40 protein-coding genes are annotated in these 44,487 nt (G+C 73.7%); 17 read left to right on the forward strand and 23 right to left on the reverse strand.

From position 1 onward, the window contains the following. Window positions 1-188 precede the first annotated feature (188 nt). Both M8330_RS19025 and M8330_RS19030 read left to right on the forward strand, forming a co-directional pair. Entirely contained in the window at window positions 189-1,448 is a 1,260-nt protein-coding gene (locus tag M8330_RS19025; protein ID WP_250828606.1) for an SGNH/GDSL hydrolase family protein, read from the forward strand. Between the two features lie 7 nt (window positions 1,449-1,455). Continuing rightward, on the forward strand, window positions 1,456-2,064 hold the full coding sequence (locus M8330_RS19030) for a dihydrofolate reductase family protein (protein ID WP_250828607.1): 609 nt from the start codon (window positions 1,456-1,458) through the stop codon (window positions 2,062-2,064). A 92-nt stretch (window positions 2,065-2,156) separates the two neighbouring features. Here the strand turns inward: M8330_RS19030 and M8330_RS19035 are convergent, their stop codons facing one another. Further along, on the reverse strand, window positions 2,157-2,540 hold the full coding sequence (locus M8330_RS19035; protein WP_250828608.1) for a hypothetical protein: 384 nt from the start codon (window positions 2,538-2,540) through the stop codon (window positions 2,157-2,159). A gap of 112 nt (window positions 2,541-2,652) precedes the next feature. Between M8330_RS19035 and M8330_RS19040 the strand changes: the two genes are divergently transcribed. The 3 genes from M8330_RS19040 to M8330_RS19050 all read left to right on the forward strand — a co-directional run bounded on the left by M8330_RS19040 (window position 2,653) and on the right by M8330_RS19050 (window position 8,161). Further along, entirely contained in the window at window positions 2,653-3,726 is a 1,074-nt protein-coding gene (locus tag M8330_RS19040; protein WP_250828609.1) for a LacI family DNA-binding transcriptional regulator, read from the forward strand. Window positions 3,727-4,122: 396 nt separating this feature from the next. Next, entirely contained in the window at window positions 4,123-6,648 is a 2,526-nt protein-coding gene (locus M8330_RS19045) for a hybrid sensor histidine kinase/response regulator (protein WP_250828610.1), read from the forward strand. Between the two features lie 61 nt (window positions 6,649-6,709). Continuing rightward, the gene (locus M8330_RS19050; RefSeq protein WP_250828611.1) at window positions 6,710-8,161 is read left to right on the forward strand and encodes a hypothetical protein; all 1,452 of its coding nucleotides are present in this window, start codon (window positions 6,710-6,712) and stop codon (window positions 8,159-8,161) included. Window positions 8,162-8,194: 33 nt separating this feature from the next. Here M8330_RS19050 and M8330_RS19055 read toward each other — a convergent pair whose 3' ends face one another. The 3 genes from M8330_RS19055 to purF all read right to left on the reverse strand — a co-directional run bounded on the left by M8330_RS19055 (window position 8,195) and on the right by purF (window position 11,281). After that, a complete protein-coding gene (locus tag M8330_RS19055) occupies window positions 8,195-8,374 on the reverse strand; it encodes a DUF3073 domain-containing protein (RefSeq protein WP_250051080.1) in 180 nt (59 codons plus the stop codon). A 244-nt stretch (window positions 8,375-8,618) separates the two neighbouring features. Further along, window positions 8,619-9,698 carry a phosphoribosylformylglycinamidine cyclo-ligase gene (gene purM, locus M8330_RS19060; RefSeq protein WP_250828612.1) on the reverse strand — a complete coding sequence of 360 codons (1,080 nt, stop codon included), beginning with the start codon at window positions 9,696-9,698 and terminating at the stop codon, window positions 8,619-8,621. Window positions 9,699-9,742: 44 nt separating this feature from the next. Then, the gene (gene purF / locus M8330_RS19065) at window positions 9,743-11,281 is read right to left on the reverse strand and encodes an amidophosphoribosyltransferase (RefSeq protein WP_250828643.1); all 1,539 of its coding nucleotides are present in this window, start codon (window positions 11,279-11,281) and stop codon (window positions 9,743-9,745) included. Window positions 11,282-11,514: 233 nt separating this feature from the next. Here purF and M8330_RS19070 point away from each other — a divergent pair, with 233 nt between their 5' ends. Together M8330_RS19070 and M8330_RS19075 are read left to right on the forward strand one after the other, a co-directional pair. After that, window positions 11,515-13,362, forward strand: coding sequence for a sensor histidine kinase (locus tag M8330_RS19070; RefSeq protein WP_250828613.1), 1,848 nt, complete (start codon window positions 11,515-11,517; stop codon window positions 13,360-13,362). Between the two features lie 165 nt (window positions 13,363-13,527). After that, complete coding sequence (locus M8330_RS19075) at window positions 13,528-15,471, forward strand: GAF domain-containing sensor histidine kinase (RefSeq protein ID WP_250828614.1); 1,944 nt, start codon at window positions 13,528-13,530, stop codon at window positions 15,469-15,471. Between the two features lie 21 nt (window positions 15,472-15,492). Here the strand turns inward: M8330_RS19075 and M8330_RS19080 are convergent, their stop codons facing one another. Then, window positions 15,493-16,875, reverse strand: coding sequence for a dipeptidase (locus M8330_RS19080; protein ID WP_250828615.1), 1,383 nt, complete (start codon window positions 16,873-16,875; stop codon window positions 15,493-15,495). Between the two features lie 10 nt (window positions 16,876-16,885). Beyond that, window positions 16,886-17,506 carry an ArsR/SmtB family transcription factor gene (locus M8330_RS19085; protein ID WP_250828616.1) on the reverse strand — a complete coding sequence of 207 codons (621 nt, stop codon included), beginning with the start codon at window positions 17,504-17,506 and terminating at the stop codon, window positions 16,886-16,888. Window positions 17,507-17,581: 75 nt separating this feature from the next. On the opposite strand from M8330_RS19085, the gene M8330_RS19090 reads away from it, so the two are divergent. Then, on the forward strand, window positions 17,582-18,847 hold the full coding sequence (locus tag M8330_RS19090; RefSeq protein ID WP_250828617.1) for an MFS transporter: 1,266 nt from the start codon (window positions 17,582-17,584) through the stop codon (window positions 18,845-18,847). Between the two features lie 20 nt (window positions 18,848-18,867). Next, window positions 18,868-19,227, forward strand: a complete 360-nt coding sequence (locus M8330_RS19095; RefSeq protein ID WP_250828618.1) for a sterol carrier family protein — start codon at window positions 18,868-18,870, stop codon at window positions 19,225-19,227. On the opposite strand, the gene M8330_RS19100 is transcribed toward M8330_RS19095, so the two are convergent. Together M8330_RS19100 and M8330_RS19105 are read right to left on the reverse strand one after the other, a co-directional pair. Continuing rightward, entirely contained in the window at window positions 19,209-19,643 is a 435-nt protein-coding gene (locus M8330_RS19100; protein WP_250051096.1) for an SDR family NAD(P)-dependent oxidoreductase, read from the reverse strand. The genes M8330_RS19095 and M8330_RS19100 overlap by 19 nt on opposite strands. Before the next feature lie 98 nt (window positions 19,644-19,741). After that, the gene (locus tag M8330_RS19105) at window positions 19,742-20,365 is read right to left on the reverse strand and encodes a TetR family transcriptional regulator (RefSeq protein ID WP_250828619.1); all 624 of its coding nucleotides are present in this window, start codon (window positions 20,363-20,365) and stop codon (window positions 19,742-19,744) included. A gap of 116 nt (window positions 20,366-20,481) precedes the next feature. On the opposite strand from M8330_RS19105, the gene M8330_RS19110 reads away from it, so the two are divergent. From M8330_RS19110 to M8330_RS19120, 3 genes are all read left to right on the forward strand, one after another. Continuing rightward, entirely contained in the window at window positions 20,482-21,966 is a 1,485-nt protein-coding gene (locus tag M8330_RS19110; RefSeq protein WP_250828620.1) for an MDR family MFS transporter, read from the forward strand. Between the two features lie 95 nt (window positions 21,967-22,061). Continuing rightward, a complete protein-coding gene (locus tag M8330_RS19115) occupies window positions 22,062-22,898 on the forward strand; it encodes a DNA-formamidopyrimidine glycosylase family protein (RefSeq protein WP_250828621.1) in 837 nt (278 codons plus the stop codon). Between the two features lie 78 nt (window positions 22,899-22,976). Next, entirely contained in the window at window positions 22,977-24,425 is a 1,449-nt protein-coding gene (locus M8330_RS19120; protein WP_250828622.1) for a methyl-accepting chemotaxis protein, read from the forward strand. A 120-nt stretch (window positions 24,426-24,545) separates the two neighbouring features. On the opposite strand, the gene M8330_RS19125 is transcribed toward M8330_RS19120, so the two are convergent. The 5 genes from M8330_RS19125 to M8330_RS19145 form a co-directional block, all read right to left on the reverse strand. Then, entirely contained in the window at window positions 24,546-25,403 is an 858-nt protein-coding gene (locus tag M8330_RS19125) for an alpha/beta hydrolase family protein (protein ID WP_250828623.1), read from the reverse strand. A gap of 39 nt (window positions 25,404-25,442) precedes the next feature. After that, the gene (locus M8330_RS19130) at window positions 25,443-26,825 is read right to left on the reverse strand and encodes an outer membrane protein assembly factor BamB family protein (protein WP_250828624.1); all 1,383 of its coding nucleotides are present in this window, start codon (window positions 26,823-26,825) and stop codon (window positions 25,443-25,445) included. 66 nt (window positions 26,826-26,891) lie between these two features. Then, the gene (gene arfB / locus M8330_RS19135) at window positions 26,892-27,329 is read right to left on the reverse strand and encodes an alternative ribosome rescue aminoacyl-tRNA hydrolase ArfB (protein ID WP_250828625.1); all 438 of its coding nucleotides are present in this window, start codon (window positions 27,327-27,329) and stop codon (window positions 26,892-26,894) included. Between the two features lie 133 nt (window positions 27,330-27,462). After that, a complete protein-coding gene (purL, locus tag M8330_RS19140) occupies window positions 27,463-29,736 on the reverse strand; it encodes a phosphoribosylformylglycinamidine synthase subunit PurL (RefSeq protein WP_250828626.1) in 2,274 nt (757 codons plus the stop codon). 165 nt (window positions 29,737-29,901) lie between these two features. Further along, window positions 29,902-30,477: a TetR/AcrR family transcriptional regulator gene (locus M8330_RS19145; protein ID WP_250828627.1), complete on the reverse strand. Its 576-nt coding sequence runs from the start codon at window positions 30,475-30,477 to the stop codon at window positions 29,902-29,904. A gap of 158 nt (window positions 30,478-30,635) precedes the next feature. On the opposite strand from M8330_RS19145, the gene M8330_RS19150 reads away from it, so the two are divergent. Next, window positions 30,636-32,477, forward strand: a complete 1,842-nt coding sequence (locus M8330_RS19150) for an MFS transporter (RefSeq protein ID WP_250828628.1) — start codon at window positions 30,636-30,638, stop codon at window positions 32,475-32,477. A gap of 195 nt (window positions 32,478-32,672) precedes the next feature. Then, window positions 32,673-34,127 (forward strand): glycoside hydrolase domain-containing protein, encoded by a 1,455-nt coding sequence (locus M8330_RS19155; protein WP_250828629.1) that lies wholly within the window; start codon window positions 32,673-32,675, stop codon window positions 34,125-34,127. Between the two features lie 9 nt (window positions 34,128-34,136). Here M8330_RS19155 and M8330_RS19160 read toward each other — a convergent pair whose 3' ends face one another. The 3 genes from M8330_RS19160 to purS form a co-directional block, all read right to left on the reverse strand. Further along, window positions 34,137-34,586 carry a DUF3817 domain-containing protein gene (locus tag M8330_RS19160; protein ID WP_250828630.1) on the reverse strand — a complete coding sequence of 150 codons (450 nt, stop codon included), beginning with the start codon at window positions 34,584-34,586 and terminating at the stop codon, window positions 34,137-34,139. Window positions 34,587-34,795: 209 nt separating this feature from the next. Next, window positions 34,796-35,467 carry a phosphoribosylformylglycinamidine synthase subunit PurQ gene (gene purQ / locus M8330_RS19165; protein ID WP_250828631.1) on the reverse strand — a complete coding sequence of 224 codons (672 nt, stop codon included), beginning with the start codon at window positions 35,465-35,467 and terminating at the stop codon, window positions 34,796-34,798. Then, a complete protein-coding gene (gene purS / locus M8330_RS19170) occupies window positions 35,464-35,736 on the reverse strand; it encodes a phosphoribosylformylglycinamidine synthase subunit PurS (protein WP_250828632.1) in 273 nt (90 codons plus the stop codon). The genes purQ and purS overlap by 4 nt, the downstream gene beginning before the upstream one ends. 148 nt (window positions 35,737-35,884) lie before the next feature. Between purS and M8330_RS19175 the strand changes: the two genes are divergently transcribed. Then, window positions 35,885-36,739, forward strand: coding sequence for an N-acetylmuramoyl-L-alanine amidase family protein (locus M8330_RS19175; RefSeq protein ID WP_250828633.1), 855 nt, complete (start codon window positions 35,885-35,887; stop codon window positions 36,737-36,739). 49 nt (window positions 36,740-36,788) lie between these two features. Beyond that, window positions 36,789-37,301, forward strand: coding sequence for a YflT domain-containing protein (locus M8330_RS19180; protein WP_250828634.1), 513 nt, complete (start codon window positions 36,789-36,791; stop codon window positions 37,299-37,301). 71 nt (window positions 37,302-37,372) lie between these two features. On the opposite strand, the gene M8330_RS19185 is transcribed toward M8330_RS19180, so the two are convergent. After that, window positions 37,373-37,567, reverse strand: a complete 195-nt coding sequence (locus tag M8330_RS19185) for a hypothetical protein (RefSeq protein ID WP_250828635.1) — start codon at window positions 37,565-37,567, stop codon at window positions 37,373-37,375. 79 nt (window positions 37,568-37,646) lie between these two features. Then, window positions 37,647-39,233, reverse strand: coding sequence for a long-chain-fatty-acid--CoA ligase (locus tag M8330_RS19190; protein ID WP_250828636.1), 1,587 nt, complete (start codon window positions 39,231-39,233; stop codon window positions 37,647-37,649). 174 nt (window positions 39,234-39,407) lie between these two features. Here M8330_RS19190 and M8330_RS19195 point away from each other — a divergent pair, with 174 nt between their 5' ends. Beyond that, a complete protein-coding gene (locus M8330_RS19195) occupies window positions 39,408-39,776 on the forward strand; it encodes a hypothetical protein (RefSeq protein WP_250828637.1) in 369 nt (122 codons plus the stop codon). Window positions 39,777-39,854: 78 nt separating this feature from the next. Here M8330_RS19195 and M8330_RS19200 read toward each other — a convergent pair whose 3' ends face one another. The 5 genes from M8330_RS19200 to M8330_RS19220 form a co-directional block, all read right to left on the reverse strand. Further along, entirely contained in the window at window positions 39,855-40,283 is a 429-nt protein-coding gene (locus M8330_RS19200) for an SRPBCC family protein (protein WP_250828638.1), read from the reverse strand. 2 nt (window positions 40,284-40,285) lie between these two features. Then, window positions 40,286-41,185 (reverse strand): phosphoribosylaminoimidazolesuccinocarboxamide synthase, encoded by a 900-nt coding sequence (locus tag M8330_RS19205; protein ID WP_250828639.1) that lies wholly within the window; start codon window positions 41,183-41,185, stop codon window positions 40,286-40,288. Window positions 41,186-41,334: 149 nt separating this feature from the next. Next, window positions 41,335-41,847, reverse strand: coding sequence for a hypothetical protein (locus M8330_RS19210; protein ID WP_250828640.1), 513 nt, complete (start codon window positions 41,845-41,847; stop codon window positions 41,335-41,337). A gap of 183 nt (window positions 41,848-42,030) precedes the next feature. After that, a complete protein-coding gene (locus M8330_RS19215) occupies window positions 42,031-42,660 on the reverse strand; it encodes an antibiotic biosynthesis monooxygenase (protein WP_250828641.1) in 630 nt (209 codons plus the stop codon). Between the two features lie 105 nt (window positions 42,661-42,765). Beyond that, complete coding sequence (locus tag M8330_RS19220; protein ID WP_250828642.1) at window positions 42,766-44,202, reverse strand: MFS transporter; 1,437 nt, start codon at window positions 44,200-44,202, stop codon at window positions 42,766-42,768. Between the last annotated feature and the right edge of the window lie 285 nt (window positions 44,203-44,487).

Below are 44,487 nucleotides of genomic sequence, written 5' to 3' on the forward strand. Positions count from 1 at the left end.
ACACGAAGGCCTCCTTGGTGGCGGAGCGGTTCCTAGACAGCTCCACTCCACACCCGGGAGGCCTTCGTCCACCTACACCTCAGACCGTGTCGTCACACGATCTCGACCAACGTGCCTGGGCATCACAGCTAGCGTGCCGGGCGACGGGTCATCTCGGGTCCGTCGCTCTCTCGGGAAGAAGGCTCCCCATGCCCTCAGCACGCTTCGTCCTGCCCGCACACCGGACCTCACACCGGGCCACACGCCGGGCCACACACCGGGCCACCCTCGCGTTCCTCGGCTCGGCCGCGGCCGCCCTCGGCGTCCTCGCCCCCGTCTCCCCGGTGGCCGTCGCCCCGGCAGCCGCGGACGAGACGCCCTACGTCGTCAGCGTCGGCGACTCCTACATCTCCGGCGAGGCGGGCCGCTGGGCCGGGTCCTCCAACGCCGACTCCGACCGGGCCGACGCCCTGGGCGCCGGCGCCTACCTCGACGCCGGGTCGAGCGAGTCGATCGAGCGCTGCCACCGCTCGTCCTCGGCCGAGATCCACATCGGCACCGCGCCCAGCCTCAACCTCGCCTGCTCGGGCGCGGAGACCTCCACCAGCACCGGCGACCGGTTCAAGCCCGGCCTGGACTTCTACGACGGCGCCGAGGGCCAGGGCCAGGCGCTGGCCCTGCAGGAGTTCGCGAGCAGCCACGACGTCGGCATGGTCGTCGTCTCCATCGGCGGCAACGACGTCGGCTTCGCGGACGTGGTGCAGACCTGCGTCCTGGACTTCCTCTACTCCCCGGGCTGGGCGAAGGACTACTGCCACGACGACAACAGCGTCGAGGACGCCTTCTCCGCCTCCCACCTGGCCCAGGTGCGGGCGGACGTGGCCGCCGGCCTGACCAACGTCGCCACCGCGATGCGCACCGCCGGCTACTCCGACGACGAGTGGACGCTGCTCCTGCAGACCTACCCCTCGCCCATCCCGCGGGCCGGCGGGTTCCGCTACTCCCAGTCCGGCTACACGCGCCAGGACACGGGCGGCTGCGGCTTCTGGAACGCCGACGCCGACTGGGCCAACGACACCGCCCTCCCGGCGATCAACAGCACCGTGCTGGGCGGCCTGGCCGACTCCGGCCTCACCAACACCGCCGTCCTCGACCTCGCCCACACCTTCGACGGCCGCCGGCTGTGCGAGTCCGGCGTGGGCCTCTACGAGGAGGTCGGCCTCGCGTCGTGGACGTCGCCCGGTGCCGTGGACCGCACCGAGTGGGTCAACCAGATCCGCACGGTGAGCACCATCGGCAGCGGCTCGCCCTACTACGTCCAGGAGTCGCTGCACCCGAACTACTGGGGCCAGCTCGCCGTCCGCTCCTGCGTGCGGCAGGCGTGGAACGGTGGCGCGCCGCTCGGCGGCACCTGCACCCGTACCGGCACGGGGCTCACGGCGGGCGAGCCCGTCATGGCGCTGCGCTGAGTCGGGCATGATCCCCGGCAGCAGCCCCGAGCAGAAGGAGCACCCCGTGCGTCCGATCGTCGTCACCACCATGCTCACCCTCGACGGAGTCATGGAGGCCCCCGGCGGCGGGGACCACCCGCACGCCGGGTGGACCTTCACCGACATCGCGTTCGACCCCGCCGCCTACGAGCTCAAGGGCAGGGAGCAGGAGGAGGCCACGGCGATGCTGCTGGGCCGGGTCTCCTACCAGGAGTTCGCCCCGGTCTGGCCGTCCATGACCGAGGAGTTCCCCCGCTACAACGCGATGCCGAAGCACGTCGTCTCCTCCACGCTGGCCGAGGACGACCTCGTCGACGGCTGGGGCGAGACCACGATCCTGCGCGGCCTGGAGGACGTCGCGGCGCTGAGGGAGACCGAGGGTGGGCCGATCCTCGTCCACGGCTCCGGCACGCTCGCCCGGGGCCTGGCCGCGGCCGGCCTCGTGGACCGCTACCACCTGCTCACGTTCCCCGTGGTGCTCGGCTCCGGCAAGAAGCTGTTCGCCGACGACGGACCCCGCACCCTGCTGCGCCCCGTCGAGACCGCCTCCTACCCCAACGGCATCACCATGGGCGTCTGGGACGTCGTCCGCTGACCCTCCCCGAACGCCGATAGTGCGCGACGACAAGCACCGGTTCTGGCAGCTGGAGCAGCCAGAACGTCGCGCACTATCGGCCGAGCGGAGGGTCAGGACGCCCGGTCACGGGGCAGCGGGAGCGGCGCGACCCCGCCGAGGCCACGGCGGTAGCGCAGGTGCTCGGCGAACGCGTCGAGCACCGTGTAGAGCGCCTTGCGCGCCTGCCAGGTGACGATCCCGTCGCGCTGGCCCCAGGACTCGCCGAAGGAGACCCAGACCGGCACCCAGGTCGCGGCGCAGTCCCAGCGACCCTGCTGGGCCTCCACGAGCCGGCGCCGCACCTGGAACGCCTGGCGGGGGCCGTCCACGCAGATCGGGGCCGTCGCGACCGGCCAGACCCACAGGTCGTGCGCCACGAGGGCGAGCTCCAGCTCGGCCAGACGGCCCGGCTCGACCAGGACCGTGGCGACGTTCTCGTGCGGCGCCCGCCTCATGCCCATGCACGGTAGTCCTCGGCGCCGAGCGGCGTCACCGGTCGAGACCACCGACGGCGCGCCGGGCCGTGCACGGTGGCACGAGGGTGTCCCAGGTCATACGCTCCGAGAGATGAACGGCTCCCCCCAGCCGGGCTCGCACCTCTCCACCCCGGCGAACATGGCCGACGTCGCGCGCGAGGCAGGCGTCTCCATCGCCACGGTGTCCCGCGCCCTGCGCGGCCGTCCGGGCGTCGGAGAGGCCACCCGCACCCGCGTCCAGGCCGTCGCCGAGCGGCTCTCCTACGTCATCTCCCCCGAGGCCTCGCACCTCTCCCGCGGCGAGACCGGTCGCGTCGCGGTCGTGGTGCCGCTCCTCCAGCCGTGGTTCTACGCCACGCTCGTCAGCGCCCTGGTCGGCCACCTGCGCGAGGCCGGCCTCGACACCCTGATCTACCAGGTGGACGGGGCGCAGGAGCGTGGCCGCTTCCTCGCCGAGCTCCCGGCCCGCCGCAAGGTGGACGCCGTCGTCCTCGCCGCCCTGCCGCTCACCCCCGACCAGCGCGACCGGCTCGACCTGCTCGGCGTGCGCGTCGTGGTGGCCGGCGGCCGGCTGCGGGACCTGCCGCACGTCCGGGTCGACGACCTCGCCGTGGCCCACACGGCGGTCGACCACCTCGTCGGGCTCGGCCACCGCCGCATCGCCATGGTCCGCACCTCCGACACCGACGAGACCCCGTGGGAGGCCGACCTCCAGCGCGCCCGCGGCTGGCGGGAGCGGATGGACCACCACGGGCTGGGGCCGGTCGAGGAGCTCCTGGTCACCGAGGAGCTGGGCCCGCGGGCCGGCGCCCGGGCCCTCGACCGCCTGCTGGCCCTCCCGGACCCGCCCACGGCCGTCTTCGCCTACTCCGACGAGCTGGCGGCGGCCGTCGCGGTCCGCGCCCACGAGCGCGGCCTGCGGGTGCCGGAGGACCTCTCGGTGATGGGCGTGGACGGTCACCCCGTCGCGGACCTGCTGAACCTGACCACCGTCGACCAGCACGTGGCCGAGCAGGCCGCCGAGACCGCCGCCACCGTGATCGCGCTGGTGCGCAGCCGGGCCGCCGACCTCCCGGGCGGCGTGGACCCGGTGGCCCACCGGCACGACGTGGTGCTCGACCACACGCTCGTGGTGCGGGCCAGCACCGCACCGCCGTCCGCGTAGGCAAAATCCTCCGGCCGGCGCTCAGGTGCCCGTCGCGGACGCCGAACGGACCGGTGCACCCCGGAGACGTACCCGAGAGCGTCTCCGGGGAGCACCGACCCCGGCAGCGACCCCGCCCTCCCCGGCTGCTCGCTGCCAGGTCCCGTCGACTGTCCCCCCTGCCTGGCCAGGCACCACCGGCGCTCCGGTGCCCGGCCAGGAGCGGTTCGACGGGACGGACCGCGGGTCGCGCCCCCACACCCGGGCTCACGGGCGGGGTGCGACCCGCGGCCTCCGGGCTCGCGTCCACGGTGCACGCGCGTGCCGCTCGCGCGGCCGGCGTCGTGAGCGGCACAATGCACGTCATCCCCGACCGGACGCCTGTCGCTCGGGGCCGAGAGACGAGGAGTCCCGGACGTGGCGGAGCAGCGCCCCGAGGAGGCAACCGACCTCCCCGTGCGGCTCCTGCGCGCGCTCGCCCCCTGCGACTCCCTGACCGAGGCGCTGGCCGCGCTGCGTGCCGTGCTCGTGCCGGGCAGCGGCTGGCAGGTCGTGGGCGCCTACCGCGACCCCGGCCCGGCGCTGCCCCTGGCCCGGGTGCCCGACCCCACCGCCACGCTGGTGCCGGACCCGGTGCTGGCCGAGCGGGCCCGCACCGACGGCGCGCCCGTGCTGACCGTGCTGCCCGGCCCCACCGCCGGCCTCGCGGTCGTCGGCGTGCCCGTCCCGCACCTCGGCGGCCCCGGTGTCGCGGCCGTCGTGGAGCTGCTGGTGGACCACTACCCGGTGCCGCTCTCCGACCCCGTGCTCGCCGAGGTGGTGCCGGCCCTGGCCGCCGTGGCTGCGCGGGAGGAGCGGATCACCGCCCTGGGCGCGGCCCGCGAGGCCGCCGAGCAGGCCAGCGTGGCGACGTCGCAGTTCCTGGCCACGATGAGCCACGAGATCCGCACCCCGATGAACGGCGTGATCGGGCTCAACGAGCTGCTGCTGCGCACCGACCTCGACGACCACCAGACGCGGCTGGCCCGCGGGGTGGAGCAGGCCGGGCTGGGCCTGCTGGCGATCCTCAACGACGTGCTCGACCTGTCCAAGATCGAGGCCGGCGCGCTGGAGCTGGAGCAGGTCGACTTCGACGTCCGCTCCGTCTTCGAGCAGTCGGCCGCGGTGCTCGCCGGGCCGGCCCACGAGAAGGGCCTGCGCCTGGTGGTGGCCTGCCACCCCGAGGTGCCCGCCTACCTGTGCGGTGACCCGACCCGGCTCGGTCAGGTGCTCACCAACCTCGGCGCCAACGCGGTGAAGTTCACCGAGCAGGGCGAGGTCGTCGTCGAGGCGCGCACCACGGCCCGCACCGACGGACGGGTCGACCTGCACGTCAGCGTGCGCGACACCGGCGTGGGGATCGCCCCGGAGGCGCAGGCCTCGCTCTTCGACGCCTTCACCCAGGCCGAGCTCGCCACCACCCGGCACCACGGCGGCACGGGCCTCGGCCTCGCGATCTGCCGCCAGCTGGTGGGCGCCATGGGTGGGCGCATCGACGTGACCAGCGCGCCGGGGCGCGGCTCGCGGTTCGCCTTCACCGCCGTCCTGCGCGCGGCCACGAGCGCGCCGGCGCCCGAGCCGTCCGCCCTGGACGGCCTGGCCGGCCTGCGGGCCCTCGTCGTCGACGAGCACGCCACCCACCGCTACGTCCTCACCGAGCAGCTCACCGCCTGGGGCGTGGAGGCCACCGGTGTGGCCTCGCCCGCCGAGGCCCTCGACGTGCTCGAGCGCGCCCACCGGGCCGGCGCCCCCTTCGGCGTCGCGCTCCTCGCCATGGCGCTGCCGGGCGGTACCGGCATCGAGCTGGCCCGCCGCGTCCGCGCCACCGAGGACGCCCCGCCGGTGCTGCTGATGACCGCCGACCAGGGCGTCGGCTCCCGCGAGGCCCGGGACGCCGGCGTGCTGGTCACCCTCGCCACGCCGCTGCGCCACCTCGAGCTGCGCACCGCGCTCGCCCGGGCCGCCGGGCACGAGCACGAGGCGCCCACGCGGCGGCCCGCCCGGATGCTCGCCCCGGCGGGCACCATCCGCGTGCTCGTCGCCGAGGACAACCCGGTGAACCAGCTGGTCGCGACCGGCCTCCTGGAGTCCCTGGGCGTCACCGTCGAGGTGGCGGACGACGGCGACGCGGCCGTGGCCGCGCTGGGCAGCCAGCCGCGCGCCGACCTCGTGCTCATGGACTGCCGGATGCCGGGCACGGACGGCTTCGAGGCGACCCGGGCGGTCCGCGCCCGCGAGCGCGCCGCCGGCCTGCCCCGGGTGCCGATCGTGGCCATGACCGCCTCCGCGCTCGACGGCGAGCGCGAGCGCTGCCTGGCCGCCGGCATGGACGGCTTCCTCACCAAGCCCGTCGACCCGGCCGAGCTCGAGGAGGCACTGCGGCGGTGGGTGCCCGCCGGCGGTGCCGCGGCCGCCCCCGCCCCCGGGACGGCCACCGCGACGGCCACCGGGACGGCTCCCGAGACTGCTCCCGAGACTGCTCCCGAGGCCGCCCCCCGAGGCGAGTGGCTCGAGCAGGCGGAGGAGAGCCCGGAGCCCCAGGAGGCCGCGGCCCCGCACGACCCCGTGGTCGACCAGGACCGCCGCGCGGTGCTGGCGGAGCTGGTCAAGGACGGCGAGAGCTTCTTCGACCGCACGGCCCGCTCCTTCGCCGGCCGGATCGACGGCCAGGTCGCCGCCGTGCGCGAGGCGGTCGAGGCCGGCGACACCCACGCCACCTTCACCCGCACCCACCTCATCAAGGGCAGCGCCCTCAACCTCGGGCTGCCGCGGCTGGCCCGCACCGCGGCCGCGCTGGAGCGCTACGCCGCCGACGGCGGCACCGAGGACGCCGAGCGGCTGCTCGCCGCCGTCGAGGCCGAGTGCGCGCTGGCCCTGGCCGAGCTGCGCCGCCTCGTCGGCTGAGCACCGGTTCCCCCGACATCCGGGGTGGTGGACCCGCCCCGTCCGTGATGAGGTGTGCGCGATGAGCAGCAGCCCCACGGCCGCCGACCCGCTGGGTGCGTCGTTCGCGCAGACCGCCCGCCGTCGTCCCGTCGCCGTCGTGAGCCCGGACGCCGTGCAGGTGCGGCTGGCCGAGGCGTCCGGCCCCGAGACCGTCGAGCACGCGCTGCCCCAAGAGGTCGCGTGCACGGCCGTGCAGGTCGCACTGCCCGCCTGGGGGCGCGGCCGCGTCGACCTGGAGCTGGCCTCGGGCGACGGCGCCGTGCGCCTGGTCGGGGTCGTCGAGGACGGCCGCTGCCGGCTGGAGGTGACCGGCCCGGGCGGTACCACCACCCACGCCAGCCGCCGGGGCGGGGACGCCGGCTCGCCGGTCGCTCTGGCGCTCACGCTCACCGGCACGCAGGTGACCCTCCTGACCCGGGGCGGCACCGGCGAGGACTGGACCGGCCGCGCCCGGGTCGACCTGCGCGAGCTCGGGCGCAGCGTGCCGGGCGGCGCCCGGCTCGTCCGGGACCCGGCCTGGCTGGCCGCCCTGGTGCTGCGCCACCGCGGCGACGTGCGCGACCTGCTCGCCGGGCGCTTCGGTCAGCTGGGCCTGCGCGACCTGCGGCTGGTCACCACCGCGGCCGGCGACGCCTGGACCGACCCGGCACAGCCGGGCGCACGGTGGTTCACCGCCACCTCGGCGGGTCCCGGCTTCTTCGCCACCGCCCACACCTCGGTGTGGCGCCTGGACCTCGAGGACCTGCGGCTGACGCACACCGGGGACCTGTTCTTCGTGCGCGAGGGACGGCAGGACCCGGCGACCGGCGGGCCCGGCGTCTACGGCGACCACGCCACCCACCTGGTCCGCGACGGCGGCTCCTGGCTGGTGACCACCTCGACCTGGGGCGACTTCGACCCCGACGAGAAGGACGCCCGGGTCGGCGTGGTGCTCGCCCGCACCGAGGCGGACGTGACGTCCGGCCTGCACGTGCTGGCGGCGCGACCGCTGGCGCTGCCCACCGACGGGCTGCGCTCGGTGGCGGTGTGGGACAGCCACCTCGTGCGCGAGGACGACGGGACCTGGCTCGTCGGCTACGTCAGCGCACGGAAGTTCTTCGAGTTCTGCCCGGTAGTGGCGCAGGGTCCGTCGCTCGACGACCTGAGCCTGCGCGCGGCAGCCACCGACCGGCGGGCCACGGAGGGCACGACGCTGCTGCGCACGGCGTCGGGCTGGCGCGTGCTGGCCAGCGACGGGCGCGACAACCCGCGGGGCCTGCGCGAGCGCTACCCCGTGTGGGACCTGGACCTGACCGAGGTCGGCACGCTGGACGCGCCGTACCCCACGAACCTGCCGTGGCCGACCCTCGTGCCGGACGAGGACGGTGGCTGGCTGGTCGTCACGTTCAACGGCACGCCGGCGGGCGGGCGCGTGCTCGGGTACGGCACCCACGGAGAGGTGCTCGTCCTGAGCACGCGTCCGACACGCTGAGCGTCGGGACGCCGGGTCGGGACTGACGCAGGGTCAGTCGCGACCGGAGGGGCCCGAGTAGTCCCAGTCGTCCGAGTCGTCCTCGACCTCCGCGCCCGACTCTTCTCCACCATGGAGCTCTCGGGCGAGAGCATCGAAGTCCGTCTCGTGGCTCCGGTACTTCAGGTCGCGAGCGACCTTCGTCTGCTTTGCCTTTGCACGGCCGCGGCCCATAGGGTCCAGCCCCCTCGCACGCTTGGCCGGGGCCTCAGGGGCTCCCGGGCGATCTCTCGGATAGTCGTGGGATGGAGGTTACCTGCTGCGTCCACCTCTACGCACACCCGTCGGCGGATCGGACCGCTCCCTGAGCAACACCGCGACCCCGCGAGGCCGCGACGACGGCGCAGGTGACGCTCGGACGCAGGCTGGAGGGGCGCCCGCCACCCCGGGAGAGGGCCCTCCCGGGGAGTGAGGGGGATCACCAACCCGGGTGCTGACCGTGGAGTGTCACGGCCCCGCCGCGCCCGGTCGCGGGGACGACCTCGCCGGCGACCCAGGCGTCGATGCCGTAGCCGGCGAGCAGGGCGGTGGCCTTCTCGACCTCGGCGGCCGGCAGCAGCGCGACCATGCCGACGCCGCAGTTGAGGGTGGCCTCGAGGTCGGCCTGCGGCACGGAGCCGACCTGGCGCACCAGGTCGAAGATCGGCGCGGGCGTCCAGGTGGCGCGGTCCAGGTCCGCCGCGAGCTCGACGGGCATGACGCGCTCGAGGTTCGCCGCGAGGCCGCCGCCGGTCACGTGGGACATCGCGTGCACCTCGACGCTGCGGGCGAGGTCGAGGCACGACTTGGCGTAGATGCGCGTGGGCTCGAGCAGCTCCTCGCCCAGGGTGCGGCCGAGCTCGGGGACGTCGCGGTCCAGCGCCCAGCCCGGGCCGCCGGCCTCGGTGCCGCGCAGGAAGACGTGGCGCACCAGCGAGTAGCCGTTGGAGTGCAGGCCGGAGGAGGCCATCGCCAGGACGACGTCACCGGCGCGGACGCGGGCCGGGCCGAGGAGGTCGTCGGCCTCGACGACACCGGTGGTGGCGCCGGCGACGTCGTACTCGTCGGGGTGCAGCAGGCCCGGGTGCTCGGCGGTCTCGCCACCGACCAGCGCGCAGCCGGCGAGGGCGCAGCCCTCGGCGATGCCCTTGACGATCGCCGCGATCCGCTCGGGCACGACCCGGCCGGTGGCGATGTAGTCGGTCATGAACAGCGGCTCGGCACCGCAGACCACGAGGTCGTCGACGACCATGCCGACCAGGTCGTGGCCGATGGTGTCGTGCACGTCCATCTTCTGCGCGATGGCGACCTTGGTGCCGACGCCGTCGGTGGAGGTGGCCAGCAGCGGACGCTTGTAGCGGGTCAGGGCGGAGGCGTCGAAGAGCCCGGCGAAGCCGCCGAGGCCGCCGATCATCTCCGGGCGCTTGGCCTTCTCGACCCACACCTTCATGAGCTCGATCGCCTTGTCGGCGGCCTCGATGTCGACGCCGGCCTGGGCGTAGGCGTTGGTCTCGGTCACGTCACGAGCCTCTTCTGTTCCGGTGCTGATGAGCGGGGTCGGGATCAGGGGTTGTTGAGCACGGGCAGCGCCCGGCCGAGCGTCGGCGAGGAGAGGCTCTGCTCGAGCAGGTGCTTGCCGAGCTGGCTCTCCTCCGGGAGCTCCACCGGGTACTCGCCGGTGAAGCAGGCGGTGCACAGCGAGCCCATCGGGCGCCCGGTCGACTCGACCATGCCGTCGAGAGAGATGTAGCCCAGGGAGTCCGCCCCGACCGAGGAGGCGATCTCGTCCACGTCCAGCCCGTTGGCGATGAGCTCGGCGCGGGTGGCGAAGTCGATGCCGTAGAAGCAGGGCCACTTCACCGGCGGGGACGAGATGCGCACGTGCACCTCGAGGGCGCCGGCCTCGCGCAGCATCCGGATCTGGGCACGCTGGGTGTTGCCGCGCACGATCGAGTCGTCCACCACCACGATGCGCTTGCCCCGCACCATGTGCTCCAGGGCGTTCAGCTTCAGCCGCAGGCCGAGCTGGCGCAGCGTCTGGGAGGGCTGGATGAAGGTGCGGCCGACGTAGGCGTTCTTCACGAAGCCCTGCCCGAACGGGATGCCGGACTCCTCGGCGTAGCCCGACGCGGCGGGCGTGCCGGACTCGGGCACCGGCATCACGAGGTCGGCCTCGACCGGGAACTCGCGGGCGAGCCGGCGTCCCATCTCGACGCGCGCCTGGTGCACGGAGCGCCCGGCGATCGTGGCGTCCGGGCGGGCCAGGTAGACGTACTCGAAGACGCAGCCCTTGGGCTCGGGCTCGGCGAACGTGCGCGAGCGCAGGCCGGTCTCGTCGATGACGATCATCTCGCCGGGCTCGACCTCGCGGACGACGCTGGCGCCGATGGTCTTCAGCGCTGCGTCCTCGGAGGCCACCACCCAGCCGCGGTCGAGACGGCCGAGCACGAGCGGGCGGATGCCCTGCGGGTCGCGGGCGGCGAAGAGCGTGTCCTCGTTCATCCACACGAAGCAGTAGGCGCCGCGCAGCGTCGGCAGCACCTCCATCGCGCGGTCCTCGATGGACTGGTCGGGGTGGTGCGCGAGCAGCGCGGTGACCAGGCTCGTGTCGTTGGTCGCGGCCTCCTGCTGGCGGCCCTGCTGACGCGACTGCGGGATGTCGAGCTGGTCCGAGGGGCCGGGCAGGGCGGCGACGGCCTCGCGCAGCTCGTGGGTGTTGATCAGGTTGCCGTTGTGGCCGAGCGCGACCGAGCCGTCCGGGGTCGGGCGGAAGGTCGGCTGGGCGTTCTGCCACGTGCTCGCGCCGGTGGTCGAGTAGCGGCAGTGACCGATCGCCAGGTGCCCCTGGAGCGAGTCCAGGGTGGTCTCGTCGAAGGCCTGGGAGACGAGCCCCATGTCCTTGTAGACGAGGATCTGGCGCCCGTTGCTCACCGCGATGCCTGCGGACTCCTGGCCGCGGTGCTGGAGGGCGTACAGGCCGAAGTAGGTGAGCTTCGCGACGTCCTCGCCCGGCGCCCACACGCCGAAGACGCCACAGGCGTCCTGCGGACCGGAGTCCATCGGGTCGAGGGCCGCCGTCAGCCGACCGTCACCGCGGCGCACGCGGGGGCCTCGCGAGTCGTTGGGCACGTCGGACAGTGTAGGTGCCGAACGCCCACAGACCCTTACCGCGACGAAGCACGGAACGCCACACGCCGACCCCAGGGGTCCAGCCCGCCCGCACAGGCATTGCCCAGGGACGGCCGTTACGGGCACTCTGACCTGCACGTGTTGCCGTCCCCCCGCGCGCCACGTCCGCCTGCGTCCCGCTCACAGCCGCTCGAGGAGGCTCCTCCATGCCCACCAGCTCCCCGCACGGCGCTGCCCCGCTGCCGGGCGACGAGATGCTGGACCTGGTCACCGAGGGTGTGACGAGGATCGCGGGCTTCGGCGTCGCGGCGATCGGCCTCGTCCGCGGTGACGTGCTCCAGATCGTCTCCGTGGCGGGCAGCGACGACGCGCGCGCCGAGCTGCTGGGCACCCGCACGCCGATGCACCTGGCGATGGCCGAGATCGAGGGCGCGGACGAGTGGGGCGTGCTGCGGTTCATGCCGCACGACCGCCTCGAGCGCGAGACCCGGGGCTGGGTGCCGGACCTGGTGCCCCTCGAGGGCGAGGACGCCTGGCACCCGCTGGACTCCCTGTGCGCGCCCCTGGAGAGCGCCGACGGCGAGCTGCTGGGCCTGCTGTTCATCGACGTGCCGGTGGACGGTCGCCGCCCCGGCCCCGAGCAGCGCCGGGTGCTCTCGGAGTACACCGCCCAGGCCTCGCACGCCGCCGTGCTCGCGCTGGAGCGGGCCGAGCTGATGCAGCAGGTCAGGCTGGCCACGGCGGCCCGCGAGATCGTCCGACAGATCCCCGCGAACCGCGGCCTGCAGGAGACGGTCGACCAGTGCTGCGCCGCGCTGGCCGACGGCTTCTCGGCCTCCGGCGTCACCATGCAGGTCTTCGACGACGACCTGGGCAGCAGCATCGTGCTGGGCGACGCGTCCACGGGCATCGAGCCCGAGCTGCGCGAGCTGGGCGAGCGCGCCGCGCGCGAGGCGTGGGCGGCGCAGACGACCCTCGCCATCCGGGTGCACGTGCCGGGCCCCGACATGCCGATGCTGCGGGTGGTGGGCCCCGACCAGGTCGAGCGCGTCCCGCGGGACGACCCGGCCCGGCGCCGGATGCGCGGCACACCGCCGGACGAGCCGCCCGAGCTCGCGGTCGTCCGCGAGCATCTCGCCCGCTTCGGGGTCGGCTCGGCGCTGCTGGTGCCGATCGGTGCCGGCCCCACGTGCCTGGGCTCGTTCGTGCTCCTGCGCGAGCCCGGCGACCCCGAGTGGACCACCGCCGAGACCTCGGCCGCGCTCGACATCGGGCACGACCTGGGCCGCGTCGTCCTCAACGCCCGCACGTTCGCCCGCGGCGAGAAGATGCTGGAGGACCTGCGCGCCGTCGACCGGTACAAGGGCACCCTCATCGCCACCGTCTCCCACGAGCTGAAGAACCCGCTCTCGGCCGTGACGGGGCACCTCGAGCTCCTCGAGGACGAGGACGACCTCCCCGGCCCCGTGCGCACCAGCCTCACGGCGATGGGCCGCGCCTCGCGGCGCCTGACCCGCGTCGTGGACGACCTGCTGCTGCTCGGCCGCGTCGGCGACCCGGACTACCCCGTCGCGTCCCGCCCGGTCGACCTGCGCGCCCTCGTGGCCGACGTCCTCGAGATCACCGCCGTCGAGGCCGCCCGTGCCGGGATCGAGCTCACCGACGTCCCGACCCAGGGGCCGGTCGTCGCCGACGGCGACCCCGAGGAGCTGGAGCGGGTCGTCGCCAACCTCGTGAGCAACGCGGTCAAGTACTCCACGGACGGCGGGCGGGTCGGCATCCGGCTCGGTCGCCGGGGCGACGTCTGCACGCTGGAGGTGACGGACACCGGCCTCGGCATCAGCGACGAGGACAAGGCCCGCCTGTTCACCGAGTTCTTCCGCTCCACCAACCCCACCGCCCTCGCGCGGCCGGGCACCGGCCTGGGGCTCAGCATCGTCGCCCGCATCGTCGAGCGCCACCGCGGGTCGATCGAGGTGGAGTCCACCCTGGGCGTCGGCAGCACCTTCCGGGTCCGCCTGCCGGGCACACCGGACCCGTCCGTTCCGGTCTAGTCCTCACCCCAGTCAGCAGGGGGTGCGCACGCTCACGCGTGAGAGTGTCAGCGAACTCCGTACGTGGCACTCGCACCGATGCCGCGGAACCGCTCACGGAGCCGCGGGGAGCCTTCTAGCCTGGCAAGACCCCCCGCTCCCCGCTCCCCTCCCCCAGGCACGGTTGTGAACGACGACACCGAGACGACACCCCAGGCCCGGTCGGGCGACGGCGGCGCGCCCGCCGGCACGGCCGTGCGCCCGCGCCCGGTCGTGCCCGACCCGGCCTCCCTGGTACCCGTCGCCTCGCAGGTCGACGCGGTCTCGGCCCCGGCCGTCGACGTCGTCACCGCCCTGTACGCCAGCACCGACCTGAGCGCCACGCTGCGCGAGGTCGCCGAGGGCATGGCCCACCGCTGCGGCTTCCACTCCGCCGCCGTCAGCCTCTTCCGCAGCTCCGAGGAGCTGGAGTTCGTGGTCGTCACCGGCGACCCGGACGCCGAGGAGGCCCTGCGCGGGGACATCACGCCCACCTCCGAGATCCTCGGGATGATGTCGCAGGCGCTGGACTGGGGCCCCCTGCGCTTCGTGCCGCACGACCGGGCGCTCCAGTTCGCCGAGCACATCTACGTCGGCAGCGAGGACGAGGCGCCGCACCCGCGCGCGTGGCGGCCCTACGACATGCTGATGGCACCGATGCGCGACGCCCGCGGGCAGCTGCTGGGCATGCTCTGGCTCGACCGGCCGATCGGTGGCCTGCGCCCCGACGAGCACCAGCGCGCGTCGATCGCCCGGCACGTGGACGCGGCGGCCCGCTCGGTCGTGGTCGCGCTCGAGCAGCACCGGCTGGCCGAGGCGGTGCGCCTGGCGGGCGCGACCCGCCGCGTCGTCCGCACCGTCTCCGCACAGAAGCACCGCCTGCCCGACCTCGTCCAGGCCGTGCAGGAGATCGTGCGCGAGGGGTTCGGCGTGGACGAGGTGCACGTGCTGGTGCCCGACGCGTTCGGCTGGCCCACCGCCGACCCGCTGCTCGACCTGCACGAGGACGCACCGGCCGAGCCCGCCGAGACCCCGCCGTGGCTCGAGCCGCGGACCGCGCTGGTGCTGGGCGAGCTGGCCGACCGCTGCTGGAAGCAGCAGCGCAGCGCCATCTGCTCGGCCCAGCGCTCGGCGCCCGGGCTGCTCGGCAGCGACGAGCACGCCCACCTGGTCGAGGTGCTCGCCGCCTCCGGGTGCGAGTCGCTCATGGTCGCGCCGGTCGGCACCGGCAACGAGGTGCTCGGCCACGTCCTGATGGTCCGCTGCCGGCGGTTGGACTGGAGCGACGAGGAGGCCGACGCCGCCGTCGACATCGGCCACGACCTCGGCCGCGCCGTGCTCACCGCCCGCGCCCGGCAGCGCGAGGAGGAGGCCTCGCGCTACCGCGAGCAGCTGATGCGCACCATGGCGCACGAGCTGAAGAACCCGCTGGCCGCCTCGATCGGCTTCGGCATCGTGATGGGCGAGCTGCTGGACGAGGCGCGCCCCGGCATCGAGCCCGGCCTGGCCCAGCAGCTGGACCGCTCGCTGGCCGGCATCGGCCGCGCCTCCGACCGCCTGCGCGGCATCGTCGACGACCTGCTGGCCATGGCGCGGCTCGAGCGTGCCCCCTCGCTGCGCAGCCTCACGCCGGTGGACCTCACGGCCGTCGTGGCGGACGCGGTGACGATGGCCTCCGGCCAGGCCGCCCCTCGCGGCATCCGGGTGCTCGGCACGCTGCCGGACCACCCGGTGATGGTGCGCGCGGAGTCGGCGGACCTGCAGATCCTCGTCTCCAACCTCGTCGGCAACGCGGTGAAGTACTCCTACCCCGACGGCGAGGTGCGCGTGCGCCTGATCGCCACGCAGGACGAGGAGCCCTCGGTGGCGCTCACGGTCTCCGACGACGGCATCGGCATCAGCGTGGAGGACCAGGCCCGGCTGTTCGAGGAGTTCTTCCGCTCCGCCAACCCCGAGGCCGCCTCCGCCCCCGGCACCGGCCTCGGGCTGGCCATCGTCAAGCGCACCGTGGAGCGCTACGAGGGCCGGATCGAGGTCACCTCGGACCCCGGGCACGGCAGCACCTTCACCGCCGTGCTGCCCGGGGTCTGAGGTTCGTCAGTCCCGATCCTGTCAGTCTCGGGCGCCCAGCCGCGCCAGCAGCAGCGTCTCGGCCACGAGGACGCGCTCGAACTCGGCGAGGTGCAGGCCCTCGTTCGCGCCGTGCGCGCGGGTGTCGGGGTCCTCGACACCGGTGACCAGCACGCTGGCAGCCGGGAAGGACTCCAGGAACTCCGCGATGAACGGGATGGAGCCGCCGACGCCCATGTCGACGGGCTCGGTGCCGTCCCAGGCGTCGGTGAACGCGCCGCGGGCCACGTCGTAGTGCGGGCCGGTGGCCTCGATCGCGGTGGCCTCGCCGGTGTCGATGGTCGTCATCGAGAGCGTCGCGCCCCACGGGACGTGCTGCTCGAGGTGCGCCCGCAGGCAGGCCTCGGCGTTCTCGGTGGTGTCGCCGGGAGCCACGCGCATCGAGATGCGGGCGCGGGCGGCGGGGACGAGCGTGTTGGAGGCGCCGTCCACCTTGGGCGCGTCGAGGCCGGTGATGCTCAGCGCCGGCTTGGTCCACAGCCGCTCGACGGCGGAGCCGGTGCCGATCCACTCCAGGCCGGGCGCGGCACCGGACTCGGCGCGCAGCCGCTCCTCGGGGTAGTCCACGTCGGCCGCGGGGCCGGCGTGCAGGCCCTCGACGGCGACGTCGCCGGCGTCCGTGTGCAGGGTGGAGATGAGGCGCGAGAGCGCGATGAGGGCGTCGGGCGCGAGGCCGCCCCACATGCCGGAGTGCACGGCGTGGGTCAGCGTCCGCACCTCGACGTCCATGCGGACGAGGCCGCGCAGGCTCGTGGTGAGCGCGGGGACGCCGATGTCCCAGTTGCCGGAGTCGGCGATGACGATGACGTCGGCCTTGAGCCGGTCCTTGTAGGTGGCGAGCAGGTCGGGCAGCGTCTCGGAGCCGAGCTCCTCCTCGCCCTCGATGAACATGGTGACGTTGACCGGCAGGTCGTCGCCGAGCGCGCGGATCGCGCCGAGGTGGGCCGCGATGCCGGCCTTGTCGTCGGCGGCGCCGCGGGCGTACAGGCGTCCGTCGCGCTCGGTGGGGACGAACGGCGGGGTGTCCCAGTCGGCGTGGTCGTTCTCGGGCTGCACGTCGTGGTGGGCGTAGAGCAGGACGGTGGGAGCGCCCTCGACCTTGGCTGCCTTGTGCGCCAGCACGGCGGGGAAGCCGCCCTCGTGCGAGACGATCTCGGCGTCGAAGCCCTCGGCCGCGAACAGCGCGCGCACCGCCTCGGCGGAGCGGTCGACCTCGCCGCGGCGGGCCGGGTCGGCGCCGACGGACTCGATCTTCACCAGGTCCTCGAGGTCGCTGCGGATGCCGGGCAGGATCGCTGCCACCTTCGCGCGGGCGGCCTCCGTGGTCAGGGGGGTGCTCGGGGAGCTGCTCTGAGGGTTGCTCATGGGGCCGACCCTAGTCCTGGGCAGCGCCGGTGCCCGCGCCGCCGTCGGCGGGCCCTGCGCCCTCACCCGCGACCTCCTCCGGGTAGGGCAGGAGCATCGTGTGGAGGAGGTAGGTGCGGCGGCCGTCGTCCTGCCCCCGGTGGGCCTTCACCCGGGCGTCGACGAGGGCGGCGATCTCCTGGCCGAGCGCCTCGGCCTCGTCCTTGGTCAGGCGGACCGCCGCCTCGGTGACCGAGCGCTGCACCCCCGGCTCCCGCTCCGCGGCGAAGACCGCGTCGACCACCCGGTGGGCCTTGGCGGCCGCGGCGGAGAGGAAGACCCGGGCCACCGCGTCCCCGCCCGGCTGCAGGGCCGCGTCCGAGACGACCACGTCGGTCATCCCCGGCACGATCTCCCAGACCCGGTCGCGCCGGTCGCGAGCGTGCTCCGGCGCCTCCCGGACGAGGCCGTACTTGGCGAGCTGGCGCAGGTGGAAGCTCGCCTGGTTGGCCGGCACGCCGATCGCGGCGGCCACGTCGGCGGCGCGCATGGGCCCGACGGCGTCGAGCTCGGCGAGCACCCGGCTGCGCACCGGGTGCGCGATCGCACGCAGAGCGGTGGCGTCGGCAGGTCGCGGTGAGCTCTCCGGCATGCCTCGGATGATACGCACCAGAAATTGCGCAACAGTTCTTGCGCAACACTACGTGCGGAACTTAGGTTCCTCGCCATGACCTCCCTGCGCGGGCACCACGACTTCCGCCTCCTGTGGATCGGCCAGACGGTGAGCCAGCTGGGCGCGAGCATCAGCTCCTTCGCCTTCCCGCTCCTCGGCTTCGCCCTCACGGGCTCCACGCTGCTGGCCTCGACCATCGGCGCCGTCCACCTGCTCGGGCTCGTGCTCACGCTGCTGCCGGCCGGGGTGCTCGCCGACCGGGTCGACAAGCGACGGCTCATGCGGGGCGCCCTGCTCGCGGGCACCCTCGGCTACGCCTCGCTCGCGGCAGCCCTGGCGACCGGTGCGCCGCACCTGGCGCACCTGCTGGCGGTCGCGTTCGTCGGCGGGGTGGCCGCCGGCCTCTTCGACCCCGCCGAGAGCGCCGCCGTGCGGCAGGTCGTCACCCGCGAGCAGCTGCCGGCGGCGCTGAGCCTCAACCAGGCGCGCCAGCACGTGGCGTCCCTGACCGGCGGGCCGCTCGGCGGCCTGCTGTACGGGCTCACCCGGTGGGCGCCGTTCCTGGCCGACGCCGCCTCCTACGCGCTGGCCTGGCTGCTGCTCGGGAGGCTGCGCACCGACCTCGGCCCCGCCCCGCGCCCCGCGGACGAGGCGGACGCACCCGCCGGCCTCCGGGCGCTGCGGCACGAGCTCGCGCAGGGGCTCGTCTTCGTGTGGCGCCACCCGTTCATGCGGGTGCTGACGCTGTGGTCGGCGTCGGCGAACCTCGCCATCAACACGCTGTTCGGCGTCGCCGTCCTGCGGCTGGTCACCCTGGGGGTGCACCCGTTCCGGATCGGCCTGGTCGAGACGGCCGCCGGCCTGGCCGGGATCGTCGGCGCCGTGCTGGCGCCGCGGATCATCGAGCGCACGCCCACCGGCGCCCTCACCGTGCTCATCGCCTGGACGCCCGTGCCGCTGCTCGTGCCGATGGCCCTGTGGCCGCACCCGGCCGTGGTCGGCGCGGGCGTCGCCCTCGTCCTGCTGCCCAACGCGGCCGGGAACGCAGGCATCGGCGCTTACCGGACGCTGATCACGCCCGACCACCTGCTGGCGCGCGTGCAGTCCGCGATGCAGCTCGCCTCGATGAGCGTCATGCCGCTCTCGCCCCTGCTCGCCGGTCTGCTGCTCGAGGTGCTGCCCGGCACCGTCGCCGTGCTGGCCACGGGCCTGGTCTGCGCCCTCTCCGCGCTCGTGCCGACGCTCTCGCGCACGGTGCGCAGCGTCCCCCGCCCGGACCGGTGGCCGACCTCCCCCGAGGTGGCGACCGTCGCGACCTGAGCGCCGCCTACGATCGGGGCGTGCCCGCCCGACTCCGCCGCGCCTCCCTCGCCGAGGTCCGCGCCGCCCGCGCCGCGGTGGCCGACGGGAGCGCCGGCCGCCCCGAGCTGAAGCTGCTGGTCAAGCACTACCTCGCGGTGCTGGAGGAGAAGGCGCCCGGCGCCTCGGTGGAGGTGCGGGTGCCGCCCTACGCGGCGGTGCAGTGCATCCCCGGCGTCCGGCACACGCGCGGCACGCCACCGGCGGTCGTCGAGACCGACGCCGCCACCTTCATCGCCGTCGCCACCGGCGAGACGCCGTGGTCCGACGCGATCGCGAGCGGCAAGGTCTTCGCCTCGGGCGAGCGGACCGACCTGACCCGCTACCTGCCGCTGACCTGATCGCCCACGGCGGCGGGGTCGAGCAGGCGGACGACGGCCCCCGGCTCGGCCTCGGTGAGCAGCCGGACCGCGCAGGCGGGGTCGGCAGCCTCCAGGAGGTCCTGGTCGAGCCGCAGCCGCTGCGCGAGGGCGCGCACGCACGCCTCCGGCCCGCCGGCGACGAGCAGGTCGGCGCCGCCCAGGTCCTCCGCGCGGGCCGCGAGCCAACCCCGGTCGCCGCTGCGGGCCATGTCGCCCTGCCACGTCCAGGCCTGGACGCGCAGGCGCACCGCCTCGCGCGCGACCTCCTCGGCGGCCTCGACGTCCGGGTCCACGCAGAGCAGCCCGGCGCCGACGCGGGCCAGGCGCAGGGCCGCGTCGCGTCCGGGGGCGCTGCCGACGTCGGTGACGACGGCGAGCTTCCAGCGCAGGTGCACGCGCCCAGTCTGCCCCCGACGGGTGCGGCGTGGGGAGGGTTCCGCGCGGTCCGGGCTCGGCCGTGGATGAGCCGTGGATGAGCCGCGGTCAGCCGCGGTCAGCCGCGGGTCAGCGTGTGCAGCGAGGCCATGCAGGTGTCGTAGGTGGCGACGAGGTCGACCTCGCGGCCGCGGTCGGCGGCGACCGCCCAGGTGTCGAGGGCGACGCGCAGGCAGGCGAGGCTGACCTCGACCACGAGCCGCACCTCCACCTCGCGCTCGGGCCCGTACAGGGCGAGCAGGTGCTGGACCAGCGCGTCGGTGCGCTGCTCGTCGCGGTGCAGGCCCGCCATCCGCACGCTCGGCTCGGCCAGCGAGAGGCGCCGCACGCGCAGGAGCACCGAGCGCGCCTCGTCCCGCCCGAGGCCCTCGACCACCGCGCGCCACAGCGCCTCGACCTGCGGCACGAGCGGGCGGTCGGCGCTCAGGGCCTCGATGCGGGCGGCGATGCCCAGGTCGATCTCGACGTCGGGCACGTACGCGGCGAGCTCCTTGGAGCCGAAGTACCGGAAGAACGTGCGGCCCGAGATGCCGGCGGCGGCGGCGATGTCGTCGACCGTCGTGCCGTCGACGCCGCGCTCCTCGAAGAGGGCAAGGGCCGCCAGGGCGATCTCGCGCTCGGTCTGGAGCCGGCGACGCTCGCGCAGGCCGAGGGGCTCGGGGGCCGTGGTGACGTCGGTCATGCGCCCCTCCCGGGAAGAAAAGTCAGTTGACGAAATGTTGGCAGTGACTGACACGATAGCCCGTGCCGGCCGCTCGACCGGCACACCGCTCCCCCGGACCAGGAGAGAACCCCCGCGTGACCGCGCCCACCGACACCCCCGCCTCCACGGCCACCACCGAGGACGCAGCCACCTCGACCTCCGGCACCGGCCGACTCGTCGCGCTGCTCGTCTGCTCGGCGTTCGTGGTGATCCTCAACGAGACGATCATGAGCGTGGCGCTGCCCGACCTCATGCGCGAGTTCGCCATCGGCGCCTCCAGCGCGCAGTGGATCACCACCGCGTTCATGCTGACCATGGCGGTGGTCATCCCGATCAGCGGCTACCTGCTGACCCGGCTGCCGCTGCGCACCGTGTTCATCGTGGCGATGACGGCCTTCAGCGTCGGCACCGCGGTCTCGGCGGTCGCCCCGGTCTTCGGCGTGCTGGTGCTCGGCAGGGTGATCCAGGCCAGCGGCACCGCGGTGATGATGCCGCTGCTCATCACCACCGTGATGACCATCGTCGAGCCCGAGCGGCGCGGCCGGATGATGGGCACCATCTCCATCGTCATCTCGGTGGCCCCGGCCATCGGCCCGACGATCTCGGGCATCATCCTGCAGTCGCTGTCGTGGCGCTGGATGTTCCTCTTCGTGCTGCCCATCGCCCTGGTGGCGCTGGCGGCCGGCGCCCGGTGGGTCCGCAACGTCACCGAGCCCCGCGCGATCCCGCTGGACGTGCTCTCCGTCGTGCTCTCGGCGATCGGCTTCGCCGGACTCGTCTACGGCCTGGCCGGCTTCGGCGAGGCCGCCGAGGGCGACCCGCTGGTGCCGCTGTGGGTGCCGCTCACCGTCGGCGGCGTCTCGCTGGCCCTGTTCGTCGCCCGCCAGCTCGTGCTCAAGGACCGGGCGCTGCTCGACCTGCGCGCCTTCGCCAGCCCGTCCTTCTCGCTGGCCATCGGCCTCATGGCCGTCGTGTTCGCGGCCCTGTTCGGCGTCATCGTGCTGCTGCCGCTGTACCTGCAGAACGCGCTCGAGCTCTCCGTCCTGCAGACCGGCCTCATGCTGCTGCCCGGCGGCCTGTGCCTCGGCCTCCTCGCCCCGTTCGTCGGGCGGGCGTTCGACCGCTGGGGCCCCCGGCCGCTCGTGCCGCCGGGCATCGGGCTGGCCGCCGTCGCGCTGTGGCTGATGACCACGCTGGACGTCGACTCCTCACGCCTGGTCGTCGTCGCGATGCACGTGGTGATGTCGATCGGTCTCGCGCTCGCCTTCACCCCGCTGATGACCACCGCCCTGGCTTCGGTCCCCCCGCGGCTCTACAGCCACGGCAGCGCCATCCTCGGGACGCTCCAGCAGGTCGCGGGTGCCGCCGGCACCGCCCTGTTCGTCACCCTGCTGACCCGCCAGGAGGTCACCTCCCTGGCGGCCGGCGCCCCCGAGACGGTCGCGACCGCCGACGGACTGCACGCCGCCCTGCTCGTGGCCAGCGTGGTCGCCACCGTCGCGTTCGCGCTCTCGTTCGCGATCCGCCGCGCGCCCGAGCACGCCACCGAGCCGGGCGAGCACGCCGTCCCCGCGCACTGACCCACGTCTGCCCCCCCCACCCCGCCGAGTCGGCAGCAGCTGTCACGGCGCGGTCGGGCGAGGTGCGTGGCGGGGCCGCTGGGTAGCGTCGAGGCATGCCCGAGGGAGACACCGTCTACCTGCTGGCGCGCAAGCTCGACCGCGCGCTGGCCGGTCGGACGCTGGCACGCTCGGACTTCCGCGTCCCGCAGCTGGCCACGCGCGACCTCACCGGCCGCGAGGTGCTGGGCCACGACACCCACGGCAAGCACCTGCTGACCCGGTTCTCCGGCGACGTCACGCTGCACTCGCACCTGCTCATGGACGGTGAGTGGTCGCTGACCGGGCCCGGCAAGCGACTGCCGGCACGGCTGCAGGCCGACGTCCGCGTGGCCCTGGAGACGACCGAGGGCGGCACCGCCTGGGGGCGGCGGCTGCACCGGCTCTCGCTGGTGCCGACGGCCGAGGAGTCGTCCGTCGTGGGGCACCTCGGCCCCGACCCGCTGCGCGACGACTTCGACGCGGACGAGGCGGTGCGCCGCCTCTCCGCGGACCCGGCGTGGCCGCTCGTGAGCGCCCTGCTCGACCAGACCCGCATGGCCGGGCTCGGCAACCTCTGGGCCAACGAGATCGCGTTCCTCACCGGCGTCAGCCCGTGGACGGCCGTCGGGGACGTGGACGTGCCCGCGCTGGTCGCCCGTTCGGCCCGCGCGCTGCGACACTCAGCGCTCGTGCCCGGCGCGTACCAGACCACCACCGGGCGGCCGCGCCCCGGCGAGGACCACTGGGTCTACGGCGCCCGGCGGCGGCGCTGCCTGCGCTGCGGCACGGCGATCCGGCGGGCCGAGGAGATCCCGAACGACCCGACCAACCGGCTGACACAGTGGTGCCCGCACTGCCAGCCGGGGCCCGGGCCCGAGGCGAGGCTGACCGGGCGCACCATCGGCACCTGACCTCGGCCCCTTCCCGCGCACCGTGAAGAAGTCGTGAGGGCGCTGCCACGGGTGCGGGTCGCTGCCGATGGCGTGAGCATGACCCTGCTCGCGCCCCCGCCCGTCTCGTCCCGGTCCGCCGGCTCGTCGACGGCCTTCCCCGCCGCGGACCCGAGCGGCGCCCCCCGTACCTCCCCGTCTGCCTCCCCCGGCGGCTCGTGGATCCCCCGAGGCGCCCAGCTGACCGAGGCCCAGTTCCGGGCCCGGCACAACGGCATCAGCGTCATCACGGCGCTGCACATCCCCGTGCTCGTCGTGATGGCCTGGGTGTGGCACCCGTTCGGCACCGCGGACGCCCCCTCGCACGCTGAGCACAGCTCGGCGGCCGCCAACCACGGCTGGATGGCCTGGACCGGCGTCGCGATCGTGATCGTCGCCTTCGCCCTCGGCCGGGTGCTGTCCTCCCAGGCCGCTCGCGCCACCGCGATGTCGACCTCGCTGATGATGACCTCGGTCGTGCTCGTGCACGTCTCGGGCGGCCTCACCGACCTGCACCTGCACTTCTTCGTAACCGTCGCGATCGTCTCGCTCTACCAGACCTGGACGCCGTTCCTCGTCGCCATCGGCATCGTCGCGCTGCACCACATCGGGATGAGCCTGATGGACCCGACGATGGTGTTCTCCGACGCCCGCGCCCAGGCGCACCCGATCCTGTTCTCGCTCCTGCACGCCGGCATGCTGCTGGCCGAGTGCGTCGCCCTGGCGGTCTCGTGGAAGTTCACCGAGGACGCCGACGCCGAGCGCCGCGCCCAGCAGGCCAAGGCCGAGGCCGGGGCGCTCGAGCAGGTCGCCGCGCAGCAGCGCCTCGCCGAGGAGCAGTCCGCGGCCGCCGAGCGTGCCGAGGCCGAGCTGGTCACCCGCCAGGCGCGGGCCGCCGACATGGAGCAGCGACTCGTCGCCCTCAACTCCGCCGGCGACAGCCTGCGCGGCAGCGTCACCGAGTCCGAGACCGTGATGGCCGAGCTGCTCGCCGCCGCCGGCGAGATCGAGTCCGCGGCCGCCACGGCCACCGCCTCCGCCGACGCCGCCAACGCCTCGGTCACCGCCTCCAACGAGGTCATCCGTCGGCTCGAGCAGTCGGCCTCGCAGATCGCCTCGATCGCCCAGACGATCACCGGCATCGCCGAGCAGACCAACCTCCTGGCCCTCAACGCCACCATCGAGGCGGCCCGGGCCGGGGACGCCGGCAAGGGCTTCGCCGTCGTGGCCGGCGAGGTCAAGGAGCTGGCCGGCGAGACCGCCCGCGCCACCGAGCTCATCGGCGGGGTCGTGGACGACGTCCGCAACGGCACCCGCGACGTGCTGGCCTCGGCCGGCGAGATCGAGTCCGTCTTCGCCCGGGTCACCGAGGCGCAGGCGGTCATCTCCAGCGCGGCCGCCGTGCAGAAGTCGGCTGCCGACACCGCCCGCGGCGCCATCCAGGCCGTCGCCCGCACCACCGAGCAGGTCACGGACGAGGTCGCGCACCTCGCCCAGCAGCGCGACTGACCGCTCCCCCTGCCCCCCCCCGGCGCGACGAGGCCCGGGTGACCACGCACCGTGGTCGCCCGGGCCTCGTGGCGTCCGGCTGCTGGTGCCGCCCCCTCCGCCGGTGTCGCGCGCGGTGGCTCAGCCGGCGAGGCCGTCCACGATCTCCAGGGTGCGCGCCCAGGCGTCGGAGTCGGGGTCGATGACGGTGAAGTGGTCACCGTCGACCTCGACCAGCGCGGCGGTGGCGCCGGCCCCGGTGGCGGCGTCCACGTAGGCCTGGGACTGGGTGAGCGGCACCGTCGTGTCGCCGCCCGCGTGCACGCACCACACCGGCACGTCGAGCGGCACCTGGGAGAGCGGGTCCACCGCCTCGTCCGCCTGCCCGTCGCCGAAGGCGTGCCCGAGGAAGTCGGTGACCGCGCCGCCCCCGAGGTTCTCCCGGGTGGCACCCGCGAGGTCGAGGACGCCGGCCTGGCTGATGACGTGGGTGAGGACGCCGGGCCCGCCGGGGCCGGCCGCCCAGGTGATGAGGTGCCCGCCGGCGGAGTGGCCGATGCCGACGACCGTGTCGAGCGGCAGGGGTGCGCCGACGGCGGCCTCGATCGCGGCGTCGTCGGTGAGCAGCGCGAGGGCGGCCGCGACGTCGTCCAGCGTCTGCGGCACGCCGCCGCCGTTGCCCACGCGGCGGTACTCGGGCACCAGCGTGGCCCAGCCGCGGTCGACCAGGCTGGGGGCCAGGGGCTGGGCGTACTCGACGCCGTACTGCGCGCGCCAGAACCCGCCGTGCAGGAGCACGGCGACCCCGACCGGGGTGCCGCCCGGCACCGTGAGCTCGGCGACCTGGCTGGGGTCGTCGCCGTAGGTGAGGCGGACGGGGCCGGTGGCGGCGGGGTCGGACACGGCGGGGACCTCCGGGGGTCGGGTGCAGGCAGCGAGACCGATGCTCGCGGTCACGGCGCCGAGGGCGGTGAGCAGGTGGCGTCGGGTGAGGGGCACGGGTGGGGTTCGAGGCCGCGGCGGGGCCGGATGGCTCGCTCAGCGCAGCATCGTGACCGAGTCCTCGGCGTTCACCAGCACGCCGCCGATGGCCGGGACCGCGACACCGGACTCGACAGCCCCGTCACCCAGGTCGCTCCACCGGACCTGCCAGAGCTCGTCGCCGTCTTCCAGCGACACGGCCCGCAGGACCTTCTCGGTGATGGCGAGCGCCTGGCCGTCGGCGACGCCGAACGGCAGCGCCCGGACCGTGGCGATCTCCGACAGGGAGCCGTCGAGGATGCTGACGCCACCGTCCTGACCCGAGACGCCGCCCAGCGCGAGCACCCGCACGTCGTCGCCGCGGCTGCCCACCGGCCACCAGGCGGCGCCCTCGGGCTGGACGGTGCGCTTGCCGTCGCGGGTGATCAGGTCACTGTCGATCGTCGGGTCGACGGCCATGAGACCGGCGCCCCAGGACTCCGGCTCGATGATGTCGTCACCCGCGGTGGAGCCGGTGGCGGTGCGCTCGTAGAGCACCGTGCCGTCGGTGGAGAGCACGGTGGACGACCGGCCGACACCCACGCCGAGGAGGTCGCCGGCGGCCGCGACGGCCACCTCGTCCCCGGCCGCTCCCCGCACGGTGCCGAGGTCGGCGGTGACCTCGCCGGTCGCAGCATCGTGCTCCAGGACGTCCAGGTCCGCGGTGACCACGTAGAGGCGATCGCCCCAGGCGGTGACGGCGGCGACCGGGTCGTCGGCTCCCCAGCGCTCGTCGCCGGTCGCGGCGTCGCGGGCGAGGAGCCCGTCGTCACCCCGGTCCACGACCACGAGGTCGCCGACCGGGACTCCGCCGGCGTCGGACCACAGCGTCTCACCGCTCTCGGCATCCAGCATGGCGGCGCCGTCCTCGCTGTCGACCCACACCAGGGAGTGGTCGTCGGAGACGACCGGCTCGATCTCGTAGAGATCGGGCTCGGCGAAGAAGTCGTCGGGCGTGTCCTCGACGTAGACCTGCCGCCAGGCCTCCTCGCCGTCGGCGTCGAGGGCGACGAGGTCCTGCCCCGTCCACAGCAGCGCGCCTCGGCCCAGCGGCCAGACCTCGTCGACGGACTCCTCCTCGGCGGACGTCCACGTCCAGGCGACCTCGGAGACCTCGTCGACCGCCGGGGTCCGCGGGCGGCCCTCCGGCGTCAGCCAGCCGTCGCCGCCGAGGGTGAAGACCGGCTCCGCGTCGGCCAGCGGGTCCTCGGCCGTGAGCGTGGTGACGACCTTCGCGATGCCGCCGGCGACCACCACGAGCAGCACGAAGCCGATCAGCACCCGCAGGCCGCGGCGGTTGGTCGAGGCTCCCTCGAGGACCTCGGCCGGCTCCTGCGCCGGCTCGTCGGTGGGCTGGTCGGTGGGCTGGTCGTCGGTGTTCTCCGGCGGCGTCTGGCTCACGGTGTCCTCGTTCGGGATGACGGGGTGGTCAGGGGTGCTTGACGGGCACCGTTCTACCGCAGCGCGTCACGACCAGTCGCCGCCTCGTCCCTTCTGACGCCCTTTCTTGATCTCCCCGCGCTGCTTCTTGGCGTCGAGGCGGCGGCGCTGGGAGCCGCGGGTGGGCTTGGTGGGGCGGCGCTTCTTGGGCGGCGGGGCGAGGGCCTCGGCGAGCAGGGCGGTCATCCGCTCGCGGGCGGCGCGGCGGTTGTCGAGCTGGGCCCGGTGCTCGCTGGCGGTGACGACGACGAGGTGGCCGTCGACCAGCCGGCTGCCGAGGCGCTCCTTGAGCCGGGCACGGGTGGGCTCGGGGAGGTCGGCGTGGTCGAGGTCCAGCAGCAGCTCGACGCGGCTGTCGGTGGTGTTGACGCCCTGCCCGCCCGGCCCGCTCGACCGGCTGAACCGCTCGGTGAGGTCGGACCCGCGCAGCGTCACGTTGCGGGTCAGCGGGAGGTCGTCGGGCACCCCTCCAGGATGGGCCCTCCCCCGGCGTCCTGGCTCATCGGTGGGGGCTCCGGAACGGAAACGACCCACCACATTCGTGGTTCCCGCCTCGGGAAACCACGAATGTGGTGGGTCGTACCCCCGCCGCAGCGGGTCAGGCCATGGCCGCCGGGATGGTGGCGGTCCAGGTGGCGCGCAGCTCGAGCAGGCCCGCGGTGAGGACGGGCTCGCCGCCGGCGGTGACGACGAGGTCGTCGCCACCCGTCACACCGAGGTCGGTGACCGGGACGCCGTGCTTGGCGGCCATCGCGAGGAAGGCGGAGAGGTCCGACTCCTCGACGGTGACCAGCGCGCGGGCGGTGGACTCGGCGAACAGCGCGAGGAACGGGTCGCCGCCGGCGACCTCGGACACGTCGACGCTGACGCCGACCATGTTGCGCAGGCTCGCCTCGACGAGCGCCTGCGAGAGGCCGCCGTCGGAGAGGTCGTGGGCCGAGGTGATGACGCCGGCGTCGAGGGCCGAGCCCTCGGCCAGCAGCGAGGCCAGCGACATCTCGGCGGCCAGGTCGACCTTCGGCGGGAGACCGCCCAGGTGACCGTGCACGACGTGGGCCCACTCCGAGCCGGAGAGCTCCTCGCGGGTGGTGCCGAGCAGCAGCACGCGCTGACCGGCGGCACTCCACGCGGACGCGGTGCGCTTGGCGACGTCCTCGATGAGGCCGAGCACGGCGACGACCGGGGTGGGGAGGATCGGGGTGCCCGCGGTGGAGTTGTACAGCGAGACGTTGCCGCCGGTGACCGGGACGCCGAGGGTGAGGCAGGCCTCCTTGAGGCCGCGGCAGGCCTCGGCGAACTGCCACATGACGTCCGGGTCCTCGGGAGAGCCGAAGTTGAGGCAGTCGGAGACGGCGAGCGGGGTCGCACCGCCGGTGGCGACGTTGCGGTACGCCTCGGCCAGCGCGAGCTGGGCACCGGTGAACGGGTCGAGCTTGGCGTAGCGACCGTTGCAGTCGGTGGCCAGCGCGACGCCGGTGCCGTTCTCCTCGTCGATGCGGATCATGCCCGAGTCGGACGGCTGGGAGAGCACCGTGTTGCCGCGGACGTAGCGGTCGTACTGGTCGGTGACCCAGCTCTTGTCGGCGAGGTTGGGCGAGGCGACCATCTGCAGCATCAGGTCCTTGAGCTCGGCCACGGACGGGCGGGGCAGCGCCTCGGCGCCGTCCGCCTGGAGGCCGTCCTGCCACTCGGGGCGGGCGTAGGGGCGCTCGTAGGTCGGGCCGTCGTGGGCGACCGTGCGCGGGTCGACGTCCACGATGGTCTCGCCGTTCCAGTCGATGACCAGGCGGCCGGTGCCGGTGACGGTGCCGATGGTGACGGCCTCGACGTCCCACTTGGCGCAGATCTCCATGAAGCGGGCCTCGTCGGCGGGCTCGACGACCGCCATCATCCGCTCCTGCGACTCGCTCATGAGGATCTCCTCGGGAGCCAGCGTGGAGTCGCGCAGGGGGACGCCGGAGAGCTCGACGTGCATCCCGCCGTCGCCGGCCGCGGCCAGCTCGGAGGTGGCGCACGAGATGCCGGCGGCACCGAAGTCCTGGATGCCCGCGACGATGCCGGCCTGGAACAGCTCCAGGGTGCACTCGATGAGCAGCTTCTCCATGAACGGGTCGCCGACCTGCACCGCGGGGCGCTTGGTCGGGCCGGTGGACTCGAACGTGTCCGAGGCCAGGATCGAGGCGCCGCCGATGCCGTCGCCGCCGGTGCGGGCGCCGTACATGATGACCTTGTTGCCCTCGCCGGACGCCTTGGCCAGGTGCAGGTCCTCGTGCTTGAGGACGCCGACACACAGGGCGTTGACCAGCGGGTTTCCGGCGTAGGAGGAGTCGAAGACGACCTCGCCGCCGATGTTCGGCAGGCCGAGGCAGTTGCCGTAGCCACCGACGCCGGAGACCACGCCCGGCAGCACGCGGCGCGTGTCCGCGGCGTCGAGCGCACCGAAGCGCAGGGGGTCCATCACGGCGACCGGGCGCGCACCCATCGCGAGGATGTCGCGAACGATGCCGCCGACGCCGGTCGCGGCGCCCTGGTAGGGCTCCACGTAGCTGGGGTGGTTGTGCGACTCGATCTTGAACGTCACGGCCCAGCCGTTGCCGACGTCGATGACGCCGGCGTTCTCGCCGATGCCGGCGAGCATCCGCCCGGCCTTGGTCTCCTGCGGGATCTCACCGAACTGCTTGAGGTGGACCTTCGAGGACTTGTAGGAGCAGTGCTCCGACCACATGACGGAGTACATGGCGAGCTCGGAGCTCGTGGGCCGGCGGCCCAGGATCTCCTTGATCCGCTCGTACTCGTCGGGCTTGAGGCCCAGGTCGGCGAACGGCTGCTCGCGGTCGGGGTCGGACGCGGCGACGGAGACGGTGTCCAGCACGGGAGCAATCTACCTGCCGCGGCCCCTCGGGCCGTCCTCGGCGGACGTGGGTGGACGCACCCGAGCGTGGCGGGGTGAAAGTTGCTGCCGACTCGGCGGGGACACCCGGTGAGTCGGCAGCACGTTGCTGCCGACTCGGCGAGGGTGGGGTCAGGCGCGGGTGGGTCAGGCGGACGAGGCGGGGTGGTGCTCGAGGGTGAGGAACCCGTCCGCGACGACGCCGAGCATCGGGCCGGTCGCGGCGGTGTCCAGCTGGCCGGAGTCGGCGACCATCGCGACACCGCCGACGAGGCGTCCGACCTCGATGGCGGTGACGTCGGCGCGCAGCGCGCCCTCCTCGCGCAGCGGCGCGAGCACCCGCTCGTGGGCCGCGAGCAGCACGCCGCACTTGTGCTTGATCGGGGAGCCCTCGTCGCCGAGCGCGATCGTGAACTTCGCGGGGCCGCCCTTGTGCACCGCGATCAGTCGCACGTACTCGTCGAACCAGGCGAGCAGGCGCTCGCGCGGCGTGCCGGTGGCCTCGAGCGCGCGGTCGGCCGCCGCCTCGACGCCGGCCACCCAGGGAGCCATGACCGCGTCGACCAGGTCGTCGCGCGTCGGGAAGTGCCGGTAGAGCGTGCCCGGGCCCACCTCGGCCGCCTTGGCGATCTGGTCGAGCGGGACGTCGTAGCCGCCGCAGCGGAACGCCTCCTGAGCAGCCTCGACGATCTTGTCGCGATTGCGCTGGGCATCAGCGCGCATGACGCACCTCTCACGGATCACACGGGTGGATTCGGAACAGATCTCGGCTGTTCCCTTGCTAAGCGGAGACACTCTCCGTATCGTCGAAGGCGAACCGGAGGACATCTCCAGTTCAGTCTACGTCGGCCCAGCCAGGGTCAGAACAGGACGCGCTCCCCATGTCCCAGACACCGCCCCACCAGACGACGACCACCCGCACCACGAGCCGCAACGACGACGCGCTCGCGTCCCTTCCCGAGATCGACACCGTCCCCGCGACCCTCACGACCCGGCACGCCCAGCCGCGACGGGTCGACACCGTCGCCCTCGACGCCTCCGACCCGCTCGAGGACCTCATCCGCCGCGACCGCGAGCGCACCGCCGACCGGGCAGCAGCCCGCCAGGTCCGCCGTGCCGAGCGTCGCGCCACCCGCGCCGGCTCCACCGCCTCCGCCACCGGCGAGCCGGGCGTGGCCCGGCTCATCCCCGGACGCGGCCGCCCCGCCGGCGTCCGCCTCGACGAGAACCGCCCCTCCCGTAAGGACAGCACCACGAACACCACGCAGACCGCCGAGCCCGACGAGAAGTCCGGCCTCGGCCTCGGGATGGCCATCGTCCTGGTCGCCCAGCTCATGATCGTGCTCGACGCCACCGTCGTGAACGTCGCCCTGCCCCACATCGACACCGCGCTCGGCTTCGGCCCGGCCTCGCTGTCGTGGGTGCTCAACGCCTACACGCTCGCCTTCGGCGGCCTGCTGCTGCTCGGCGGCCGGCTCGGCGACGTCCTCGGTCGGCTCCGCCTCTTCCAGGTGGGCCTGACCCTCTTCACCCTCGCCTCGCTGCTCGGCGGCCTCGCCCAGACCCCCGGCCAGCTGGTCGCCGCCCGCGCGGCCCAGGGCGTGGGCGCGGCGCTGGCCGCTCCCAGCGTCCTGGCGCTGCTCACGACGAGCGCGAAGGACGACGCGGCACGCCACCGCGCCTTCGCCCTGTTCGCCGCTGTCTCCTCGGGCGGCGCCAGCCTGGGCCTGCTGCTCGGCGGGGTCGTGACCGACCTCGGCTCGTGGCGCTGGACGCTGTGGATCAACGTCCCGATCGGCCTGGCCGTCGTGGCGCTGGTCGGCCGGCACGTCGCGGAGACCCCGCGTCGCCCCGGGCGGTTCGACGTGCTCGGCGCCCTGCTCGCCACGGGTGGCGCGGTGTCCCTGGTCTACGGCCTCGTCGGCGCCGCCGAGCACGGCTGGACCTCCACCAGCACCCTCGACCTCCTGCTGATCGGCCTGGCGATGCTGGCCGTGCTGGTCCGCCAGGAGCTGCGCCAGGAGGCGCTCGGCCGCACCCCGCTCGTCCAGCCCGCGCTGCTGCGCGACCCGCGCCGCGTCGGCGCGCTGGTCGTGATGCCGCTCGTCTTCGGCGCCCAGATGTCGATGTTCTTCCTGGTCGTGCAGATCCTCGAGACCGACCTCGGCTTCGGGCCGCTCACCAGCGGCCTGGCGTTCCTGCCGGTCAGCCTGTCGATCTTCACCATGTCGCGCTTCGCCCCGAGCCTGGTCGCCCGGCTCGGCGCCCCGGTGATGGTGCTCGCCGGCACGATCGGCCTGGCGCTCGGCTTCACGGTGCTCTCGACCTACGACGCCGGCGCCGGCTACGCCCCGGCGCTGCTGCTGCCGCTGGTCCTCATCGGCGCCTCGGCCGGCGCGATCTTCATGCCGGTCACCTCGCTCGTCATGGCCGGCGTGCAGCCGCAGGACGCCGGCGCCGCGTCCGGCATGCTGCAGACCGCCCAGCAGCTGGGCGGGGCGGTCGGCCTCGCGGCCGTCGTCTCGGTCTACGCCGTGGGCGCGGTGCCCGGCGAGGTCGTGCCCGGGGCGCAGGCCGCGTTCCTCACCTCGGCCGCGTTCGCCTCGGCGGCAGCCCTGGCCGCCCTCGCGCTGACCGTGCAGGCCGCGCGGCGTGCCCGGGCCGCCCGGGCCGCCCAGCCCGACGGCGAGCCGACCGAGCCCCTGGAGCAGGCAGCCGCCTGACCTCGCTCCACCCGACGCGGGTCGTGTGCCCCAGCGGTCGCTCCGGCCACCGCTCAGGCACACGACCCGCTCGTGCGTGCACAGGGTCGTGCAACTCGTGTGAAGTGCCGTGATCCGTGGGACTCCTGGGGTTATCGTCGTCCGGTCGCTCCCCCCACCGGCCCTTCCCCGGCCCGACCTCTCCCGGAGTCCCCGATGACCCGCCGCCCGCGCCTGCGTGCGTTGCTCGCCGCCGTCCCCCTCCTGCTCGTGCTGCCGCTGGCCGGCCCCCTGCCCGCGACGGCCGCGCCCGCCGCCGTCCGCACCGGGTCGACCGTCGCCACCACCGGCACCCTGGCCTCCGCGGACGACACCGCCGCCCGCGAGGGCGAGCCGGGGGTCGTGACGCCCCGCAACCTCACCGGGCTGGCCTTCGACCAGTGCCACACGCCCGACCAGAAGACGATGAACACCTGGTGGCGCACCTCGCCCTACCAGGCCGTGGGGGTCTACGCCTCGGGCAAGTCGCGCGCGTGCCGCGACCAGCCGAACCTCACCGCCGAGTGGGTCGCCAAGCAGGCGTCGACCGGGTGGCGCATCCTGCCGATCACCCTCGGCCCGCAGGCCTCCTGCAACCCCCGCTTCCCGCGGTACCGGAACGACGAGACCGTCAACCCCCGGCCCGGGAGGAACGGCCGGTACGACCTCGCCTACGAGCAGGGCGTGAAGTCGGCCTCCGGCGCCGTCAACAAGGCCGCCGACCTGGGCATCGCCGCCGGCTCGACCCTCTGGTACGACATGGAGGGCTTCGACCTCGGCAACAAGAACTGCCGCGAGTCGGCGCTGTCGTTCCTCGACGGCTGGACCGACCGCATCCACACCCTCGGCTACGTCTCGGGCGTGTACTCCAGCGCCGGGTCCGGCATCAAGGCGCTCGACGGGGCCCGGCAGAACCGCCCCCACCGCTTCTCGATGCCCGACCGCGTCTGGATCGCCGACTGGGACGGCCAGCAGAACCTCACCTCGACCTCGCTCAGCAACACCGGCTGGACCGAGGGCGACCGGATGAAGCAGTACCGCGGCGGCCACGACGAGACGTGGGGCGGGGTCACCATCAACATCGACTCCAGCTACCTCGACCTCGGCAAGGGCACCCGGGCACCGGACGAGGCCGAGGTCTGCAACGGCACGCAGATCTCCTACCGCGACTACATGAACCTCGCCCCCACGCGCACCGCCTCCGACGGCAGCACGGTCGTCGCCGACGAGGGCAGGACGGCGGCGCTGCAGTGCGTCCTGCGGCTCGACGGCTTCGCCGGTGGCCGCACCGACGGCGAGTACGACGCCGAGCTGGTCTCCGTCGTCCGCTCCTGGCAGCGCCACCACGGCTTCGACGAGTCCCGCACGTGGTCGCGGGAGAACTGGGTGGCGGCGCTGTCGGAGTACGCCCGCGGCACCCGGCTGAAGTTCGGCGACGGCAGCAACCAGGTGCGCTACCTCCAGCGCACCCTCAACGCGGTCGCCGCGAAGATCCGGACCCCCGTCAACGGGCTCTACCTGGCCGCGACCACCAAGGCCGTCAAGCAGTGGCAGCGACGGGTGGGGCTGGAGGCGACCGGCATCATCACCGGCCCGCAGTGGCGCCTGCTGAAGCAGGGCCAGCGCAGCTGAGGTCGAGCCTCAGGACGCCGGCGGGCCCACCAGCAGCGCGAGGCCGGTGAGCGCGGCGACGGCCACGACCCCGGCGGCCAGGCCGCGCAGGGGCTCGCGCAGCAGCCACGCCACGGGCTTCTCCAGGACGCCGGCGGGCTGCTCGGCCCGCAGGCGCCAGGTGGTGCCCAGGCCGCCGCGACGCTCGACCACCTGGTCGAAGACGACGGTCACGAACGGCGGGACGGCGGAGGCCAGGCCGAGCACGGCGCGGCCGAGGCTCCAGCGCTGGTCGACGGCCACCACGACGGTGGTCACGCAGTAGGCGACGAACACGATCCCGTGCAGCATCCCGAAGACGCGCACGCCGAGGTCGGTCGTCTCGGTGCCGTACTTGAGCACCATGCCGAGGATCAGCAGGGCCCAGGTCACCGCCTCCGCGATCGCGACCTTGCGGAACAGACCCAGGGGGGAGCGCATGGGTCCAGGGTGCCTGAGCGGCCCAAGAGGGTGAGCATCGGCGGCACTCTCGATGGGTGGTGGCTCAGCAACCTGTCTGCTCAGCCGGTTCGGTTGCCGACGCACCGCTCGTGCTCCGGAACGCCGACCGGCGGTGAGCCTGCAACCCTTCCCGCACGGGGTTCGGTTGGTGGCTCACCGCCGGTCGGGCGGAGTCGATCAGAGGGGCCTCAGACCGAGGCGGCCTGCTCCAGGAACGAGGTGAAGAAGCCGAGCCCGTCGGTGCCGGAGCCGGTGAGCTCCTCGACCGCGTGCTCGGGGTGCGGCATCAGCCCCACGACGTTGCCGCGCTCGTTGGTCACGCCGGCGATGTCGCGCATCGAGCCGTTCGGGTTCACGTCGAGGTAGCGGGCGACGACCCGGCCCTCGGCCTCGAGCATGTCGAGCGTGGCCTCGTCGGCGACGAAGCCGCCCTCCCCGTTCTTCAGGGCGATGGTGATCTCGGCACCGTGGCTGTAGGCGCTGGTCCACGGGGTCGAGGCGTTCTCGATCCGCAGGCGCTGGTCGCGGCAGACGAACTTCATGTGGTCGTTGCGGATCAGCGCGCCCGGCAGCAGGTGCGACTCGCACAGGATCTGGAAGCCGTTGCAGATGCCGAGCACCGGCAGACCACCGTTGGCGGCCGCGACGACCTCGGTCATCACCGGCGCGAAGCGGGAGATGGCGCCGCAGCGCAGGTAGTCGCCGTAGGAGAACCCGCCGGGCAGGACGACGGCGTCGACGCCCTTGAGGTCGTGGTCGCCGTGCCACAGGGAGACGGCCTCGTGGCCGCCGATGCGGATCGCCCGGGCGGCGTCGACGTCGTCGAGCGTCCCGGGGAAGGTGACGACCCCGACCTTCACGCGTTCGCTCCGGCCACGATCTCCGAGGTGGTCTCCACGCGCACGGTGAAGTTCTCGATCACCGGGTTGGAGAGCAGCGTCTCGGCCATCTTCGCGACCTGGGCGAGCACCTCGTCGGTGACCTCCTCGACGGTCAGCTCGAAGCGCTTGCCCTGGCGGACGTCGCTCACGCCGGCGAAGCCGAGGCGGGGCAGAGCGCCCTGCACGGCCTTGCCCTGCGGGTCGAGGATCTCGGGCTTGGGCATCACGTCGACGACGACGACGGGCACGGTGACTCCTGCGGGTCTCACGTATCAGGGACGTCGGCAGCGCCGACGCGTCCCATCCTAAGCCGCGTCGACCGATGCTCCGAGCCGGCCGCGTGCGGCGGACGCGACGCCCGGGACAACGCCCCGGAACCCGGCCTACCCTGCTGGCATGCCTCGGCTCCCCCACCGACCGGCCCACCGGCCTTCCCCGCGCACGCTCGGGAGGGCTGTGGCGGCGCCCGCCCTCGCCGGCGCGCTCGTGCTCGGCCTCGCGCCGGCCGCACCGGCGCTGCCGTCGTCCGAGCTGGCCACGTCGGGGCTGGCCACGGCCGTGAGCGCAGCGCAGGAGCGCAAGCCGCTGGCCGGCGTGACCGTCGTGCTCGACCCCGGCCACCAGCTGGGCAACAAGAACTTCCCGGAGGAGATCAACCGGCTCGTGCAGGCCGGCGGGTTCAAGAAGGCGTGCAACACCACCGGCACGGCGACGAACAAGGGCTGGCCCGAGGCGACCTTCGTGTGGCAGCTGGCCGTGCGCACCCGCAGGAAGCTGCGCCGGCTCGGCGCGACCGTGCGGCTGACCCGGCACAGCAACCGGGAGGACCGGTGGGGTCCGTGCATCAACACCCGCGGCAAGGCGGGGGCGCGGTACGACGCCGACGTCCTGCTCTCGCTCCACGGCGACGGCAGCACCACGAGCGGGGCCCGCGGGTTCCACGTCATCCGGCCGACGAAGCGGAAGGGCTGGACCGGCGACATCTGGAAGCCGTCGCGTCGCCTCGCCCGCACGCTGAAGCGGGCGATGAAGCGGCAGGGGTTCCCGGTCGCGAACTACGTCGCCGGCGGCACCGGCATCGACGCCCGGGGCGACCTCGGCACCCTCAACCTCTCCGACGTGCCGGCGGTGCTGCTGGAGGCGGGCAACATGCGCAACCGGCGGGACGCGCGCGCGATGCGGCGCACCGCGGGGCAGAGGCGGTACGCAGCCGCCCTGGTGGCGACCGTCAGGCGGTTCACAGGCAACTGAGGGCCGAGGACACCCCCGCGGGCACCCACGGCGGGGGCAGACTGGGGCCATGAGCAGCCCCGGAACCCCCCGCCGCCTCAGCGCCGACGCGTTCGCGCTGGAGTTCCCGCAGTCCCTGGCGACCTACGACGACTACGCGCACGCCCAGAAGACGGTCGACTACCTCTCCGACCACAAGTTCCCGGTCGAGCAGTGCATGATCGTCGGGACGGACCTCAAGCGAGTCGAGCGGATCACCGGTCGGCTCACCACCGGCCGGGTCGCGGTCGGCGGTGCCGCCTCGGGCGCCTGGTTCGGCCTCTTCGTCGGCCTGGTGCTGAGCCTGTTCTCCTCCGACCAGGGGCTGCTGGCGCTGCTCGCCTCCACCGCCGTCATCGGCGCGCTGTTCGGCCTCATCTTCACGCTGATCAGCTACGCCCTGACCCGTGGCCAGCGGGACTTCTCCTCCGTCACCCAGGTCGTCGCGACCCGGTACGAGGTGCTCGTCGAGCACAAGGTCGCCGCCCAGGCCCGCGAGATGCTGGCCGGGCTGCCCGGCGCGCTGCCGAACCCGTTCGAGTGACGTCTCACGTCTGGTGCGGCGGTCTCGAGGCTCGTCGCTGGCGCTCCTCGCACCTCGACCACCGGCTGTGCTCAGTCGCGCTTGACCGCCTGCTGCACGACGACGATCGCCATCGCGACGCCGAGGCCGGCGATCGGCGGGCCGAGCACGGCGGTGCCGCTGCCGGACGTGGGCTCCTCGCCCCACCAGCCGAAGGACTCACCGGTCCACAGGATGCCGACGGCCAGCATCAGGAACGACAGGAAGCCGAAGACCAGGAACTTCACGTCCTCACCGTAGCGAGTCGCGTGCAGCGGTCCCGAGGCTCGGCCGTGGCCGGCCTCGCACCTCGACCACCGGATCGCGTCAGCTGAGCTCGCGCTTGAGGATCTTGCCGGTGGCGGTCATGGGCAGGCTGGGCACGAACTCGATGATGCGCGGGTACTTGTACGCCGCCATCTGCTCCTTGCCCCACGCCAGGACCTCGTCCTCGGACACGCTCGCGCCCTCGTCAAGGATCAGCACCGCCTTGATCTCCTCGCCGTGCTCCTCGTGCGGCACGCCGATGACGGCGGCCAGCGAGACGGCGGGGTGGGTCAGCAGGACCTCCTCGATCTCGCGCGGGTACACGTTGAAGCCGTTGCGGATGATCATGTCCTTGGAGCGGTCGACGATGTAGTAGTACCCGTCGGCGTCCTGCCGACCGAGGTCGCCGGAGCGGAACCAGCCGTCGGCGTCGAGCACCGCGTCGGTGGCGTCCGGGCGCTGGTAGTAGCCCTTCATCACGCAGTGGCCCTTGATGGCGATCTCGCCGACCGGGGTCATGCCGTTCTCGTCGCGCTCGTCGGGGATCGAGCCCCACTCGCCCGGGGTCGGGTCGATCAGCTTCATCTCCACGCCGGGGATCGGCAGGCCGATCGAGCCCACGCGCACGGGCTTGCCGAACGGCGAGAACGACGCGACGGGGGACGTCTCGGACAGGCCGTAGCCCTCGAGGATCGTCACCCCGAACTGCTGCTCGAACTTGCGGTGCACCTCCACCGGCAGCGCCGAGCCGCCGGCGGCGGCGACGCGGAGGTTCTTGGCCAGGGTGTCGACGTCCACCTCGGGGGTCAGCGCCCCCAGCAGGCCCCAGTACATCGTCGGGACGCCGGCGAAGAACGTCACCTGCTCCTTGAGCATCAGCCCCAGGGCGGGCGCCGCCTCGAAGCGCGGCAGCATCACGACGGTGCCGCCGAACGCGAAGCCGCCGTTCTGGATGACGCTCTGCCCGAAGGAGTGGAACAGCGGCAGCACGCACAGGTAGGTGTCGGGGTTCTCGGCGTCCGCGCCGAAGAGCTCCGTGCCGGCCAGGGCGTTGTCGCGCATGTTGCGGTGCCGCAGCTCCGCGCCCTTGGGCTGACCCGTCGTGCCGGAGGTGTAGAGGATGACGGCGGTGTCGTCCTCGTCGGTGACGACCGTGTCGAACGTGGGCGGCTGCGTGGCCATCGCCTGGCCCATCGTCATGGTGCCCTCGATGGGGCTGGGGGCGGCCGGGTCCGCAGTGATCATGAAGAAGTGCTCGCAGCCCTCGGCCTGCTCGAAGCCGGCGAAGCCCTCGGCGCCGATGGGCAGCTCGGGGGTGCCCTGGAAGCAGAAGTAGGCCTTCGCGTCGGAGTCGGCCAGGTGGTAGGCCACCTCGCGCCCCTTGAGCAGCACGTTGAGGGGGACGACGGTCGCGCCGGCCTTGAGGATGCCGAAGTAGACGATCGAGAAGTACGGCAGGTTCGGGCAGCTCAGCGCCACCTTGTCGCCGTGCCCGACGCCGCGCTCCTTCAGCGCGTTCGCGACCTGGTTCGCCGCGCCGTTGACCTGCGCGTACGTGAGCCGGGTGTCGCCGAGGACCACCGCGTCGCGACCGGCGTAGGCCGCCGCGCTGTTCTCGAGCAGGCTGGCGAGGTTGTAGTCGGTCACGAGTGGCCTCCGTCACGTCGGGGTGTGATGGGAGCAACCTACCCACGAGTCACAAGCGGGTACAGGGGCCGGACGGGCCGCGTGCCCGGTCGCCGGCGACCGACGCCTGTGGGATGCTCGGGATGTCAACGTCGGCCTCACGCCCCCAGTCGGCCGACCGTCTCGGGAGGATCCATGCCGCACCCGTCCATGCACGACCCCAACGAGCGCAACAAGGCGATCAACGAGATCACCGCGCAGTCCGAGACCGGCGGGCCGGCACCGGACGGCATCTCCAGCGCCCGCGCTGCCTGGCAGGCGCAGCCCGTCGGCGACCGCGCCCGCAAGATGACCCGGTGGCTGCTGCTCGGTGGCGCCGCGCTGATCCTCGTCTCGGCGATCCTGTCGGTGGCGCTGGTCGACGGCCTCTCGCCGCGCGACCTGAGGGACCTCACCACGGTGCTCTTCGTCGTGGCAGCCGTCCGCTACGCCGGCCTCGGCTGCGTCGCCGTCGCGGTCGTCTCGTACGGCGTGCGGCTGGGGATCGACTCCGGCAAGGAGTGACCGCACCGCGGTGATCGAGGCGGTCTCGCCGCTGGTCGAGGAGGTTGCGCAGCAAACGTCGCGAGACCGAGGCGGCGCCTACTGGCGCTCGAGGAGGATCTTCGCGGCGTGCTTGAGGTCCGCACGAACGGCCGGGACCGACGCGAACGTGGCCACCAGGCCGAGGACGCCCAGCGCCTCGATGCGGAACCGGAACGACACGTCGCAGGCCAGACCCGCGGCGGCCGGGGTGAAGGCGAGGTCGAGGTCGGCGCGGACCCCGCGCCAGGTGCCGGACTCGGCCCACACGTGCGGACGCTCCAGCCGGGTCGTGCGCATCGCGGGCCGCGGACCCGGCACGGTCACGTCGGTCCAGGTCTGGCCGTCGCGCGGCTCGCCGTCGACGTCCGCGACGGAGCGCAGCGAGGACTGCCACGCGGGGCGGTTCGCCGGGTCGACCAGGTAGTCGAAGGCGACCTCCTGGGGCACGGAGAACCGGACGCGACCCGAGCCGTGGCGCGCGACCATGCTCAGAACGTCTCGCCGGTGAGAAGCTCGTAGGCCTCGATGTAGCGGGCGCGGGTCCGCTCGACGACCTCGGCGGGCAGCACCGGCGGCGCCTCGCCCGAGGACTTCACCCAGCCGGACTCCGGCGAGAGCGCCCAGTTGCGGACGATCTGCTTGTCGTAGGAGGGCTGGGTCTGACCGGGCTTCCACTCGGCCGCGGGCCAGAAGCGCGAGGAGTCGGGGGTCAGCACCTCGTCCGCGAGGATCGTGCGGCCGGCGGCGTCCCGCCCGAACTCGAACTTGGTGTCGGCGAGCAGGATGCCGCGCTCGCGGGCGATCTCCTCGGCCCGGCCGTACACGGCGAGCGTGAGGTCACGCAGGTCGGCGGCGTCCGGCTCCCCGATCGTGGCGACGACCGCCTCGTAGGAGACGTTCTCGTCGTGGTCGCCCAGCTCGGCCTTCGTGGCCGGGGTGAAGATCGGCTCGGGCAGGCGGCTGCCGTCCACGAGGCCGGCGGGCAGCGGGACGCCGCAGACCTCGCCGGACGCCGTGTAGTCGAGGAGGCCGGACCCGGTCAGGTAGCCGCGCGCCACGCACTCGACGGGGAACATGTCGAGCTTCTCGCAGATGACCGCGCGGCCCTTGACCGAGTCCGGCACGTCGGTGGAGACGACGTGGTGCGGCACGAGGTCCTCGAGCTGCTCGAACCACCACAGCGACATGCGGGTGAGGATCTCGCCCTTGTCGGGGATGGTCGTGTCGAGCACGAAGTCGAAGATCGAGAGCCGGTCGCTGGCGACCATGAGGAAGCGGCCCGCGTGCTCGCCGTCGGTGACCTCGTACAGGTCGCGCACCTTGCCCGAGTGGACGTGGCGGGTGCCGGCGATCGGCGGGGCGGCGGGGATGTTCAGCTCCGTGCTCACGGGGCCAGCCTAGGGCGTGCGGGGCGTGGTCTCGACGTGCGTTCGTCGCTCGCGCTCCTCACTGCTCGACCACCGGCCTCGGTCTCGCGACAGGACTTCGTCCTTCCTCGACCAGCGGGCTGGGCCCGTCCCTTCGACCAGCGGAGCGGTCAGCAGCCGCAGGAGTAGTAGGTGACGTCCCAGTGCGAGCCCTCCTTGGCGTACACGTTGCCGGAGGCGGCCTGGTACATCGCGGCGCCGTCGCTGCGGGTGCCGATGTAGGCGTAGTGGCCGGTCACCCAGTTGTTCAGGCAGGTGGTGATGCGGAAGTCGAGCTTGTAGCCGTTCCAGTGCGAGTAGGTGCCCGAGGAGTGGCCGGTCTCGGTGCCGCCGGTGATCGTCAGGGCGCAGCCGGAGGCGTTCTTCAGCGTGATGGCGCCGTCGATCGTGGCCTGACGGATGCCCTCGAACGAGGTGCAGGAGGAGTTGTACCGGTCGGTGCAGCCGCCGGAGGAGACCCAGCTGATGCCGGCGGCGGAGAGCTGGGAGGCGGCGCTGGACTGGCTCACCGCGGAGGCGGTCGGCGCCGCCAGGACGCCGGTGCCGGCCGTGAGGAGCAGGCCGGCGAGCACGATGCCGATCCGGCGGAGGTGACGGTGGAGGGTGGTCCCGAGAGTGGTCATGGGCGACACGCTGCCCGGCGGCGTCCGCGCTCGAAACCGTCAGCCACCTGCAGGTCGATGCACTGCAACGAACTGCACGTTCTGCGGGGGTGGCCGGTGGTTTCGAGACAGGACTTCGTCCTTCCTCAACCTCCGGCTCAGCAGGCCCAGCCCTTCCTCGACCTCCGGCGACCTTCGTCGACGTCAGGCGGAGCGGGCGCGCCGCCAGGGGGCCGGGCGGCCCTGGAGGAACCACTCCATCTTGCGGGTGATCCACGGTAGGCCGAAGAAGACCATCAGCGGGGTCAGCACCACGATCGTGGAGAGCAGCCGCAGCGGCAGCGGGAGGGCCTGGACCCAGTCGATCTGGCCGGCGATCCAGTTGACCACCAGCGAGGCCGGGTAGAACACCATGAAGATGGTGATCGCCTGCTTCCACCGCGGCGGCGGGGGCGGGGCGTCGGTGAGGATCTCGGCGTCCGGGGCGTCGAACCAGCCCTCGATGCCGGACCTCTTCTCGGTGCCGACCTCGCGCACCACCAGGCCGGCCGCCGACTCGCGCCACCAGTGCCGCTGCGGGGACTCCTCCCACGCCTTGAGGGCGTCGGCGTCCGCGAACCGGTAGAGCGCGTGCCAGGTGTCGTGACCGGGGGCGGGGCGGACCCAGCCCACACCGAGGAACCCGGGGAACAGCTGCGCCAGCGATTGGCCGGCCGTCAGCCACGAGATCATCTCCGCCTCGCGGGCAGGGTCGACGACGCGGCTGATGCAGACCGTCACGGCGTCCGGGTGGACCTCGGTGACGTGATCGGGAGCGGGCGCAGGTTCCGACATGTCCCTCATCCTCCCCCTCCTCAGCCCCCTGTCACACCGGTGCGGGCGTGCAGGCGGTCACGCCGTCTCTGTCATCACCGGAGGCGCGACACCGGGAGCGGGGCGTCACCGCCGCCAGGCCCGGACGGCCATGGCCAGGGCAGCGAGCAGCAGCACGATCTCGGCGGCCAGGGCGGTCGAGAGGCCCAGGGCGGACGACGTCGCGCCGGCCACCAGCGTGTAGACCGAGACGGCGAGGGCCGCGCCGATCGACGCGCCGATCCGCTGGCCCGTCTGCAGGGCACCGCCCGCGGCGCCACCCATCTCCGGCGGCACCTCCTGCAGCGTGAGGGTGATGTTCGGGCTGACCACCGCGCCGGCGCCCAGGCCGGTGAGCAGCAGCACCGGCGGCAGCCACGCCCAGATCGGCGTCGCCAGCGGCACCACGATCGCGATGAGCACCGTGCCGGTGATCATCAGGCTCAGTGCCCCGACGGTGAGCTTGCGGCCGACGTCCGTGACCACGCGGCCGGCGAGCGGGGCTGCCACCGCGGAGCCGACGGCGAAGGGGGCCATCATCAGTCCGGCCTGGAGCGCGGAGTAGCCGAGGCCGTCCTGGAGGTGCAACGACGCGACGAGCATGAGGCCCGTGAAGCCGGTGAAGTACAGAGCGCCGACGGCCATGCCGTTGACGTAGCCGGGCAGGTGGCGCAGGAGACGGAGGTCCAGCAGGGGCGGACGCCCGGTGCGGACCTGGCGGGCCTCCCAGCGCACGAACGCCCAGCCGAAGGCCGGCACGCCGACCAGGAGCAGCATCGGCAGCACCGAGCCGTTCTCCAGCGAGACCACCGGCAGGAGCAGGCAGATCACGGTGGCGCCGAGCAGCACCGACCCGAGCACGTCGATCCGGGCGTCGCCCGTGCGCTCCGCGGCCGGGGTGCGCGGCACCATGAACCAGATCGCGGCGAACGCCACGAGGCCGATGGGCACGTTGATCAGGAACAGCCAGCGCCAGCCGTTCTCGGTGCCGGCCAGCGCGATGATGAGTCCGCCGATCACGGGGCCCGTGGCCGAGGCGATCGAGACCGTGAGCCCGAAGAACCCGAACGCCTTGCCGCGCTCACGCCCCCGGAACAGCTGCTGGATGAGCCCGGAGTTCTGCGGTGTCAGCAGACCCGCCGAGGCGCCCTGCAGCAGCCGCGCGAGCACCACCGTCCCGGCACTCGGCGCGAACCCCACGAAGGCGGACGACGCCACGAACCCGGTCAGCCCGATCAGCATCATCGTGCGACGGCCGTACGCGTCGCCCAGGCGACCGCCCGCCACCAGCGTCAGACCGAACGCCAGCGCGTAGCCGGACACGACCCACTGGATCGTCGCCTCCGAGGCGTCCAGGCCCGCCGACATCGACGGGATCGCGACGTTGACGATCGAGACGTCGAGCAGCGACATGAACCCGACGACCAGCGACACCCCCAGGATGCGCCAGCGGCGTGGGTTCGGCTCGTAGGGAGCCTGCTCCTGCTCCGGGTGCGCGGGTTCCTCCACGTGCTGCTCGACCACGAGGGTCATCCTTCCCCGGTCCGTGCGACCTCAAGGGGTGGGGCTCGACACGTGTGGTTTCGAGACAGGACTTCGTCCTTCCTCAACCACCGGGGGGAGCAGCTTCGTCGCTGCTCGACCACCGGCGGGTCCGGACGCACGAGACCCCCGCGCCGGGTGGCGGATTCAAGCGGTCCTCGCAACACCGTTGTTGTTAGCTGGCGGTGAGTAGATCACGCAGACGCTCGGCTGGGTTCTTCCAGCCGAGCGTTTTGCGTGGTCGTCCGTTGAGGAGCTGCGCGACGT

The organism is Nocardioides bruguierae (assembly GCF_023656415.1).
In the GTDB taxonomy this organism is placed as follows: Bacteria; Actinomycetota; Actinomycetes; order Propionibacteriales; family Nocardioidaceae; genus Nocardioides; species Nocardioides bruguierae.

Excerpts from the sequence above, each read along its gene's own strand:
- M8330_RS19025 (WP_250828606.1), top strand. The coding sequence starts at position 189 with ATGCCCTCAGCACGCTTCGTCCTGCCCGCACACCGGACCTCACACCGG.
- M8330_RS19030 (WP_250828607.1), top strand. The coding sequence starts at position 1,456 with ATGATCCCCGGCAGCAGCCCCGAGCAGAAGGAGCACCCCGTGCGTCCG.
- M8330_RS19035 (WP_250828608.1), bottom strand. The coding sequence starts at position 2,540 with ATGAGGCGGGCGCCGCACGAGAACGTCGCCACGGTCCTGGTCGAGCCG.
- M8330_RS19040 (WP_250828609.1), top strand. The coding sequence starts at position 2,653 with ATGAACGGCTCCCCCCAGCCGGGCTCGCACCTCTCCACCCCGGCGAAC.
- M8330_RS19050 (WP_250828611.1), top strand. The coding sequence starts at position 6,710 with ATGAGCAGCAGCCCCACGGCCGCCGACCCGCTGGGTGCGTCGTTCGCG.
- M8330_RS19055 (WP_250051080.1), bottom strand. The coding sequence starts at position 8,374 with ATGGGCCGCGGCCGTGCAAAGGCAAAGCAGACGAAGGTCGCTCGCGAC.
- M8330_RS19070 (WP_250828613.1), top strand. The coding sequence starts at position 11,515 with ATGCCCACCAGCTCCCCGCACGGCGCTGCCCCGCTGCCGGGCGACGAG.
- M8330_RS19080 (WP_250828615.1), bottom strand. The coding sequence starts at position 16,875 with ATGAGCAACCCTCAGAGCAGCTCCCCGAGCACCCCCCTGACCACGGAG.
- M8330_RS19085 (WP_250828616.1), bottom strand. The coding sequence starts at position 17,506 with ATGCCGGAGAGCTCACCGCGACCTGCCGACGCCACCGCTCTGCGTGCG.
- M8330_RS19090 (WP_250828617.1), top strand. The coding sequence starts at position 17,582 with ATGACCTCCCTGCGCGGGCACCACGACTTCCGCCTCCTGTGGATCGGC.
- M8330_RS19105 (WP_250828619.1), bottom strand. The coding sequence starts at position 20,365 with ATGACCGACGTCACCACGGCCCCCGAGCCCCTCGGCCTGCGCGAGCGT.
- M8330_RS19115 (WP_250828621.1), top strand. The coding sequence starts at position 22,062 with ATGCCCGAGGGAGACACCGTCTACCTGCTGGCGCGCAAGCTCGACCGC.
- M8330_RS19120 (WP_250828622.1), top strand. The coding sequence starts at position 22,977 with ATGACCCTGCTCGCGCCCCCGCCCGTCTCGTCCCGGTCCGCCGGCTCG.
- M8330_RS19145 (WP_250828627.1), bottom strand. The coding sequence starts at position 30,477 with ATGCGCGCTGATGCCCAGCGCAATCGCGACAAGATCGTCGAGGCTGCT.
- M8330_RS19150 (WP_250828628.1), top strand. The coding sequence starts at position 30,636 with ATGTCCCAGACACCGCCCCACCAGACGACGACCACCCGCACCACGAGC.
- M8330_RS19155 (WP_250828629.1), top strand. The coding sequence starts at position 32,673 with ATGACCCGCCGCCCGCGCCTGCGTGCGTTGCTCGCCGCCGTCCCCCTC.
- M8330_RS19160 (WP_250828630.1), bottom strand. The coding sequence starts at position 34,586 with ATGCGCTCCCCCCTGGGTCTGTTCCGCAAGGTCGCGATCGCGGAGGCG.
- M8330_RS19175 (WP_250828633.1), top strand. The coding sequence starts at position 35,885 with ATGCCTCGGCTCCCCCACCGACCGGCCCACCGGCCTTCCCCGCGCACG.
- M8330_RS19180 (WP_250828634.1), top strand. The coding sequence starts at position 36,789 with ATGAGCAGCCCCGGAACCCCCCGCCGCCTCAGCGCCGACGCGTTCGCG.
- M8330_RS19195 (WP_250828637.1), top strand. The coding sequence starts at position 39,408 with ATGCCGCACCCGTCCATGCACGACCCCAACGAGCGCAACAAGGCGATC.
- M8330_RS19200 (WP_250828638.1), bottom strand. The coding sequence starts at position 40,283 with ATGGTCGCGCGCCACGGCTCGGGTCGCGTCCGGTTCTCCGTGCCCCAG.
- M8330_RS19210 (WP_250828640.1), bottom strand. The coding sequence starts at position 41,847 with ATGACCACTCTCGGGACCACCCTCCACCGTCACCTCCGCCGGATCGGC.
- M8330_RS19215 (WP_250828641.1), bottom strand. The coding sequence starts at position 42,660 with ATGTCGGAACCTGCGCCCGCTCCCGATCACGTCACCGAGGTCCACCCG.